This is a genomic window from Sphingomonas silueang (assembly GCF_040049155.1).
GTDB classification, from domain to species: Bacteria; Pseudomonadota; Alphaproteobacteria; order Sphingomonadales; family Sphingomonadaceae; genus Sphingomonas; species Sphingomonas silueang.
On sequence record NZ_JBDZDK010000019.1, the window covers coordinates 1 to 56,284 of the forward strand.

The window sequence follows — 56,284 nt, forward strand, 5'->3', positions numbered from 1 at the left end:
GGCTACGCCCGCCCTACGCCGCAACCAGCGCGAACGGTGCGCCCGTCATACCCGTCACGCTGCTTGACGAAGGGGGTCCCTTTTGCACGCCGATAGGGGGTCCTTTTTGGACGCCGATTGACATCTTTCCCGTTCCCGCCTTGCGCGCCGCCTTGGCTTGGGCAGGCGAGGCAAGTTCGCGCAGCCCGTGCCGGCGCTCGAAGTCGCGGCACAGATGCTGGAGCCGCGTGAGCGCGTGAGCGTCATAGGATTTGCGCTTGCGCGCCTGCGACGGCAGGCTGGCCGCCTGCTGATCCGTTAGCGCGCGGGGGCCGACCTCGGGCAGATGCTCGCTGTTGGCGATGCGAAACCAGCGCTTCGGCGGGATGTGACCGGTGGCAGCGCTGACCGTGCGCCAGAACGAATGGATGTGGTCGTAGCCCTTGTCGGTATGACGGACGATGATCCGCAAATGCCCCTCCAAGCCGAGTTCCCGTTCGGCTTCGTCTACCAGCTTCAGCCAGGTCGTATTATCCAGCCGACCGTCTTCGCGGGCGGCCGAAAAGGTGAGGTGCTTGACCGGCCTGGTGCATCGCGCGCTCAGCTCGGCCACCATCTTCATCTGCTCGACCTTCTGATCAACGGGCAGGTCAAGCGGCTCCAGCAGGCTGTGACCCGGCTTCTGCAGATAGTCGAGCAGGCCCCCGAAGTCGTTGCCGGCGTGGACGGTCGGGATCACCGCCAGCGCTCCATCTCGCGGCGGATCTGGACCAGTTCGCTGACGACTGTCTGCAAGCGCCCATGCTGTTCGACCAGCATCGCCGTAGTGTTCGTGCCGGAGCTGCCGTTCATGCCGATCTGGTGGAGCGCCTTCGTGATCTGGTTCACGTTCTGGCCGATACGCGTGATCGCTTCGGTCAGTGCGCGTGAAGGCACGATGTGGCTGTGATCGTGCGCGAGCATGCGTCGGATCACGTCCGCGCGGGACACGCCCGAATGGTGGGCGATCTTCTTGAGATGCACCCATTCGGCGTCGTCGAGCCGCATCGTGAACATGCGGTTCCGCTGGCGTTGGTTGCTGCCGCGCTGTCCTGGCATGATTTCCTCCTTCGCGGCCGAAGGCGGCTGGTGGGGTGCAGGGGAGCCGTCCCCTGCCGAGGGACCTTTCGACTTGCGACGCCACATCAAGCGACAAAGCGTCAGCGCCAGAGCGATGTGGCCCGCGCCCCGCAGGGGGCGCGGTATTCGCAAGTCAGCCCTCGCTACCCACTTCCTTCTTTCCGTTCTGCCGCTTCTTCGCGGGCGGCGACGTCGAAGCGTCACCGCACGCTGTTGCATGATCAAGGCGGATTGGCGGCGGATCGGTCGTGACGATCACGCCGCCGAATGCGTCGGCTAGGCGACCGGCGCTCCCTGGTCGGGCCGGGCTTTGACCTCCGAACGGCGCCGTCGCCTCGGCACTACGATCCCGCTCTTCGCGCGGTCGGCCTGGCGCTCTGCATCGCGGATCGCACGCAACGCATCACGCAGGTGCTTCTCGCGGACGCCGTGGCGATCGCGGTACGGCTGGAACCGCGGATCCGCGAGGAGCGTCTTCACATTCACGGGATCGGAGCCGAAGCCCTCCGCGAAGGCGCGCGCGATGTCGAGCGGCGAGGGGCGCTTGTTCTCCTGCGCCATCGCGCGTCCGAGCGCGCGGGCTTCGTCGATCACCGATTTATGCGGGTCGACCACCCCGGCGGTGTCGGGGTCGAACTGAGTATCGGACATTGTAGCTTCTCCATGATCGCAACGGGTTCGTGTCGAACCCGAGGATTACGGAGCGGCCCAGGCCTGCGGCGGATGGTGGCGGAAGGCGCGGACCGGACGCGCAGCGCGAACGGCCTCGTGCATCGGATAGGCTCGCGCCGGAACGGCGTCGATGACCGGCACGATCGTCTCGAACAGCACGAGAAATTCGCCCGTCAGCCGGGCGACCAGTTCTCGCAACACGTTCAGGATCGCGCTCATACTCAATAAGATGGAACGTTGCGGGAACTTTGACAAGCGACATTTAGAAACGGCGAGCAAGCGCGGCGCAATCGGAAATCCTGGTCGGCGCACTTATCCTGTTGGCGATGACGCCTTCGCCAGCTTCAGGCGGTCCCAGTCGATGAAATCCAGCTGCAGGTTCTTCAGAAAGACATATTGGTTCCGGATCGTCACCTGACCGTATTTGTCGCCCTCGTTCTGGTTCGCATGACCCTTGATCGAATTGGCTACTCGTGTCGGCATGCCGCTGAGCTCCGCGCGGTCCGTGAACTCGTGGCGGGTCGAGTGAAAGACGTAACGCGGATCCTTGGTGACGACCCGATCGAGATAGTCGTTCGATCGCCGGCTCAATCGCTTCACGAAATTGCCGTTTCTGTCGGGCTCGAGATCGAACAGCCTCGTCTTGCCGGCGCGGCGACGCTGCTCGACATAGTCGCGGAAGCCCAATTCGATCAGCCGATCACGGATGACCACATAGCGCTCCGACACGTCGGTCTTGACGTGCTGACCTTCGCCCGTGCCGGTGATGTGGATGAAAGTGCAGCGTCCCGTAAAGTCGCCGCCGAAGGTCCGATCGAGATCGACGTCCTTTACATCGCTTAGCGCGATCTGACCGATTTCGCCGAGGCGAGGGCCGCCCACCGCACCGAACAGGAAGCTCCAGTAGAGTTCGTCCTGGTAGACATGGAGGCCCGGCTTGGCACGCTGGGCATCCCCGTGACCGGCGCAGCCGGTGAACAGCGGCGAGTCGAACAGGGTCTGCATCATGTCCGGGGTGAATGGGAGGCGCGGCGTCTTCTGTCCCTTCTTTGTCTTCGAATAGCCGGCGATCTCGATCTTTTCCGCGACATTCACGCCGCGACGGGCGTCGGCCTTGATCTTGCCGAGGATCCACCCGATCGCGCTGACGTCCTTCTTGATCGATCCCGGCGCGAGGCGATCCGGAAACGGCATCCCCCGATCACCATCATCCCAGCGCTGGCGCGCCTCTCGTGTTGTTTCCGCAAGCTGGCGGAGCGTGCGGCCCGAACCGCGGACCTTCGTCAATTCGGTCTGCGGCGGAAGGTCGGAGACGAGGTTACGATATTCGATCATGATCTCGCGCGTGATGCGGCCTATGGCGATGTCGCCGAACATGTCGATGAAGTTCAGCACCGACTTGGTGGCCGCGCTGATCGCCGATGGCCTCGGTATCCGGTGCTGCTTCCAATAGCCGAGCGCGTCGCTGAGCGGCATTGCCCAAAGCCCGGTGGTTGGGTTCGGCGTGGCTGCGTTGTCTGGCACCCCGGCAGCGCCAGTTGGAGAAGGGATCGACAGGATCGGCTCGACCGCAGCCTCGGCGCGTGCCGGCCAACTCGTGAAATGATGTCCGGCCAGCCGATCGAGATAAGCCGAAGCGACAGCCTCGTACACGTCGTCGCGGTCGAGCTTTAGCTTCGGCTCGATCGACGTCATGTAGCTGACCGCGAACCGGATCGGCTTGAAGACGCGGCGTTCGAGCAGCAGCGCGGCGAGACGGCGATACAGAATACCATCGGTTTTGCCGGTGCCTTCGAGTAGCGCCGCCCGAACCCGGAAAATCTCGCGCTCCGGCTCCGTATCGATCGAGGGAACAGGTTCGGGATCGCCGGGCGCTTCCCATACGGTCATGCCGCCCCAATCCTGAGGGTTACCAAGCTGGTCGGCGGGCAACCAGGAGTCGATCACCGTCGAGGCGAGCAGGGCGAGCTGCTCCGCGATCGCTTTGTCCATCGAACCGCGGATGGTCGCGAGCCGCTCGAAGCCTCGGTCGAGCAAGCGCAGCGCGTCATTGACCGGCTTCTGAGCCAATTGCCCACGAAGCCGCAGCACCTCATTCTTGCAGAAGGCGGTGAGTTCGCCGCGCCTCGCGGCGGCCGCGACCGGGTCGGTCGTGCCGAGGCTCGCGGTCCATTCACTCTTGCCGACGAGATGCCGGATGTCACGCGGCACCGCCATGCGGAACTGCTCGTTCTTGGATTTTGCCAGCTTCACGGAATGCGACATCCGACGCCCCATTTGTAGCACCCATTTGTAGCACCGGGCGCTTGCTGAAGCGTTGATTTTCGCGAATTCCGCCGAATTCCTCACCTTTAGGGAGGATGGTGACCCCTACGGGAATCGAACCCGTGTTTCAGCCGTGAAAGGGCCGCGTCCTAACCGCTAGACGAAGGGGCCGTGAAGGCGTGGACGGCCGGTTAGGCGAGGGCGGGCGATCGGTCAACAGGAAAATCGCGCAGGCCGCATCAATCGGCCCAGGCGAGGTCGTCGATGTGCAGTTCCGCCGCGGGGCGGCTGCCCCAGTCGTCGAGCCTGGCGCGGCCCGCCAGCCACAGCCGCCGGTGCGACGGCGCGCCGAGCAGCGCACGGCCGAGGTCGGTGTCCGCCGCGCGGAACGCCACGCCCTTGAACCCACGCCCGTCGTCGCCGGTCACGATCGCGCGGACATGGCCGTTGCCGACCACGTCGCACTTGACGATCCGCACCGGCCCCGCCGCCACGCGCGGCTGCGGCCAGCCCATGCCGTACGGCCCGCCCGCCGCCAGCGCGTCGACGAGCAGCGGGTTGACCCCACCGGGGCTCAGCACCGCATCGAGCAGCAGCGCCCGGTCCTCGCGCGCGCGCTCGACGGCGGCGGACAGGCGGTCGTGGAGGAAATCGGCCAGCGCCGGGATCGCACCCTCCGCCACCGTCACCCCGCCTGCCGCGGCATGGCCGCCGCCCGCCGCGATCAGCCCCAGTTCCTTCGCCGACAGGATCGCCGCGCCGATGTCGACGCCGGGGATCGAGCGCGCCGATCCCTTGCCCGTGCCGTGCTCGTCGATCGCGATGACGAGCACGGGGCGGCCCAGCCTTTCCTTCATCCGCCCGGCGACGATGCCGATGACGCCGGGATGCCAGCCGCGCGCCGCGACGACCACGCAGCCGCGCGCCTCCTGCCCGCTCGCCAGCAGGTCGGCGGACAGCTGCACGTCGCCCTCGATCGCGCGGCGTTCGTCGTTCAGCCGGTCGAGTTCGACCGCCAGCGCCCGCGCCTCGCCCGGATCGTCGGTGGTGAGCAGCCGGACGCCGAGGTCCGACCTGCCGACCCGCCCGCCTGCGTTGATCCGCGGCCCGAGCGCGAAGCCCAGGTCGGTAGCGGTCGGCGCGCGGGTCAACCGCGACGCCTCGATCAGCGCGGCGATGCCGATGTTCTGCCGCTTCGCCATGACCTTCAGCCCCTGCGCGACGAACGCCCGGTTCAGCCCGCGCAGCTGCGCCACGTCAGCGACGGTGCCCAGCGCCACCAGATCGAGCAGGTCGAGCAGCTTCGGCTCCGCGCGGCCCTCGAAGAACCCGCGCGCGCGCAGCGTCCGCAGCAGCGCCGCACCGAGCAGGAACGCCACGCCCACCGCCGCCAGATGCCCGTGCGCAGCACCTTCGCCCTCGTCGAGCCGGTTGGGGTTCACCACCGCCACCGCGGCGGGAAGCTGCGTCGTGCACTGGTGGTGATCGACCACCAGCACCTCGATCCCCGCATCGCGCGCGGCGGCGAGCGCGTCGAACGCCTGCGCGCCGCAGTCGACGGTCACGATCAGCGACGCGCCCTCCGCCTGCAACCGCAGCAGCGCGCCCGCGGTCGGGCCATAGCCTTCCCGCTGCCGGTCGGGGATATAGGCACGGGGTGACAGGCCGAGATCGCGCAGCAGCCGCACGAGCAGCGCCGCAGAGGTCGCGCCGTCCACATCGTAATCGCCGAACACCGCCACCGCCTCGCCCGCGATCACCGCATCGGCAAGGCGGCCTGCCGCCCGGTCCATGTCGCGGAAGATCGACGGGTCGGGCATGAAGCCGCGGATGCTGGGCGCCTTGTGCGCGTCGAGCGCCTCGCGCGGGCAGCCGCGCGCCAGCAGGATGCGGGTGACGAGATCGTCGGCGACGAACCCCTCGTCGGCCACATCCCCCGCCAGCCCGCGCCAGCGCCATGGTTGGCCGAGGATCGAGCGATGTACATCGAGAACGGGACGCATCGCCTCCCTCTATGCCCGAGGGTGCGCGATGTCATCTCCCCTCTGGAAATCCGCGTGCCAAGGGCGCAAAGGCAGTCCCCATGAAGCGCAAGACCGGACAAGACCGCAGCATCACCGCCAACTGGCGTCCCGCAACGCAGGCCGTGCGCGGCGGCACCGCGCGCAGCGAATATGGCGAGACGTCGGAAGCGCTGTTCCTCACCTCGGGCTATGCCTATGACTGCGCGGGCGACGCGGCGGCGCGCTTCGCGGGCGAACAGGTCGGCATGACCTACTCGCGGCTCCAGAACCCGACCGTCGAGATGCTGGAGGAGCGCATCGCCCTGCTGGAGGGGGCGGAAGCGTGCCGGACGATGGCGAGCGGCATGGCGGCGATGACCGCCGCGCTGCTCAGCCAGCTGTCGGCGGGCGATCACCTCGTCGGCGGGCGCGCCGCGTTCGGTTCGTGCCGCTGGCTGACCGACACGCTGCTGCCGAAGTTCGGGATCGCCACGACCGTGGTCGACGCGCGCGATACGCAGGCGTTCATCGATGCCAGCCGCCCCAACACGAAGGTCTGGTTCTTCGAGACGCCCGCCAACCCGACGATGGACGTGGCGGACCTGACCGCGATCTGCGCCGCCGCGCGCGAACGCGGCATCGTCACGGTGGTCGATAACGCCTTCGCCAGCCCCGCGCTGCAACGCCCGATGGACTTCGGCGCGGACGTGGTGGCCTATAGCGCGACCAAGCTGATGGAAGGGCAGGGGCGCGTGCTGGCGGGCGCGGTGTGCGGCACGTCCGCGTTCATCAACGACGTGCTGCTGCCCTTCACCCGCAACACCGGGCCGACGCTGAGCGCATTCAACGCATGGGTGGTACTCAAAGGTCTGGAGACGCTCGACCTGCGCGTCATGCGCCAGTCGGACAATGCGCTGGAGGTCGGCCGCTTCCTTGAGGGCCGCGTGCCCCGGATCAACTTCCCCGGCCTGCCGAGTCATCCGCAGCACGACCTTGCGATGCGCCAGATGAAGAAGGCCGGGCCGATCTTCTCCTTCCACGTCGACGGCGGGCGCGCGCAGGCGCACGGGCTGCTCAACGCGCTGCAACTGATCGACATCTCGAACAACATCGGCGATTCACGTTCGCTGATGACGCATCCCGCCTCGACCACCCATTCGGGCGTCACCGAGGAGAAGCGGCTGGAGATGGGCATCGACGAAGGCATGATCCGCATCAACGTCGGGCTGGAAGACCCCGCCGACCTGATCGCCGATCTCGACCAGGCACTCAGGGCGGTATCGCTATGATGAAGGCGCTGTTCCCGCACGAGGCGACGACCGCCGGTATCGCCGTGCGGGTATCGGCCACCTATCTGCCCGAACAGTCGCAGCCGCAGGCGGGGCGCTGGTTCTGGGCCTATCACATCCGGATCGAGAACGGATCGGACCGGACGGTGCAGCTGCTCACCCGCCACTGGATCATCACCGACGGGCGCGGCGAGCGGCATAGCGTGGAGGGCGAGGGCGTCATCGGCGAACAGCCGGTGATCGAGCCCGAGGGCAGCTTCGACTATGTGTCGGGCTGTCCGCTGACCACGCCGACCGGCGCGATGCAGGGGAGCTATCACATGCTGGCCGACGACGGCACGACCTTCGACGTGGCGATCCCGCGGTTCGCCCTGCTGGCCCCGGCGGTCGGCGCATGAAGCGGACGCACCTGCCGCTGAACGGGCTGCGCGTGCTCGATGCCGCCGCGCGCCACCTGTCGTTCACCCGCGCCGCCGACGAGCTGGCGGTGACGCCCGCCGCCGTGGGGCAGCAGGTGCGCGCGCTGGAGGATACGCTGGGCGTCGTGCTGTTCCGCCGCACCACCCGCGGCCTCGAACTGACGCCGGAGGGCGAGGCGGGCCTCGCCGCGCTGCGCGGCGGCTTCCTGCAATTCGAGGAAGCGGTGCGCGCGATGCAGGCGGGGCAGTCGTCCAAGTCGCTCACCATCGCCGCCCCGCGCGACGTGACGCAGAAATGGCTGCTCCCGCGCCTGTCGCGCATCGCCGCTGCGGACGGCGAACTGCGCTTCGCGCTGGTCGCGGCGGACGATGCGGTCGACTTCACCGAAGCGAACCTCGACCTCGCGATCCGCTGGGGCGAGGGGCCGGGCGCGCATGAGGGCGAGGCGCTGGAATCGGACGGCATGGTCACGATTGAGCGTCCCGGCGGCGGGGCGGATACGAAGATCGGCTGGGCGGGCTGCCTGTCGGAAGACGCCTCGGCGCTGGTCCGCGTGGCGGACGCGGGTCTCGCGATCGATGCCGCGGCGGCGGGGCTGGGCCGGGCGACCGTCCCCGAACTGCTCGCGCGCGACGATATCGCCGCGGGTCGGGTGGTCGTGATCGGCGAACCCCGCATCGGGCGACAGGGATACTGGCTGGTCGCCCCGCTGCCGCAATGGCGACAGGCGAAGGTCAAGGCGCTGGTCGACGCGCTGGCGGGGTAGCGGGCGGACGCGGCGCGGGCGTGGCGATCCCTCTCGGGCCAACCCACCCCCGACCCCTCCCTTCCGGCGAGGGGAGCAGCGCATAGCCCCCGTTGCGCCCGACCAACCCATTCTACCACGCCCTCGCCTTGCCGAGCGGCACCGCCTGCGCCATCTGGAGCCTATGCACACCGCCTCCGACACGCTCGCCCTGATCGGCAACACGCCCCTCGTCCGGCTGAAGGGGCCGAGCGAGGCGGCGGGTGCCGAGATCTTCGCCAAGTGCGAATTCGCCAATCCCGGCGCCAGCGTGAAGGACCGCGCCGCGCTGTTCATCGTCGAGGATGCCGAGGCGCGCGGGGCCATCCGGCCGGGCGGCACGATCGTCGAGGGGACGGCGGGCAACACCGGCATCGGCCTCGCGCTCGTCGCCAATGCCAAGGGGTATCGGACGATCATCGTCATGCCCGAGACGCAGAGCCGCGAGAAGATGGACACGCTGCGCGCGCTCGGGGCCGAGCTGGTGCTGGTGCCCGCCGCGCCCTATTCCAACCCCGGCCATTTCGTCCACACCAGCAGGCGGATCGCGGAGGAGACGCCGAACGCGATCTGGGCCAACCAGTTCGACAATATCGCCAACCGTCGCGCACACATCGTCGGCACCGCGCCGGAGATCTGGGCGCAGATGGACGGGCGGATCGACGGCTTCACCTGCGCGGCGGGCACCGGCGGCACGCTTGCCGGGGTCGGCCTCGGCCTCAAGGAAAAGGACGAACGCATCCGTATCGCGCTGACCGACCCGCACGGCGCGGCACTGTACGACTATTACGCGCACGGCGAGTTGCGATCGGAAGGGTCGTCGGTCGCCGAAGGGATCGGGCAGGGCCGCATCACCGCCAATCTGGAGGGCGCGCCGATCGACACCCAGTTCCGCATCTCGGACGCCGAAGGCATGGTCTGGGTCCGCCGGTTGCTCGCGGAGGAGGGGCTGTGCCTCGGCCTGTCGTCGGGGATCAACGTGGGCGGTGCGGTGGCGCTGGCGCGGCAGTTGGGGCCGGGCAGCCGGGTCGCGACGATCCTGTGCGACACGGGCTTTCGCTATCTCTCGACGCTGTACAATCCCGAATGGCTGGCGGCGAAGGGGTTGGCGGTCGACAGCGGCGGTACGACCGCGTAGGCATTCGCCGCGATGGTGCCACGAACCGACCCGTCCCAGATCATGCAGCGCCTGCGCGTCGGCGCGACCGGGCTGATCCTGGTCGTGCTGCTCATCGTGCTGGCCAGCGCGCTGTTCCGGTCGGCGATCGACGAAACCCCGATCGGCGAGGATGTGACGTTGCAGAACGACGGCGCGTCGGGCGCCGGAAACACCGTCGCGGCCCCGGCCAACCCCGATGAACCGCTCGCCGAACTGGGCGTATCGCCCGGCCTGACGCCCGGCAACGGCACGGCACCCGCACCGTCCCGCTGAGCGGGGCAAGCGGCACCATCGAATCACCGGACATACCCGCCGGGCGGGCATCTCCGCCGCACGGTTTTTGAACCAGCGGTATGTCGCGGGCGGCGCAAAACGCATGACCGGCCCTATCGATCCCTGGTTCGTTTCGCCTCCGTAAAAATTAATTCGAGCCGCGCAATACCGCTACACGGCGCGCCGCAAGTGGGGCGTGTTCCCGCACGGTCGGGCAAGAATATCCCGTCGCACACCAGAACAAAATAAGAACTTTATCTGTTTTCGGGCGATGGTGGCGCATTCTCCCACTTTCACCCAATTTTGCCCATTGTTGCCCAAGTGCGATTTTGGTACATCGAAGGCGGTTTCAGGGGGCAGGTCCTGCGATCGGGTTTTCAAACATCCGGCGTGTATTGTTCGGATTGTTGAAGGGGTGGCCTGCACAACCGGACAGGGGCACGTGTCGGACAGGGATCTCTACCTGAGCTATGGGCTTCAGGCGGTCGATGCGAAGGGTCGCGTCGCGGTACCTGCCAAGCTGCGCTCGGTGCTGGAGCGCAATGCCGAAGCGCGCGAACTGCTGGTCAAGCGGCACGCCAAACATGCCTGCCTCAGCGCGTTCGACGTCAACTGGCCGAAGATCCTCTATGCCCGCGCGCCGCAGGGCAGCGACGAGGATGTCGACACCGACTACAATGTCGCGGGCAAGGCGTTCGGCAATCTCGAATCCGCACCGTTCGACAGCGCGGGCCGCTTCGTCCTGCCGACCTTCTATCGCCGCCGGGCGAAGATCGACAAATGGGCGTTCTTCCACGGGCGCGGCGATACCTTCAACATCTGGGACCCGTTCACCCTGATCGCGGACGAAGCCATCGACGCCGATACGCGCGAGCTGTGCGAGTTCCTGATGGAAGAAAAGGGGCTGCAATGACCGCCGCCCCGCATATCCCGGTCCTGCTGGCCGAAGCCGTCGCCGCGCTGGCGATCGAGCCGGGCGAGGTCCATGTCGACGCGACGTTCGGCGCGGGCGGCTATACCCGCGCGATGCTCGCCGCCGGGGCGCGGGTCATCGCGTTCGATCGCGATCCGACCGCGCACGCCGCCGCGCAGCCGCTGCTGGCGGAGGCGGGCGAGCGGCTGACGCTGATCGAGGCGCCGTTCTCGGCGATGGCGCACGAACTGGCGGCGCGCGGCATCGAAGCGGTTTCGGGCGTCGTGATGGACATCGGCGTGTCGTCGATGCAGCTCGACCAGGCCGATCGCGGCTTCTCGTTCCAGCACGACGGTCCGCTCGACATGCGGATGAGCCGCGAGGGGCCGACCGCCGCCGAATGGCTGAACGCGGCGTCCGAGGCGGAGATCGCCGACGTGCTCGACCGCTATGGCGAGGAGCCGCGCCACCGCCGCGTCGCCAGCTTCATCGTCGGCGCGCGGCCGTTCAGCCGCACCGGGGAACTGGCGGCGGTGGTGCGCCGCGCGCTCGGCCATCGCCCGCACGAGAAGAAGGACCCGGCGACCCGCGCGTTCCAGGCGGTGCGCATCCACCTGAACGACGAGCTGGGCGAGCTGACCGCCGGGCTCGACGCGGCGGAGCGGGTGCTCACCCCCGGCGGGCGGCTGTCGGTAGTGAGCTTCCACAGCCTCGAGGACCGTATCGTGAAGCGGTTCCTGCGCGAGCGGGGCGGGGCGATGCCTGCGGGTTCGCGCCACCGCCCGGTGGTGGCGACCGGGCCGGACGCGACCTTCGAGCGCATTGCCAAGGCGGTGCGGCCGGGCGACGAAGAAACAAGCATCAATCCGCGCGCGCGTTCGGCGACGCTCCGCGCGGCCATTCGCACGGCGGCGGCGCCGTGGAGTTCGAACGGGAGTTAGAGTGCGATGGGGACGTTCGGGTTCGGGACACTGGGCAAATTGGTGGCGGTGGGCATCATGGCCCCCGCCTTCTACCTCGTCATATCGCAGGGCGCGGCGGAGCGGGCGCGCGTCGAGGCGGTCGAGAAACAGATCGTGCAGGCGCGCAAGGAGATCCGCGACCTCGAGACCGAGTTCGACACGCGCGCCAATCTGGCGCAGCTCGAACGGTGGAACGGCGACGTGCTCTCGCTCGCCGCGCCGCGCGCCGAACAATATGTCGGCGGCGAACATCAGCTCGCCTCGCTGCCGGGCCGGACCGAAGGGGGCAATATCGCGCTCGCCTATGTCGTGCCCGCCGCGCCGATGGACTATGTTCCCGTTCCCGACGCGGTGCCCGCCGCCGCGCCGGTGACGTCCCCCGCCGCCCCCGCCAGGGCCGAACCGGCACCGCCCGCCGCCGTCGCCAGGGCCGAACCCGCGAAGCCCGCGCCCGCCGCGCCCGTCACGACGGCAAGCGCCCGTGCCGCGAAGGTGCGCGCGGTCGCCATGCTCGATCGCACCTTGCTCAGCGACACGACGCTCGGCGATCTCGGCCGCGCGGCACGCAAGGAGGCGACGCTCCGGTGATCGTCGTCGTGGCTCCCCCGCTGCACCAGCAACGCCCGGACGGATCGCGCCATTCGATGGTCGCGATCGCGCATTACCGGCTGATGATCCTGCTGCTGCTGTTCGCCGCCGGGGTGACGGTGGTGCTCGCCCGTCTCGCGATGCTCGGGCTGGTGGCGGAGCCGCGCTCGGCGATCGCGGCGGAGGCGGCGCTGGTGCCGTTGCGCGGCGATCTGGTCGATCGCAACGGCGCGCCGCTCGCCCGCACGATTGATGCGTGGTCGATCGCGGTCCGCCCCGACAAGGTGATCGGCGACAAGCGCGAGCTGGCAGGGCGTCTCGCCGAGCTGATGCCCGAACAGGGCGCGGCGCATTATTATGCCCAGCTGACCGCCGATCGCGGCTTCGTCTATCTCAAGCGCCGCGCGCTGCCACAGCTGGTCGAGGCGGTCAACGCGCTCGGCGAACCCGGCATCGCGCTCGGCCGCGAGCCCGAGCGGCTCTATCCGCAAAGCGCGATGGCGGCGCATGCGCTGGGCTATCTCGACATGGACGGGCGCGGCGTGCGCGGCATGGAGAAGTTCCTGAACGCCCGCCTCGCCAATCCGGCGGAGCGCGGCCATGCCGTCGCGCTTAGCCTCGACCTCCGGGTACAGGCGGCGCTGGAGAGCGAACTCGCCAATGCGATGGCGGTGTTCCAGGCGCGCGGCGCGGGCGGCGTGGTGCTCGACAGCGACACCGGGGAAGTCATCGCGATGACTTCGCTGCCCACCTTCAACCCCAATCACGTCACCGCCAATACCGGTCAGATGAACACGGTGACGCAGGGCGTCTACGAACTCGGTTCCGCGTTCAAGCCGCTGACGATGGCGGCGGCGCTCGACAGCGGCGTGGCCCCGTCGCTCGCCAAGCGCTATGACGCGACGCAGCCGCTGGCGATCGGCGGTTTTCGCATCCGCGACGATCACGCGCAGAAGCGCTGGCTGAACATCCCTGAGACGCTGGTCCATTCATCGAACATCGCGACCGCGCGCATCGCCGACGAAATGGGGCCGGACCGCATGGCCAAGCTGTTCCGCGACCTGCATTTCGACACCGCGCCGGATATCGAACTCGAAAAGGCGCGTCCGATCTGGCCGCACTTCTGGGCGCGCACCACGACGATGACCACCGCCTACGGTCACGGCATCGCGGTGACGCCGCTGCACCTCGCCAGCGCCTATGCCGCGCTGGTCAACGGCGGCATCTGGCGTCCGGCGACCATGCTGAAGCTCAAGCCCGGACAGGCACCGGCGGGCCGCCGCGTGTTTTCGGAGGCGACCAGCGCCAAGATGCGCGGGCTGCTGCGCCTGATCGTCACCGACGGCACCGGCAAGAAGGCCGAGGCCCCCGGCTTCCGCGTCGGCGGCAAGACCGGCACCGCCGAAACGGTGGGCGCGGGTGGCGGCTATTCGCGGAAGGTCAACGTCTCGACCTTCGCCGCCGTCTTCCCGATGGACCGCCCGCGCTATGTCGTGATCGCGATGCTCGACAGTCCGAAGGGCACCAAGGAGACGTTCGGCTTCACCACGGCGGCATGGACCGCCGCGCCGGTGGTCAGCCGGGTGATCTCGCGCACCGGGCCGTTGCTCGGCGTCATTCCCGATGCCAATGCCGATCTCGACATGACGTCGCTGCGCAGCCTGCTATGGCATGCGCCGGGCACCAAGAAGATGGCGGCGGGCGCGGAATGAGACTGGGACAGATTACCGGCGGAACCGAGGATGCGGTCGTGACCGGATTCGCGATCGATCATCGCAAGGTCGCGCCGGGCACGATCTTCGGCGCGTTCCGGGGCGCACGGGTGAACGGCGAGGACTATATTCCCGCCGCGATTGCATCGGGCGCGATCGCCGTGGTCGCGCGGCGGGACGCGGTGGTGGAGGGCGCGCTGCACATCGCCGCCGACGACCCGCGCGAGGCGTTCGCCCGCGCCGCCGCGACCTTCTTCGCGCCGTTCCCCCAGACCTGCGTGGCCGTCACCGGCACCAACGGCAAGACCAGCACCGTCGAGATGGTGCGGCAATTGTGGCGGATGCAGGGGCATCACGCCGCGTCGATCGGGACGCTGGGCGTGACCACCGCCGACGAACGGGTCACGACCGGGCTGACCACCCCCGATGTCGTCACCTTCCTGTCGAACGTGGCGGGCCTCGCGCGCGAGGGCGTGACCCATCTCGCGTTCGAGGCGTCGAGCCACGGCCTGTCGCAATATCGCACCGAAGGGCTGCCGGTGCGCGCTGCCGCCTTCACCAACCTCAGCCGCGACCATCTCGACTATCACGGCGACATGGCCAGCTATCTGACCGCCAAGCTGCGGCTGTTCGCCGAGGTGCTGGCCGACGACGGCACGGCGGTGGTATGGGTCGACGATCCGCACGCCGACCGGGTGATCGATCTGGCGCGGGTGCGCGGCAACGCGCTCGTCACCGTCGGCGAACATGGCGACACGCTGCGCCTGACCGGTCGCGCGCCGAGCCTGCTGGGGCAGACGCTGACGATCGAGGCGGAAGGGGCGACGCACAGCGTCAAGCTGCCGCTGATCGGCGCCTATCAGGCGGCGAACGCGCTCACCGCCGCGGGCCTTGTCCTCGCGACCGGCGGCGACCTCAAAGCCACGCTGGCCGGGCTCGCCCGGTTGCAGCCGGTGCGCGGGCGGCTGGAGCGTGCGGTGATCCTCGCCAACGGCGCGCCGGTCTATGTCGATTACGCCCATACCCCCGATGCGCTCGACGCCGCCATCGCCGCGCTGCGCCCGCATGCGGAGGGGCGGCTGATCGTCGTGTTCGGCGCAGGCGGCGACCGCGACACGGGCAAGCGCGCGCCGATGGGCGAGGTGGCGGCGGCCAAGGCCGACGTCGCGATCGTCACCGACGACAATCCCCGCACCGAAGACCCCGCCGCGATCCGCGCGCAGGTGCTCGAAGGTGCGCCGGGTGCCACCGAGATCGGCGACCGGCGCGCGGCGATCCGCGCCGCCTGCGCCATGGCGCTGCCTGGCGACATCGTGCTGATCGCGGGCAAGGGGCATGAGCAGGGGCAGATCGTCGGCGACATGATCCTGCCGTTCGACGACGTGCAGGTCGCGCGGGAATGCGCGCGGTGAGGGCGCCGACGCTTGTTGTACCCCCGCGCAGGCGGGGGGCCAGAGCCACGAACATCAACGGTCGTGATGAGCAACCCTGGACCCCCGCCTGCGCGGGGGTACGGTCGGCGCGGGAGAGGGCCGCATGACCCCCCTCTGGACCTCCGCCGCGATCGCCGCCGCGACCGGCGGCACCGCCTCCGCCGACTTCGCGGTCACCGGCATCGCGTTCGACAGTCGCGAGGTCGGCCCCGGCGACCTGTTCGTCGCGCTCTCGGGCGAGGCGACCGACGGCCACCGCTTCGTGGCCCAGGCGTTCGCGCAAGGGGCGGCGGGCGCGCTGGTGTCGCAGCCGGTCGACGGCCCGCACGTGCTGGTCGACGACACGACCGCCGCGCTCGACCTGCTCGCCCACGCCGCCCGCGCGCGCACGACGGCGCGGGTGATCGGCGTCACCGGATCGGTCGGCAAGACCGGGACCAAGGAGGCGCTGTTCGCCGCGCTCGACCGGATCACCCACGGCCACGGCCATCGCTCGGTCAAGAGCTACAACAACCACACCGGCGTGCCCTTGAGCCTCGCCCGCATGCCCGCGCAAACGCAGGCGGCGGTGTTCGAGATGGGCATGAACCACGCGGGCGAACTGTCGCAACTGACCCGGCTGGTCCGCCCCGACGTGGCGATCGTCACCACCATCGCGCCCGCCCACACCGAATTCTTCACCGGCGAGGACGCGATCGCCCGCGCCAAGGGCGAGATTTTCGAGGGGCTCACCCCCGGCGGCACCGCGATCGTGCCGTTCGACAGCCCGCACCACGGCACGCTGGTCGCGGCGGCACAGCCACATGCGGGCCGCATCGTCAGCTTCGGCCTGCGCGACGGGGCGGATGTGCAGGCGGTGGAACATGCCCGCGTGATGGGCGGCGGCAGCTTCGTCACCGCGCGGGTGGGCGAGCGCGAGGTGAGCTACACGCTCAGCCAGCCGGGCGATCACTGGGTCGCCAATTCGCTGGCGGTGCTGGCGGCGGTCGATGCGATCGGCGGCGACCTCGGCGTCGCAGGGCTGGCGCTCGCCGATCTGGAGGGACTGGCCGGACGCGGCGCACGGCGCGCGATCGCGGTGCCGGGCGGCGAGGCGCTGCTGATCGACGAGAGCTACAACGCCAACCCCGCCTCGATGCGTGCGACGCTCAAGGTGCTCGCCGCCGAGCGCGCGCCCCGCCGCGTCGCGGTGCTCGGCGAGATGCGCGAGCTGGGCGATGCGTCCGATGCCTATCACGCCGGACTGGCGGTGCCGATCGACGAAGCGGGCGTTTCGCGCGCCGTGCTGGTGGGCGCGGGGATGCTCCCGCTCGCCAAGGCGCTTGAGGGCCGCATCGAAACCGTCCATGTGCCCGACGCCGCTCAGGCGACGCGGGTCCTTGCCGACCTGTTGCTGCCGGGGGATGCGGTGCTGGTGAAGGGATCGAACGGGGTGGGGCTGGCGCGGGTCGTCGCCGCTCTCTCGGGGCAGGGCTGATGTTGTATGAAATCGCGGAATATCTGGGCTTTCCGGGTGTTCTGAACCTCTTTCGCTATCTGTCGTTCCGCACCGGCGCGGCGACGGCGACCGCGCTGTTCATCGGGCTGCTGATCGGGCCGAAGTTCATCGGCTGGCTGCGCGTGCGCCAGGGCAAGGGCCAGCCGATCCGGCTCGACGGCCCGCAGACGCACCTCGCCAAGCGCGGCACGCCGACGATGGGCGGGCTGATGATCCTCACCTCGCTCGCCATCGCGGTGCTGCTGTGGATGGACCTCGCCAATCCGTTCGTCTGGGCGTGCCTGTTCGTGACGCTCGGTTTCGCGGCGATCGGCTTCCTCGACGATTACGACAAGGTGCGCAAGGCGAGCACGGCGGGCGTCTCCGGGCGTACCCGGCTGCTGCTCGAATTCCTGATCGCGGGAATCGCGAGCTGGATCATCATCCGCCAGACCGGCACGATGCTGTACGTGCCGTTCTTCTCCGGCGTCGCGATCGATCTGGGGCCGGTGTACATCGTGTTCGCCGCCTTCACGATCGTGTCGTTCGGCAATGCGGTGAACCTGACCGACGGGCTGGACGGCCTTGCGACTATGCCGGTCATCATCGCCTCGGTCGCGTTCATGCTGATCGTCTACATGGTCGGCAACGCCAAGTTCGCCGCCTATCTCGGCATCCCGCACGTGCCGGGCGCGGGCGACCTCGCGCTGTTCTGCGGGGCGATCGTCGGGGCGGGGCTGGGATTCCTGTGGTACAACGCGCCGCCCGCCGCGGTATTCATGGGCGACACCGGCAGTCTTGCGCTGGGCGGGGCGCTCGGCACCATCGCGGTGTCGTCGCACCACGAGATCGTGCTCGGCATCATCGGCGGGCTGTTCGTCGTGGAGGCGCTGAGCGTCATCATCCAGGTCTTCTGGTTCAAGCGCACCGGCCGCCGCATCTTTCGCATGGCCCCGATCCACCATCATTTCGAGCAGCTCGGCTGGGCGGAGGCGACCGTGGTGATCCGTTTCTGGATCGTCGCGTTCGTGCTCGCGCTGGCGGGGCTCTCGACGCTGAAGCTGCGGTGATTGTCGCGCGCGCCTGGGCAGGCAAGCGGTACGCGGTGCTGGGCCTCGCGCGCTCCGGCGCGGCGACGGTGCGCGCGCTGCTGGCGGGCGGGGCGAGCGTGGTGGCGTGGGACGGCGATGCCGCCAGGCGCGACGCCATGTCTCCGTCTCCCCGTTTGCGGGGAGAGGGGGATGCTCCCCAAGCGTCATCGCCCGCGGACATCCCCCTCCACCGTCCTGCGGACGGTCCCCCTCCCCGTGCCGGGGAGGATCTGACGCTCGCCGACCCACTCTCGATCGACCTGACCGGCTTGGACGGCGTGGTCGTGTCGCCCGGCGTGCCGCTCAACCGGCACCCGATCGTCGCGCATGCGGGCGACGTGCCCGTCCTCGGCGACATCGAACTCTTCGCGCAGGCCCGCGCGGACCTGCCGCCGCACAAGGTCGTCGGCATCACCGGCACCAACGGCAAGTCGACCACCACCGCGCTGATCCACCATATCCTGTCGCAGGCAGGCGTGCCGACGCGCATGGGCGGCAACATCGGGCTGCCGATCCTCGAACAGGAGCCGCTGCCGGACGGCGGCGTCTATGTCCTCGAACTGTCGAGCTACCAGATCGACCTGACGCAGAGCCTCGACTGCGACGTCGCGGTGCTGCTCAACATCACCCCCGACCATCTCGACCGCTATGCCGGGTTCGACGCCTATGCCGCGTCCAAGGCGCGGTTGTTCGCGATGCAGTCGGCAGGGCATGCCGCGATCGTCGGCACGGGCGACGCCCCGTCGCGCGCGATCGCCGACACCCTCGGCGGCCGCGCGATCCGCATCGCCGTGCCCGATGTGCTGCCCGACTTCGGCCCCGCGCTCGCCGGACCGCACAATGCGCAGAACGCGCTGGCCGCCATCGCCGCCTGCGAGGCGCTGGGGATCGATCGCCCCACGATCGACGCCGCGCTCAGGACCTACCGCGCGCTCCCGCACCGCATGGCGCATGTCGCCGATGTCGGCGGCGTCGCCTATGTCGACGACAGCAAGGCGACCAACCCCGAATCGACCGCGCCTGCGCTCAACGCCTTTCCCCGCATCCACTGGATCGTCGGCGGACTGGCGAAGGGCGACAGCCTCGCGGCATGCCGCCCCGCCTTCGGCAACGTCGTGCGCGCCTATACCATCGGTACCGCCGCCGAACGCTTTGCCGAGCTGCTCGCCCCCGATATGGCCGTAGAGATCGCAAACACCCTCGATGCCGCCGTCGCCGCCGCCGCCGCGCAGGCCCGGCCGGGCGACACGGTGCTGCTGTCCCCGGCCTGCGCCTCGTTCGACCAGTTCAGCGATTACGAGGCGCGCGGTCGCGCCTTCGCCGCCGCCGTGGAGGCATTGCGATGAGTGCACCGAGCGTCCGCCAGCGCGTCGACACGTTGCAGGGCCGCAGCGCCCGCTCGCCGATCGGGGCATGGTTCCGCGAGGTCGATCGCGTGCTGCTGCTGATCGCGATGACGCTGATCGCGATCGGCCTCGTCGCGGTCGCCGCCGCCTCGCCCGCGTCCGCCGTGCGCTATTCGGGCGGCGACGTGACCGTGCCGCCGATGATGTATTTCTGGCGGCAGGCGGCATGGATCGCGCTCGCCTTTCCGGTGATGATCGCCGTGTCGATGCTGCCGGTCACGCTGGCGCGGCGGCTGTGCCTGCTCGGCACCGCGGTGCTGCTGCTGGTGCTGGCCGTCACGCCCATCGTCGGCGTGGAGGCGAACGGCGCGCGGCGCTGGGTCAACCTCGGCATCGGCCAGTTCCAGCCGTCCGAGTTCCTCAAACCCATGTTCATCGTGACGACCGCATGGCTGCTGTCGCTGCGCGCCAAGGACCCGCAGCTGCCGATGCTGTGGGTGACGGGCGCGCTGACCGCGGGGATCGCGGTCTGCCTGATGCTGCAGCCCGATTTCGGGCAGACGGTGATCTTCTGTGCGGTATGGGCGGCGCTGCTGCTGATCTCCGGGATACCGATCCGGGTGATGGCGCTGCTCGGGGCGGCGGGCATCGGGCTGGTCGCCGCCGCCTATACCTTCTACGGCACGGCGCGCGTCCGGATCGACGGCTTCCTGTTTCCCGATCCGGAAAGCGCCGCGACCGACAGCTATCAGGTCGACATGGCGCATGCCGTGCTGACTGCCGGCGGCATGACCGGCACCGGTCCGGGCGGCGGGCGGATCAAGTTCAAGCTGCCCGAGGCGCATACCGACTATATCTTCGCGGTGGTGGGCGAGGAGTTCGGCCTGATCGCGTGCGGCATCATCGCGCTGATCTTCCTCGCGATCGTGGTGCGGGTGTTCGTCCGCCTGCTGGACGAGGAGGATGCGTTCAAGCTGCTCGCCGCCGCAGGGCTGGCGGTGCAGTTCGGGGCGCAGGCACTCATCAACATGGCGGTCAACGTCGGCATCGCCCCGTCCAAGGGGATGACGCTGCCGTTCATCTCCTATGGCGGGTCGTCGATGATCGCGCTGTCGACGGCCATGGGCCTGCTGCTCGCTTTCACCCGCCGGAACCCGTATCTCACCCGCTCGCCCTATGGGCCGCAGCGCTGGAGCGGAGCGAAATGAGCAAACATTATGTGCTGGCAGCGGGCGGTACCGGCGGCCACATGGTCCCCGCCGCCGCCCTTGCGACCGAACTGATGAAGCGCGGCCACCGCGTCGCGCTGGTCAGCGACGAACGCGGGGTGCGCTTTCCCGACCTGTTCGACGGCGTGCAGACGCATGTCCTGCCCGCCGGGCGGCTGGCGGGCGGGCCGATCGGCTGGGCAAAGGCCGGGCGGCAGATGCTGGCCGGGCGCGCGATGGCGATCGAGCTGTACAAGACCTTCCGCCCCGCCGCCGTCATCGGCTTCGGCGGATATCCGGCGCTCCCCGCGCTGCTCGCCGCCTTTGCGCAGAAGGTGCCGACGATCATCCACGAACAGAATGCCGTGCTGGGCCGGGTCAACCGGCTGGTCGCGGGCAGCGTCGACGGCATCGCCACCAGCTATGCCGAGGTCGATCGGCTGAAGGCGAAATACGTCCCCAAGACGCATCTGGTCGGCAATCCGGTGCGCGAAAGCGTGCTGGCGCTACGCGACCGTCCCTATCCGCCGCTCGACGAGGACGGCATCTTCCGCGTGCTCGTCACCGGCGGCAGCCAGGGGGCGAGCATCCTCAGCCAGGTCGTGCCCGACGGTCTCGCGCTCCTCCCCATCGCGTTCCGGCGGCGGATGCAGGTGACGCATCAGGCGCGGATCGAGGATATCGACGCGGTGCGCGCCAAATATGCCGAACACGCCATCCCCGCGGAGATCGCGACCTATCTCCCCGACCTGCCCGACCGGCTGGCGTGGGCGCATGTCGTGATCGCGCGCGCCGGAGCCTCGACCATCGCGGAACTCACCGCCGCCGGGCGTCCCGCGATCCTCGTGCCGCTGCCGTCCGCCACCGACGATCACCAGACCGCCAACTGCCGCGAGATCACGGGGGCAGGGGGGGCGCGCGCGATCCAGCAGTCGGCCTTCACCGCCGCCGAACTCGCCAAGCAGATCCAGAAGCTCGGCCTCGATCCCGCCGCGCTGGAGAATGCGGCGGCGCGCGCGCGCGGCTGCGGCCGTCCGTTCGCGGTGCGCGACCTCGCCGATCTGGTCGAGAGCATCGATTCGCCCCCGGCGAAGATCGGCAAACCCGCCAGGACCGGCAAACCCAGGGAGGCTTTCGCGTGAAGGGAGTCGCGACCGACATCGGCACGATCCATTTCGTCGGCATCGGCGGCATCGGCATGTCGGGCATCGCCGAGGTGATGCACAATCTCGGCTACAAGGTGCAGGGGTCGGACGTGGCCGAGGGCTATGTGATCGACGGCCTGCGCGCGCGCGGCATCCCGGTGGCGATCGGCCACCGGGCGGAGAATGTGGAGGGCGTGGCGGTGGTCGTCACCTCCACCGCGATCAAGCCGGGCAACCCGGAGCGCGATCACGCCTTGGCCAACCGCATCCCCGTGGTACGCCGCGCGGAGATGCTCGCCGAGCTGATGCGCCTCAAATCCACGGTCGCGGTGGCGGGCACGCACGGCAAGACGACGACGACCTCGCTGATCGCCGCGCTGCTCGATGCGGGCGGGGTCGATCCGACCGTCATCAACGGCGGGATCATCAACAGCTACGGATCGAACGCGCGGCTGGGTGCCTCCGACTGGATGGTGGTCGAGGCGGACGAGAGCGACGGCAGTTTCCTGCGCCTCGACGGCACGATCGCGGTCGTCACCAACATCGATCCCGAGCATCTCGACCATTATGGCAGCTTCGACCGGGCGAAGGACGCCTATGTCGAGTTCATCGAGAACGTGCCCTTCTACGGTGCGGCGGTGCTGTGCCTCGATCATCCGGAGGTGCAGGCGCTGATCCCGCGCATCCGCGACCGGCGGATCGTGACCTACGGCTTTTCCGCCCAGTCCGACATTCGCGGCGTCGAGGTGACGGCGGGACGCGACGGCAACCGCTTCGACTGCGTGGTGCGCGACCGGGAGGGCAATACGCGCACGATCCACGGCATCCACCTGCCGATGGCGGGGCGTCACAATGTCCAGAACGCGCTGGCGGCGATCGCGGTCGCGGTCGAGCTGGGGCTGGACGATGCGACGATCGCGCAGGGCTTCGCCAAGTTCGGCGGGGTCAAGCGCCGCTTCACCAAGGTGGGTGAGGTCGCGGGCATGACCGTGATCGACGATTACGGCCACCACCCGGTCGAGATCCGCGCGGTGCTCTCGGCGGCGCGCGAGGCGACCGGGGGCCGGGTGATCGCGGTAGTCCAGCCGCACCGCTATTCCCGGCTGGGCGCGCTGATGGACGAGTTCGCACAGGCGTTCAACGATGCCGATGCGGTCCATGTCCTGCCGGTCTATGCGGCAGGCGAGGCCCCGGTGCCCGGCGTCGATGCCGAGGCGCTGGTCGACGGCATCCGCCTGCGCGGCCATCGCTCGGCACAGGTCGCCGCCGACCGCGACGCGCTGGCCGATGCGCTGGCGGCACAGGGGCAGGACGGCGACCTGATCGTCTGTCTCGGCGCGGGCGACATCACCAGGATCGCCGCCGGGCTGCCTGCCGCGATCCGGGAGCGGTTGGCATGAGCGACTGGTTCTCCACCGCGGTCGAGATGCAGCGCGAAATCCTGCGCGCGCAGCAGGCGCAGCTCGATGCGGCGCAGAAGCTGCTCGACAGCGCCGAGGCGCGCGACCTGTCGGCGATCGGCAAGCAGGTGGCCGATGCACAGGCGGAGGCATGGACGGGCTGGGCGCGTTTCTGGGGCATCGGAAAATGACCGGCCTGCCGCCTGTCCGGGGGCGGCTGACCCCGAACGCACCGCTCGCCCCGCTCGTCTGGTTCAAGGCGGGCGGGCATGCCGAGTGGCTGTTCGAGCCTGCCGATACCGACGACCTGTCCGATTTCCTGCGCGCGCTCGATCCCGCGCTGCCGGTGATGGGGCTGGGGCTCGGCTCCAACCTGATCGTGCGCGACGGCGGCGTTCCCGGCGTCGTCGTGCGGCTGGGCAAGCCGTTCGCGAAGGTCGCGGCCGACGGCCTCACCCTCAGCTGCGGCGGCGGGGCGAGCGGCATCCTCGTCTCCTCCACCGCGCGCGGTGCAGGGATCGCGGGCGTCGAGTTCCTGCGCTCGATCCCTGGCACGGTCGGCGGCTTCGTCCGCATGAACGGCGGCGCCTATGGCCGCGAGGTGGCCGACGTGCTGGTATCGGCCGAGGTGGTGCTGCGCGACGGCACCCGCGTCACCCTGTCGGGCGCCGACCTCAACTACCGCTACCGCCACAGCGACCTGCCCGCAGGCGCGATCGTCGTTGCCGCCACCTTCCGCGGCGAACCCGGCGAGCCACAAGCCATCCAGGCCGAGATGGACCGCATCGCCGCCGCCCGCGAAGCCTCGCAACCGCTGCGCAGCAAGACCGGCGGCTCGACCTTCAAGAACCCGGACGGGCACAAGGCATGGGCGCTGGTCGATGCGGCGGGGTGCAGGGGCCTTCGCAAGGGCGACGCGCAGGTATCGGAAAAACATTGCAACTTCCTGCTCAACACCGGCCAGGCCACCAGCGCCGATATCGAGGCGCTGGGCGAGGAAGTCCGGGCCAAGGTGCTTGCCGCTTCGGGCGTGACCCTCGAATGGGAAATCCAGCGGGTGGGGGTGGCGTGAACGGACGCATCCATCCCCACCCGTTCGGTTCGAGCAGCTTCGAGCGAAGTCGAGAAGCGCCCGTCGAGAACGCGCGTACCACCATCACCGCCTTCTCGACTTCGGGTCTCGACATGCTCGACCCTGCGCTCGAAGCGAACGGATGTATCAGGACAGCAAAGGAACCGACCGCGTGACCCACCCCCTTCACATCGTCGTCCTCATGGGGGGCTGGTCGTCCGAGCGCGAGGTGTCGCTGATGTCCGGCGCGGGCGTCGCCGCCGCGCTCGAATCCCTCGGCCACCGCGTCACCCGCATCGACATGGACCGCAACATCGCTGCCCGCCTGGCCGAGGCGAAGCCCGACCTCGTGTTCAACGCGCTCCACGGATCGCCGGGCGAGGACGGCACGGTGCAGGGCATGATGGACCTGATGGGCCTGCGCTATACCCATAGCGGCCTCGCCACCTCGGTCATCGCCATCGACAAGGTGCTGACCAAGCAGGCGCTGGTCCCCGCGGGCGTCCCCATGCCCGGCGGGCGGATCGTGCCGACGCAGGAACTGTTCGAGCGCGATCCGCTGCCGCGCCCCTATGTCCTCAAACCCGTCAGCGAAGGATCGTCGGTCGGCGTCGCGATCGTGACGGACGAGAGCAACTACGGCAACCCGATCGCCCGCGATGCGCAGGGGCCATGGGCCGAATTCGACGAACTGCTCGCCGAACCCTTCATCCGGGGCCGCGAACTGACCACCGCGGTGCTCGGCGACCGGGCACTGGGCGTCACCGAACTGAAGCCCAAGAGCGGCTTCTACGATTACGACAGCAAATATACCGATGGCCTGACCGAACATGTCTGCCCCGCCGACATCCCCGACGAGATCGCGCAGGCGTGCATGGCCTATGCCGTCACCGCGCACCGCGTGCTGGGGTGCAAGGGCGCGTCGCGCACCGACTTCCGCTGGGACGACGAGCGCGGGATCGACGGGCTGTTCGTCCTCGAAACCAATACCCAGCCGGGCATGACCCCCTTGAGCCTCGTTCCCGAACAGGCCCGCCATGTCGGCATGTCGTACGAGGCGCTGGTCGGCTGGATCGTCGAGGAGGCGATGCGATGACCCAGACCACGCGGCGCGTCTCGCAGAGCCGCACCGTCAAGCCCAAGCGCCGGGTCCAGCCCAAGCGCCCGGTCCGCGCCTCGGTCCTCGATCAGGCGGTCGCGGCGCTGCCGGGCGGCGCGGCCACCGCGCGCCGCATCGTCGGCTGGAGCCTGACCGCCGGGGCCGCCGCCATCGCCCTCGCGCTCGCCAACTGGTTCGGCCTGTTCGGCGCGATCGGCGTCGCGGCGGCGGAGGCGGTGGGTGCTGCGGGCTTCCGCGTCGAACAGATCGAGGTGACCGGGCTCAAGCGGATGGACGCCACCTCGGTCTATGCCGTGGCGCTCGACCAGCGTTCGCGCGCGATGCCGCTGGTCGATCTCGACGCCACGCGGCAGAAGCTGCTCGACTATGGCTGGATCGCCGACGCCCGCGTCTCGCGCCGCCTGCCCGACACGCTGGTGGTCGACGTGGTCGAGCGCGATCCCGCGGCGGTGTGGCAGAACAAGGGCCGGCTGATGCTCATCGATTCGGGCGGCGTGCTGCTCGACGGGGTGCAGCCGGGGCGGATGCCGCGCCTGCCGCTGGTGATCGGCGAGGGGGCCAATGCGCAGGAGCCCGCCTATCGCAAGCTGATGGCCGCCGCGCCCGCGCTCAAGCCCGTCGTGAAAGCTGCGGTATGGGTCGGGAACCGAAGGTGGGATCTGGTGTTTAACACCGGGGAGCGTCTGGTCCTGCCCGAAGGGGAGGGCGATGCGGCACGCGCGCTGGTGAAGTTCGCGCAACTCGACGGGACGCTGGGGCTGCTCGGCAAGGGCTATGAACGCTTCGACCTGCGCGATCCGTCCAAGCTGGTGGTGCGGATGAAGTCCGCCAAGCCGCTGGACGCGGAGGATTCGGGCGAGGCGACGGGCGGAAACACGGCGGCGGCGATGCTGCCGGACGTGGGCTGACGGGGGTAATCGAAGGGGGCAGACATGGCGAAGGCGGCACCGGAAGGGCTCATCACCGCACTCGATATCGGCACGTCGAAGGTGTCGGCGCTGATCGCGCGGGTCGATGACGATGGCGAACTGACCGTGCTCGGCACCGGCCAGCGCGAAAGCCGGGGCGTCAAGCGCGGCTATATCGCCGACATGAAGGCGACCGAGACGGCGGTGCGCGAGGCGGTGGAACAGGCCGAACGCATCGCAGGCTTCAATATCGAGGACGTGTGGGTCAGCTTCTCGGCGGGCGGCCTCGTCTCCGATATCGTCAAGCTCGAGGTTGATCTCGGCGGCCACCGCGTCGAACAGTCGGATATCGATGCGCTGCTGAAGGCGGGTCGCAATGCGATCGATCCGGGGCAGCGGATGGTGCTCCACGCGCAACCGATGCGCTACACGCTCGATGGCCTCGGCGGGGTGAAGGAGCCCAAGGGGCTGCACGCCGATCGCCTCGGCGTGGAAATCCATGTGGTGGCGACCGAAGGATCGCCGGTGCGCAACCTCGACCTGTGCGTCCGCTCGGCGCATCTGGAGACGAAGTCGATCGTCGCGGCGCCGGTCGCCACCGGCCTCGCCTGCCTGTCGGAGGAGGAGCGCGAACTGGGCGTCGCGCTGGTCGAGATCGGGGCGGGGATCACCAATGTCTCGGTCTTCGCCAACGGGGTGCTGACCGGCCTTGCCTCGATCGCGATGGGGGCCAGCGACATCACCGACGACGTGGCCTCCGCCTTCGGTACCAACCGCGCGCAGGCGGAGCGGCTGAAATGCTTCTACGGATCGGCCAACATGTCCCCGCGCGACAATCACGACATGATCGACGTCGCCCCCGTCCGCGCCGACGAGGATGCCGAGGGCACGCGCATCACCCGGGCGCAGCTGATCGCGGTCATCCGCCAGCGGCTCGACCGGCTGGTCGCTGAAATCAGCAAGGAGCTGCGCCGCCTGCACTTCGACGATCCGGTCGGGCGGCAGGTGGTGCTGACCGGCGGCGGCGCGGAGCTGAAGGGCATCGCCGACTATGCGCAGCAGGCGCTGGGCCGCCCGGTCCGGGTCGGGCGGGCGCGCGGCCTTGCGATGCTGCCGGAGGCGCATGCCGGGCCGGGCTTCGCGACGCTGGCGGGCCTCGCCATGTTCGCCGCGTCCAACCCGGTCGACCTGCGCACGCTGCCCTCGGGCGGGCAGATCGTGTCGCGACCGACCACCGGCGCGTTCTTCCAGCGATTGTGGACCGCCTTTCGGACGAACTATTGACTTTTTGTGTCTTTTCCCCGGCCGGGGACTAGGATCGCCCCCCGGCTTGATGCACAACCCTATATTGGATTTACTCCCGGTGCCGACCGGGACAGGGAGATCGAGTGATGAGCATTGAGTTTCTGGCACCCGACGTGGACGAACTGACCCCGCGCATCACCGTGATCGGTGTCGGCGGCGCGGGTGGCAACGCCATCGCCAACATGATCCGGGCCGAGGTGCAGGGCGTCGAGTTCCTCGTCGCGAACACCGATGCGCAGGCGCTCAAGCAGTCGTCCGCCCCGCAGCGCATCCAACTGGGTGCCAAGATCACCCAGGGGCTGGGCGCGGGCAGCCGCCCCGAAATCGGTCGCGCCGCCGCCGAGGAGACGATCGAACAGGTCCAGAAGAGCCTCGACGGCGCGCACATGTGCTTCATCGCCGCGGGCATGGGCGGCGGCACCGGCACCGGCGCGGCCCCGGTGATCGCCAAGGCGGCGCGCGAGATGGGCATCCTGACCGTCGGCGTCGTCACCCGTCCCTTCGCCTTCGAGGGCAAGCGTCGCGCCAAGTCGGCGGATGCGGGGATCGAGGAACTGCAGAAGTACGTCGATACGCTGATCGTCATCCCGAACCAGAACCTGTTCCTGATCGCCAACGCCAACACGACCTTCAAGCAGGCGTTCGAGATGGCGGACGAGGTGCTGCAACAGGGCGTGCGCGGCATCACCGACCTGATGGTCATGCCCGGCCTCATCAACCTCGACTTCGCCGACGTGCGTTCGGTGATGCAGGAGATGGGCAAGGCGATGATGGGCACCGGCGAGGCCGAGGGCGACAATCGCGCGATCGAGGCGGCGCAGCAGGCGATCGCCAACCCGCTGCTCGACGGCGTGTCGCTGAACGGGGCCAAGGGCGTGATCGTGTCGATCACCGGCGGCGACGACATGCGCCTGCTGGAAGTGGACGAGGCCGCGAACCACATCCGCGAACTGGTCGACGACGACGCCAACATCATCTGGGGTTCGGCGTTCAATTCCGAACTGGAAGGCAAGATCCGCGTCTCGGTCGTCGCGACCGGCATCGAGGACGAGGCACCGTCGAAGGCGGTGCCCGCCCCGGCGCAGGCCGAGCCGACCCGCGCGTTCAGCTTCAACGCCGCCGCACGCCGTACCCCTGCCGCCCCGACCCAGGCCGCACCGGTCCAGCAGACCCCGGTACAGCCCGCGCCGGTCGCGCCGAGCGGTGCCGCCGCCGAGCATCTCCAGGAAGCACCCGCGCCCGCGCCGCTGGACCGGTTCCCGCAGGGGGTGGTGCAGCCGTCGGTGTCCGAACGCATCGTGCCGCATTCGACCTATGACGCCCCGCCGCAGGCCGACGAGGACGAACTGGTGCTCGGCGCAGACACTGCCGCGCCGGCGCCGATCCCCGCGCCCACCCCGGCGAGCGACTTCGGCGCGCAGCCGAGCCAGGCCCGCCGCCGCTGGCTGAACCCCGAAGTCCCCGCCGAACCCGCCGCCCGCGAAGAGGCTCCCCCGGCGCGCAAGCCCGGCGGCACCTTGTTCGAGCGGATGGCCAATGCGGGTCGCGCCCCGGCCCGCGGCGGCGACGACAAGGAACCGCTCGACATCCCGCGCTTCCTGCATCGCCAGAACAACCAGTAACCAACTGCAAACGCACCACAGGGTGCGTGCCAACATCGGGCCGTCCCGCGCGAACTTTCGCGGGGCGGCCCGTTCCGTTGACGGGCTGGAGCGTGTCGGGCGCGACCCGGATCGATCGATGTTCCGCTGACGCCGTCGCGGAATTGCGCCGGTCGCTGACACGGACTCCTCTGCGAAAGCGGTGTGCCCGACCCGAAACTTCCCGTACCCCGGCGGAGGCCCGCGTCCAGTCGGGCTGGCATTTCGATGACTCGCCGCCGTCCCCCAACCGGGCCCCGGCCTCCGCCGGGGTACGGGAGGGAAGCTTTCGCAGACCAATTTCGGAAGGGGAGGCGGAGGCAGGGCGGCCCACGCCGGAATGTCACGTTCGCCAACGGGCGACGCAGAGCCGAACGTCCGGGCCGGTCAGTGGCAGGATGAATCCTGAACGATAATCAATAACTATTATAAAACAACATTATATAAAGCAAATCTTACGGTATGAATGAAGATATCGGCCGCCCGAACAGGTCCCTTCCGCGCAACCTTCGCCAACTTCCGCCCGCCGTTCGTCGCCTCTACCGCCCGCTTCGTCGCCGATCCTTGCCGCCGACATTCCCCGTTCAGCGCCCGCATGATTAAGCGGGCAGGCTCATGACCCGATTCCCATCGCTCCGCGGCACCCTGCTGTTGCTGGCCGCCACCTCGCCGCTTCCCGCCGTCGCGCAGGAGGGCGCGATCGTACAGCCGCTGACGCCCAACGCCGATCGCCTGTCCGAACAGATGCGCGTGCTGGGCCGCAGCCCCAACGACCTGTCGGCGCTGATCGAGGCCGGGCGGTTGAGCGGCAAGCTCGGCGATGTCGATGCCGCGATGCAGTTCCTCGCCCGTGCCGAAAAGGTGTCGCCGGGCGATCCCCGCATCCGCGCCGCCCGCGCCGCGACGCTGGTCGGCATGGAGCGCCCCGGCGAGGCGCTGGCACTGTTCGACCAGGCGGAGCGGGCAGGGGTGGCGATGGCGCCCTATGCCGCCGAACGGGGTCTTGCCTATGACCTGCTCGGCCATACCGCCAACGCCCAGCGCGACTATCGCCTCGCGCTGACGCAGGGGCCGGACGACGAGATCACCCGGCGGCTCGCGCTGTCGCTGGGCATCGACGGCGATGTCGCCGGGGCCACCGCGTTGCTCAACCCGCTGCTGCGGCAGAACGACCGCGCGGCATGGCGGGTGCGTGCCTTCGTGCTCGCGATGGCGGGCGATGCGGCGGGCGCGGACCAGATCACCGCCAGCATGCTCCCGGGCTTTTCGGCCAGCCTCTCGCCGTTCTTCCGTCGGCTCCCGCAGCTGTCCGCCGCCGACCGCGCCTTCGCCGTCCATTTCGGACGGCTCGCGCCGACGCCCGAGCGGATCGCCGACGCCCGCTTCGCCCCGACCGTGGTGCCGGTGCCGCGTGCCGCGCCGCCGGTGGCGGTCGCCGCCGCCGCGCCGGTGCAGCAGCAGCCTGCCGCCCGCCGCGCGCCCACCGCCACGGAACGCCGCGCCGAGGCCCGCCGCCAGGCCGAGGTCGCGCGGCAGGCGCAACTGGCCGAAGCGCGTCGTGCCGCCGATGCCCGCGCCGCCCAACTCGCGAAGGCGCAGGCCGACGAGGCCGCCCGCCGCACCGCGCTGGCGCAGGCCGAGGCCCAGCGGCTGCGCGACGCGCAACAGGCCGAAGCCGCCCGTTTGGTCGAGGCGACCCGGCAGGAAGCGGTGCGCGTCGCCGCCCGGCAGGCCGAGGAACGCCGCATCGCCGCCGAGGCGCTGGCCGCCCGCGATGCCGCCGCCGCCGCAGCGCAGCCCGCGCCGCCGGTACAGGTCGCCGCCGCCCAGCCGCCGGTCCCGGTCCGGATCGTCGAGCGGGCACCCGAGCCGGTCGCGAGCCCGACCGTCGCCGCCGCCCCCGAACCGGTGGCGATCGCCGCTGCCTCGCCGCAGCCGGGGTTCAGCGCGGTTCCGGCCGGATCGAACGCTGCGGCCACCGTCGCCGCGCGCAGCGCCGCGAACGACGAGGTGTTGGCGCGCATCATCCGCAACCTCGACATCCCCGCCGCCGAATTGGGCATTGCGCCGCCGCCTGCGCCTGCCGCCGCCGCGCTCCCCACCGCGGGAGAACAGGCAGCGGAGGCACAGGCCGCCCGCGCCGCCGCGCTGAAGGCGGAGGCCGACGCCCGCGCCGCCGAACGCGCCGCCGCCGCGAAGAAGGCGGCGGAGGCGAAGAAGCTGGCCGATGCGAAAAAGGCCGCCGAAGCCAAGAAGCTGGCCGACGCCAAAAAGGTCGAAGCCGCCGCCGAGGCGAAGAAGGAAGCACTGGCCAAGAAGGCCGATCCGGTGCGCCACTGGGTCCAGGTCGCGGGCGGCGCGAACGTGGCCGACCTGCCCAAGGCGTGGAAGGCGCTTGCCGCCAAGGCACCGGCGCTGAAGGGACGTCAGGCGTGGACCACGCCGCTGCGCTTCACCAACCGGCTGCTCGTCGGCCCGTTCAAGACCGATGACGAGGCACAGGACTTCGTCAACACGCTGCGCAAGGCGGGCCTGTCGACCTTCGCCTTCACCAGCGAGGCGGGGCAGAAGGTCACGCGGGTACCCATATCGTGACCCGCGCGACCTATGCCGCCGATCCGGCGGCGCACGGCGGGCGGCTGCATGCCGAGCCGGGCGACGCGACCCGCGGCCCCCGCGACGCATTCCAGCGTGACCGCGACCGGATCATCCACTCGATCAGCTTCCGCCGCCTGCGTCACAAGACGCAGGTGTTCATGGCCCCCGACGGCGATCACTTCCGCGTCCGGCTGACCCACAGCCTCGAGGTGGCGCAGATCGGGCGGGCGGTGGCGCGCACACTGGGGCTGAACGAGGATCTGACCGAGGGGCTGTGCCTTGCGCACGACATCGGCCACCCGCCGTTCGGCCATGCGGGCGAGGATGCGCTGGAAGCGGCGATGGGCGGGCAGGGCGGCTTCGACCACAACGGCCAGACGCTGCGCACGCTGACATGGCTCGACAGCCCCTATCCGTGCTGGCGCGGGCTGAACCTGACCTGGGATACGCTGGAGGGCCTTGCCAAGCACAACGGCCCGATCGCGGCGCCCGGCTGGGCATTGCAGGCGGCCGATGCGGCGCACGACCTGCGCCTGAACGAATGGCCCTCGCTGGAGGCGCAGGTCGCGGCGATCGCCGACGACATCGCCTATGACAACCACGACATCGACGACGGGCTGCGCGCCGGGCTGCTGACGCTCGACCAGTTGCTGGCGGTGCCGTTCGTGCGCGCCGGATGGGATGCGGTGCGTGCGCGTTTCCCCGATGTGGCGCCCCGGCGGCTGGTCGGCGAACTCACCCGGTCGCAGATCGGGACGATGGTCAACGACCTGATCGCCGAGACGCGCCGCCGCGTGGCCGACGCAGGGGTCGAAACCGTCGCCGACGTGCGCGCGGCGGGGCGCTGCCTCGCCCATTTCTCGCCCGAGGTCGCCGAACAGGAACGCAGCCTCAAGCGGTTCATGTATGCCAACCTCTATCATCACCCCCGTCAACTCGCGGCGGCGGAGATGGCGCGGCAGGTGGTGGCGGGGCTGTTCGCGGCCTATCACGCCGATCCGGCGGCGATGCACGACGGCTGGCGCGCGACGCTGCCCGAGCCGGAGCCGGAACGCAGCCGCCACATCGCGGACTATATCGCGGGCATGACCGATCGCTATGCCATCCGCTGCTACCGCGAGGTGGTGGGGCCGATCGACCTGCCCGAAGGGTTCTGACGCGCGGGATAGGCATGCGGCTCCCTTTCCGCTAAGCGGCGCGGTTCATTCAACCGACCGGAACCGCCATGACGCTGTACCCCCGTTTCTTCGCCCATCTGGACCGCGCGCTCGACACGCTCGTTGCGCGCGGGCAGCTGCCGGAGGGCTTGGAGCGACGCGCGATCACCGTCGAGCCGCCGCGCGACACGAGCCATGGCGACCTGTCGACCAACGCCGCAATGGTGCTGGCCAAGCCCGCCAGGACCAATCCGCGTGCGCTGGCCGAACTGCTCGCCGCCGAACTGGGCGGGCTGGCCGAAGTCGCGAGCGTGGCGGTGGCGGGGCCGGGGTTCATCAACCTGACGCTGACCGACGATACATGGCGTGCAGAACTGCGCGCGATTGCCGAGGCGGGGGCGGGCTATGGCCGCTCGAGCGCTGGCGCGGGGCAGGTGGTGAACATCGAATATGTCTCCGCCAACCCGACCGGGCCGATGCACATGGGCCATTGCCGCGGCGCGGTGGTGGGCGATGCGCTCGCCAGCCTGCTCGAATGGAACGGCGCGAAGGTCGTCCGCGAATATTACGTCAACGACGCGGGCGGGCAGGTCGCGGTGCTCGCCCGCTCGGTCCACCTGCGCTACCGCGAGGCGCTGGGCGAGAGCGTGACGATCCCCGAGGGGCTGTACCCCGGCGACTATCTGGTGCCGGTGGGGCAGGCGCTCGCCGCCGAATTCGGCGATCGGTACGTGACCGCGCCCGAGGACGAATGGCTGGTGCTGTTCCGCACCCGTGCGGTCGCGGCGATGCTGGCGATGATCCGCACCGACCTGAAGCTGCTGGGCATCGAGCATGACATCTTCTCGTCCGAGGCCGAGCTGCAGGCGGCGGGCAAGCCCGAGGCTGCCGAGGCATGGCTGCGCGAGCGCGACCTCGTGTACGACGGCGTGCTGGAGGCTCCCAAGGGCGAGACGCCCGAGGACTGGGAACCGGTCGAGCTGCCGCTGTTCCGCTCGACGAAGTTCGGCGACGATCAGGACCGCCCGATCAGGAAGTCGGACGGCAGCTGGACCTATTTCGGCGCCGACCTCGCCTATCATTTCCAGAAGGCGCAAGGGGCCGACCAGCTCATCGACATCTGGGGCGCGGACCACGCCGGCACCGTCAAGCGGATCGTCGCGGCGGTGCAGGCGCTGACCGAAGGCAAGACCCGGTTCGACGTGAAGCTGGTGCAGATGGTCCGCCTGTTGCGCGGCGGCGAGCCGGTCAAGATGTCGAAGCGGGCGGGAAATTTCGTCACGCTGGCGGACGTCGTGAACGAGGTGGGCAAGGACGTGGTGCGCTTCACCATGCTGACCCGCAAGGCCGATGCGCAGATGGATTTCGACTTCGCCAAGGTGATCGAGGCGTCGAAGGACAATCCGGTATTCTACGTCCAATACGCCCATGCCCGCGTCCATTCGCTGGCCCGGCGTGCGGCGGAGGCCGGGATCGCCGCGACCGACACCCCCGACCTGTCCCGTCTCGATACGGTCGAGCTGGCGCTGGTGCAGCGCGCGGCGCAGTTTCCGCGTGTCGTGGAAAGTGCGGCGGGGGTGCGCGAACCGCATCGGATCGCCTTTTATCTCTATGACTTGGCCGCCGAGTTTCATGCCGCATGGAACCTCGGCAACGACGATCCCTCGCGCCGCTATCTCCGGATCGACGATCCGGCGCTGACGCAGGCGCGGCTTTTCCTCGCGCGGCAGATCGGGCAGATTATCCGCAACGGTCTCGCCATCATGGGGGTCGAGGCGGTCGAGGAGATGAAGTGATGGCGGACGGTTTCGCAGCTGGCGACACGGATCAGGATCGCCTGCCGTGGCTGGAAAGCGCGGACCCGGAGCCGGAGCCCGCACCGCCGGTGTGGCGCACGGTGCTGTTCGTCCTGATCGGGCTGCTGAGCGTCGCGGCGATCGCCTTCGCGCTGCTGCGGCATCAGGGTGCGCCGACCGCCAGCGGGACGGGCGACGTGATCGCCGCGCCCGCCGGGCCGTACAAGACGAAGCCGCAGGAAGCCGACGGGATGAAGGTCGCGGGCAACAGCGATACCGCCATCGCCACCAGCGAAGGCGCGACCAACAACGCTTCGGTCAACCTGACCGCCGTGCCCGAAGCGCCGGTCGAGGGTAGCGTCGTTGCGCAACCCACTCCGCTGGCGCCCCCGACCAGCGGTGCCGGACGGGTCGAGGCGGCGGTGCCGAGCGCCGCGCCCCGCCTTGAAGCACGCGCTCCGGCAAGCGCCGCTCCGGCGACGGCCAGCCCCGGGGCAGGCGGGTCGGTGGTGCAGCTCGGCTCCTTCCCCAGCGAGGGCGCGGCCAACGGCGCGTGGAACCAGCTGTCGCGCCGCTTCGCCTATCTCGCCCCGCTCGGCAAGTCGGTGCAGGCGGCGGAGGTCAAGGGCCGCACCGTCTATCGCCTGCGCGTCAACACCGGCAGTGCGAACCAGGCGGGCGACCTGTGCGGCAAGCTGAAGCTGGCGGGCGAGAACTGCTTCGTCGCGCGCTGACGCGGCGGTTGTGAGCGACGGGCGGTTGCGGTAGCGATCCTGCGATGAAGCCCGTCATCTTCGGCCTGTCCGGCCCGTCGCTTACGCCCGCCGAAGCGGACCTGTTCCGTGCCGCCGACCCGCTCGGCTATATCCTGTTCGCGCGCAACTGCGTGGATCGCGGCCAGATGCGCGCGCTGACCGAATCGCTGCGCGACCTCTCGGGCCGCGCCGATGTGCCGATCCTGATCGACCAGGAAGGCGGACGGGTCGCGCGGATGCGACCGCCCGAATGGCCCGCCTTTCCCGCACCCGCCGCCTTCGCCGACCTGTACGCGCGCGCACCGTCGTCGGCGATCGCCGCGGCGAGGGCCAATGCGCAGGCGATCGGCGCGATGCTGGCGGCGGTCGGCGTGAACGTCGATGCGCTGCCGCTGCTCGACGTGGCGCAGCCGGAGACGACCGCCGCGATCGGCGACCGGAGCTTCGGTGCGGACCCGATGCAGGTCGCGGCGCTGGGCCGCGCGACGCTCGACGGGCTGGCGGCGGCGGGCGTGGTCGGCATCGTCAAGCATATGCCGGGGCATGGCCGGGCGCGGGTCGACAGCCATCTCGAACTGCCACGGGTAGCGGCGAGCGATGCCGAGCTGGAATCCGACATCGCGCCGTTCCGCACGCTGGCGTCCGCCCCGATGGGCATGACCGCGCATGTCGTGTTCGAGGCATGGGATGCGGAACGCCCGGCGACGCTCTCGCCGCATGTCATCGAAACGGTCATCCGGGGCCGCATCGGTTTCGACGGGCTGCTGATGACCGACGATATCGACATGAAGGCGCTGTCCGGTACCGCGGCGGACAAGGCGGCGGCGGCGATCGCGGCGGGGTGCGACGTGGTGCTCGATTGCTGGGCGCGGATGGACGAGATGGCGGCGATCGCCGACCGGCTGGACGACATCGCGCCTGCCGCGCGCGCGCGGCTCGGCCGGGCGATGGCATCGATCGGGGCCGTGGATCGCACGCCGCTCGCCGAGTTGATCGACACGCGCGACCGGTTGCTGGCGCTCGGCTGACGTGGCCGGTGCGCCCGAGCAACTGACGCTGGAACTCGACGGGTGGGAGGGGCCGCTCGACCTGCTGCTGGCGCTGGCGCGGACGCAGAAGGTCGATCTGCGCCGCATCTCGATCGTCGCGCTGGTCGAGCAATATCTGCGCTGGATCGATCGCGCCGCCGCGCTCCGGCTGGAACTCGCCGCCGATTTTCTCGTGATGGCGGCGTGGCTGGCCTATCTCAAGTCGGCGCTGCTGCTGCCGCGCGAGCCGGAGATGGACCCCGATCCCGAGGAACTGGCGCTGCGCCTGCAACTGCGGCTCGAACGGCTCGATGCGATGCGCGAGGCGGGGGCGCGGCTGATGGCGCGCGACCGGATGGGCCGTGATGTATTTCCGCGCGGCAGCCCCGAAGGATTGCGCACCACCCGGCACAGCCGCTGGCAGGCCGAACTCTATGACGTGATCGCCGCCTATGGCCGGATCAGCGCGCGGTGCCGCCCGGTGCTGCACGTCGTCGCGACGCGCCCCGTAATGACGCTGGAGGTCGCGATCGGCCGGGTCGAGGCGCTGCTCGGCACCCGGATCGACTGGGCGGCGTTGCAGGAATTCCTGCCCGACGCCGCCGACGAACGCTATCGCCGCTCGGCGCTCGCCTCGACCTTCCTCGCCGCGCTCGAACTGGCGCGGCAGGGGCGGGTGGCGCTGCGGCAGGACGTGCCGTTCGGGCCGATCGACGTGCGGCGGATCGCATGACCGACCCCTTCGTCCGCGCGGTGGAGGCGGTGCTGTTCGCCAGCGACACGCCGCTCACCCCGGCGATGATCGCCGACCATGTCGGGCCGGGCGACGTCCGCGCCGCGCTACGCCAGATCGAGGCGGCCTGTGCCGGACGCGGCTTCGAGCTGGTCCGCCGCGGCGAGCACTGGCATTTCCAGACCGCGCGCGACCTCGCCCACCTGCTGCGCCGCGAACGCGAGGAACCCCGCCGCCTGTCGCGTGCTGCGATCGAGACGCTGGCGATCGTCGCCTATCACGAACCCGTGACCCGCGCCGACATCGAATCGATCCGCGGGGTACAGATCGCCAAGGGCACGATCGACGTGCTGCTCGCCACCGGCTGGGTCCGTCCGGCGGGGCGGCGTGAGGTGCCGGGGCGGCCGCTGCTCTATGCCACCACGGCGGCGTTCCTCGATCATTTCGGCCTGTCGAGCCGCCGCGATCTGCCCGGTATCGACGACCTGCGCGCCGCGGGCCTGCTCGAACCAATTGCCGATGCGCTTGCAAGCGCGCTGGAAAGCGGCGGCGATAGCGACTAAGTGCACCGGACGATCGATTACGCTTGGAGTCTGGACGATGGGTGGTCTTAGCATTTGGCACTGGCTGATCGTCGGCGTCATCATCCTGTTGCTGTTCGGCAAGGGGCGTTTCTCCGACATGATGGGCGATGTCGCCAAGGGGCTGAAAAGCTTCAAGAAGGGCATGGCCGAGGACGACGATGTGCCGCCCGCCCGCCCGCGCGAACGGCTGGAGCAGCGCCCGCTCGACACCGGCTACGACCGTGATCCCGCCCCGCGCGAGCCGCTGCGCGCCGAACCGCCGCGGGACGACCGCCCGCACGGCGACCGCTGATCCGCCCCTGACGATGCCCGGCGCATGCTGATGCATGCGCCCGACCCCGAGCGCCGATGTTCGATATTGCCCCTACCGAATTGATGGTGGTCGCGTTCGTCGCGCTGCTCGTCATCGGCCCCAAGGATCTGCCCAAGGCGATGCGCGTCGTCGGCTATTGGGTCGGCAAGGCGCGCGGCGTCGCACGCCAGTTCCGCTCCGGCTTCGACACGATGGTGCGCGAGGCGGAACTGGCCGAGATGGAAAAGAAATGGGCCGAGGAAAACGCCCGCATCATGCGGGAGCATCCCGCCGATGCCGACGCGCCGCCCGCACCCGCGATGCATCCGGTCGATGCGCCGTCGCCCCCGCCGCCCGTCCATGATGCGCCGCCCGCCGAAGCTCCCGCCGCGGTGATGGTCGAGAAGCCCGAGGTCCGCGAAGCGCCGGGCGACACGCCGCCCGCCGCCGATGGCAAGGCCCTGTCATGAACGATATCGACGACAGCCAGGCTCCGCTGCTCGACCATCTGATCGAGCTGCGCCGTCGCCTGCTCTATTCGGTGGTGGCGATCGGCATCTGCTTCGCGCTATGCTTCTATTTTTCGGAGAAGATCCTGACCTTCCTCGTCCAGCCGCTGCTGGCGGCGGGGCAGAAGCGGGTGATCTTCACCCAGATTTTCGAGGCGTTCTTCGTCCAGATCAAGGTCGCGTTCTTCGCGGCGATGATGCTGGCCTTTCCGGTGATCGCCAACCAGTTGTGGCAGTTCGTGGCGCCGGGGCTGTACCGCAACGAGAAGCGGGCGCTGTTCCCGTTCCTGCTGGCGACGCCGATCCTGTTCATCTCGGGCGCGGCGCTGGCCTATTACGTGACCATCCCGGTCGCGCTGCATTTCCTGCTCGGCTATCAGGGCAATCTCGGCGGGGTGGCGCAGGAGGCGCTGCCGTCGGTCGAGAATTACCTGTCGTTCGTGATGCAGTTCCTGTTCGCCTTCGGCCTCGCGTTCCTGCTGCCGGTGCTGCTGATGCTGCTGGAGCTGGCCGGGATCGTGACGCGCAAGCAGCTGGTCGGCGCGCGGCGCTATGCGATCGTCGGGGCCTTCGCCATCGCGGCGGTCGCGACCCCGCCCGATATCGGGTCGCAGTTCCTGCTCGCGGTGCCGCTGATCCTGCTGTACGAGATCGCGCTGATCGCCATCTGGTTCACCGAGAAGCGGCGGAGCAAGCGCGATCCCGAAGCGGCCGAGGAAGAAGCCGCCTGACCCTATTCGAGCGGCAGGTATAGCTCGGCGACCGCTTCGCCCAGCGGTACGTCGGGATAGAAGCGCAGGCGGCGGCAATAGAGCGGGAAGTCGCGCAGCCGCTCCCCGCTCCGCGGCAGCCATTCGCGATAGAGGAACCGGGCCGGTTGCTCCAGATCACCGGCGTCGCCGGTGACGCGCAGCACCGCGCAGCGTCCGCCCGGAATGGTACCCGCCACCACTTCGCCGTCCGCCGGATCGATCGGGCGATCGGTCGCGGCGCACAGGTCGAGCCGATAGTCGGCGGGCGCCGTGGTCTGCGGATCGTCGTGGAACACGTTGTAGGTCGCGCTGATCGCCGGAGTCAGTCCGTTCGCGCGCCGCCATGCGATGAAGCGGCGGATGCTGTCGCCGATCCGCGCAGGGTCGCCCTGATGGCGCAGGATCGCGACCGGTACCGGATCGAACCGTTCGATCGTGACGGCGGCATTGGTATAGGGGGTGGACATCAACCTGCTCCTCGCTTCGTGGAACGGCCCGAAGGCCGCGTGCCATGCAGGCCAGTCCGGTGCGGTACGAAGTGCGCTTGGGCCGGCCCCCAGCCGATCGCGCAGCGCGCGCGACAGCGATTCCGGCGCATCATATCCGGCATCGAACGCGATGTCGGTGATCCGTACGTCGCGGCGATAGGCGAGCCGGTGCGCCGCCCGGTCGAGCCGGGCGAGCTGGACATAGCGATGGACCGGCATCCCCAGCACCGCCGTGAACTGACGATGGAAGTGATGGCGGGAGAAGGCCGCGATGCCGCTCAGCCGGTCGAGGTCGAGCGGCTCGTCCGGATGGCGGTCGATATGGTCGAGCACCCGGCGCAGGCGGTCGTGATAGCGGTCCTGCGTCGTCGTCACCGTCATGGCTCCCTGCGTGGCGTCCCCGGCAGTAGCGGCTTCGCGGGACGGCGGCCCGACCGATCTTGCGCAATGTCGCGAGGTAGCAAGAGCCCGACGACATGAAATCGATCCGTTAGTGCTGGGTAGGGGCTGAGCGAAGTCGAGGAGGATCAGGTGAACCATGCCCCGCATGGTTCAGGATCGTCCGGGGGACGATCCGACCTGATCCTTATCGAAGCACCTGGCGGCAGTCCTTCGATACGCCCCTTCGACAGGCTCGGTGGCTACTCAGCACGAACGGCTATGCCGGGAGTCATCCCGCTCCGAACGCAAGAAGGGCGGCCCGGACATGCCGGACCGCCCCTTGTCGGCATCTGCCGAAGCCGGTGGCTTACTTCGCGTCCTTCGCCGCGCCCGATACGGCGTTGCCCGCCGACGACACGTCGCGACCGACGCCTTCGACCGTGTTGCACGCGCTGATGACCAGTGCGCCCGCGACGACGGCCAGGCTGAGAATCTTGCGCATAACTTCCTCCGATGCTGCGGTGATCGCTTGGTGTCAGCAAAATGCCCGGTCGCCGCTTTCGTTCCGGGACGGAAACATCCGGCCTGCCAAAAGTAAGGCCCGCCGATCGGGGGGATCGGCGGGCCTGAAGGATATGGAAAACCAGAATGCGGGTCCGGTGGCGCTACCGGGGGGGGGAGGGGTTGACGCCGACCGGACCCTTTGTCGTGGATAGCGAGAGCGGGGGGGCTAAAGTCGCTATCCGCAAGTCATAACGGGGAAGGGGATGCTTGGTTCCGCGCCGTTTCCCGAAATATCCCGGTTTTTTTGGAAAACCGGTTTCGGGTCAGCTCGGATAGGTGCCGCAGCGCTTCGTCTGCCAAACGCCCTTGCGCCAGCACTTCGGATTGTCGAACTGATAGAGGCGCACCGGACGCAGATAGACCAGCGACCGCGAGAACTGCTGCTCGCCATAGGCGACCAGCGAGTTGCGCATCTTGCGCATGCGCAACTCAGCGAACTCACCCAGATAGCCGCGCGGCACGAAGATCGCTTCCTGCCCGATCTCGCCCGCCGCCTGGCAGAAGCCGAGCTGGGCCGAGACGGTCGAGAAGCTCGAATAGACGCGCGTCCCGAACTGGTCGAGCGCGGTCTGCCCCGCCTTCGCCGAACCGGCGGTGCGGACGAAATATTTGCCGAGCAGGTCGTAGCTCTTCTTGAGCTCGTCGGCATGGTCGAACAGCAGCGCGTTATAGTTGCCGAGGGTCAGCAGCGTCGGCTCGAACTGGCATTGCAGCGCGGCGACGTTCAGCCCGGCGCGCAGGTTCCACAGCACCGCCGCGCGCCGTTCCTCGGGCGTGGCGCCGGGCAGCGCCTGGGTCGCGACGCCGGGCTCGTCGCCCGTCACGCGCGGGCCGCTCATGTCATAGGGCTTCAGATAGAATTGCGCCGACGCGGGGCTCGCCGCTGCGGCGAAGGTGGCGGCGACCGCCACGGCAAGGGTACGCACTACGCTCATCTCATCCTCTCAGGCGCGCGGGGAGGGGGCGCCGTTGCAAGTCGTGATGGGTACGGATTTTTCGCACGCACCCCAAGCCGATTCTGCAACGGCTGTCCACGTTTCGCCGCACGTCGCCGTAACGACCGTACGCCCGTGTGCGGCGGATACGAAAAAGGCCGCCCGGTCGCCCGGACGGCCCTTCGTGCAATCGCCGAAAACGGCAGATTACATGGCGTTGGTCATGCCCATGTCGTTCGACATCATGGTGTCGTTCGACATCATCGTGTCGTTCGACATCATCATGGTGTCGTTGCCCATGGCACCGTCGACGGCGGTCATGTTGTCGGTCATCGTGCCGTCCATCATGTCGGTCGAGTTCAGGTCGGTGATGGTGGCGTTGTCGGCGGTGGTTTCGGTCTTGCCGCCGCAAGCCGACAGGGCCAGCGCCGCGCCGGCGACGATCGAACCCGTCAGGATCTTCGAGAATGCACGCATGGTAAGCTCCCTAAGCTATGGAGTAGGCGGCGTTGTTTTGCGCCGTTAATACCCAATCCGCGCTGGACATTAGTCGAACGGTCCCCCGCCCTCAAGCCTCGTTTTTCGTGCCCGAGGACAGTCGTTCGAGGAAGTCGGGGAGACGCACGGCCAGCGCAAGGTCGAACGCTTCGGCGGCGATTGGTTTCCCCAGCATCGCGGCGCTCGTCACCGGAAATTCCGCGATGCCGCACGGCACGATCCCGCCGAAATGCGACAGGTCGGGGGCCAGGTTGACCGAAAATCCGTGCAGCGTGACCCAGCGCCGCACCCGTACGCCGATCGCGCCGATCTTCGCCTCGGTGCCGCCGTCGGCGGTCCAGATGCCGATGCGGTCGGGCACGGCATAGGCGTGGATGCCGAAATCGCCGAGCGTGTCGATCACCCACGATTCGACCGCATGGACGAAGCGCCGCACGTCGCGCCCGCGCCGCGACAGGTCGAGCATCAGATAGCCGATCCGCTGTCCGGGGCCGTGATAGGTATAGCGCCCGCCGCGCCCGGCGGCATGGACCGGAAAGCGCGGGTCGAGCAGTTCGGCCGGATCGGCGCTGGTACCCGCGGTGTAGAGCGGGGGATGTTCGAGCAGCCAGATCAGCTCGCCCGCCCGCCCGTCGGCGATGGCGCCCGCGCGCGCCTCCATGGTGGCCAGCGCATGGGGGTAATCCACCTGCGCGGTTTCTGCATGCCAGGCGATCGGCGCGGCGGGGGTGGACGATGCGGTCGGTTCAGTAATCATTTTCATTCGCGCGGACGTGGGGGTAGAGCGTCCCATCGGACAAACGGGGAGCGAGCGCAACGATGGTCAGTATCGGCACGGTCTGGGACAAGACGGTGGACTTCGTCCGCGATCACGGTCGCACGGTGGTGCCGGTGGTGCTGGCGACGCAGTTCGCGCCGACGCTCGTGTCCAACAGCCTCGCGCCGCTGCGCATCGGCGCGGGCGCGGGGACGTCGGCGGGGCTGGGGCTGGTATCGCTGCTGACCACGCTGGTCGCGCTGTGGGGTGCGCTGTATCTGGTCGGCTATGCCGCGCAGCCGACCCGCGCGGAATCGGCGGCGGAGGCGCGTGCGATCGCCACCGGGCGCTTCCTGCCGCTGATCGGCGTATCGCTGGTGCTGCTGATCGGGGTTTCGGTGCTGGCGATCCCGGGCGTCGCCCTCGCGCTGCGCAGCGGGATCGATCCGGTCGCACTGTCGAACGGCGTGTCGGCGACGCCGGAGCAACTGGCCGCCCTCGGCCCCGCGATCCTGTATTTCGCCCTGCTCGGCATCGTGCTGCTGTGGCTGTTCGCCCGGCTGCTGCCGCTCAACGCCGTGGTGGCGCAGGAGCGGCGCGGGATCGGGGCGATCGGGCGGGCGTTCGCGCTGACCCGCGGCATGGCGCTGAAGCTCGTCGGGCTGCTGCTGCTCTACGGCATCGTCACGGGCGTGGCGGTGCTGGCGGTGCAATCGGTGCTGGGCGTGGTGTTCGGCCTGATCCTCGGGCCGCCGACCAGCTTCGGCGCGAGCGCGATCGTCGTCGCGGCGGGCGTCGCGGCGGTCAGCGCGGCGCTGGCGCTGTACCAGAGCGTGTTCGTGGGCAAGCTGTATCGCAGCATCGTCGGCGAGCGGGACGAGGCATCCGTCTTCGCATGAGGATCGACATCGCCGCCGCGTGCCGCCGGGCGATCGGTATCTGGCGGCGCGACCGCGACACGATCGTCGCGGTCGCGGGCGTGTTCTTCTTCCTGCCCAATCTGGCGATGGGGCTGTTCATGGCGCCGGACGCCGCTGCTGCCCAGGGTGCGCCGGGCGACCAGCAGGCGTTCCTCGCCGCCTTGCAGCGCTATGTCGCGGACAACATGCACTGGCTGGCGTTGCAGGCGGTCGCGGAGATCGTCGGCGTCGCCGTGCTGCTGTTCCTGCTGCTCGATCCGGCGCGGCCGACGGTGGGCGAGGCGCTGCGCGCGACCTTCGCACGGCTGCCGGTGCTGCTGGCCGCGGTGCTCCTCGTCAGCGCCGCCAAGCTGGTCGGGGCGCTGCTGTTCCTGCTGCCGATGCTCTATGTCATCGGGCGGGTGTTCGTCGTGCTGCCGGTGTTCGTCGCCGAGCGCGAGCGGCGGTTCGGCGACGCGATGAGCCGCGCGCTGGCGCTGACCGACGGGCAGGTGATCCCGCTGCTGGCGCTGTCGGCACTGCTCTATTTCGGGGGGCAGTTCGTCGCGCTGCTGCTGAGCGCCACCGCCGGCGCCGTGTCGGCCGGTGGCGGCAATCCGGTGACGCATGCGATGCTGGCGGCGGCGGTCGCGGCGGTCGGCGCGGCGATGTCGATCGCCTTCACCCTCGTCCGCGCGACCGTCTATCAGGGACTGGCCAGCAAGGGATAATGCGGCGCGGCGTCGGCGGGCAGGATGCCGGTGGCGCGCGGATCGGCGAAGGTCTCGATCGTGCGCTGGTAGGGCACGAACCCCGAGGCGCGGTAGAAGCCGAGCGCGCGGGGGTGGTCTAGCGTGCAGGTGTGCACCCATACCCGCGTGACGCCCGGCCGCCATGCCAGCGCCAGCGCATGCGCCATCAGCCAGCGGCCATGGCCCTGTCCCGCCAGTTCGGGGATCAGCCCGACATAGGACAGCTCGCATTCGCCCGCCCGGCGGTCGTCGAGTTCGAGCATGCCGACCTCCAGCCCCGCGCGATCCGCCACCGCCCAGATGCGCACGCCCGGATCATGGACGATCGCCGCCAGCGCATCGTCCGCCATGACCAGGCGCGAGAACCACAGCCACGGCCCGCCCACCCGGCGGAACAGCGCGCGGTAACGCTCGATCGCCGGCGCCTCCCACCGCACGAGCCGGAGCGGCGAGGGCGGCATCGGTGCGGGCCGGGGCCGCTGCCGCATTTCGAGGGAGGTGACGATCGTCGCGACCTCATCGGGCTTCACCGGGAGCAGCGCCACGGCGTCAGTTCCACGTCGCGAGCGGGGGCAGGCTCATCAGGATCGCATCGATATTGCCGCCGGTCTTGAGCCCGAACAGCGTGCCGCGATCATAGACGAGATTGAATTCGGCATAGCGTCCGCGCCACTCCAGTTGCCGCGCGCGATCGGCATCGTCGAACGGCGTCGCCATGCGCCGTCGCACCAGTTCGGGGAAGATGCGCAGGAACGCCTCGCCGACATCACGGGTGAAGGCGAAGTCGGCATCCCAGTCGTTCGAGAGATGATCGTAGAAGATGCCGCCGACGCCGCGATGGACCCGCCGGTGCGGGATGTAGAAATAGTCGTCGGCCCATGCCTTGAACCGGGGGTAATGCGCCGGATCATGCGCGTCGCACGCCGCCTGCATCGCGACGTGGAAGTCCCTGGTATCCTCCGGATAGGGGATCGGCGGGTTGAGGTCCGCGCCGCCGCCGAACCAGCGTTTGGTGGTGCACAGGAAGCGCGTGTTCATATGCACCGCGGGCACATGCGGATTGGCCATGTGCGCGACTAGGCTGATGCCGGTCGCGAAGAAGCGGGGGTCTTCGGCCGCGCCGTGGATCGACTTGGCGAATTCGCCCTCGAAGCTGCCGCCGACCGTCGAGACATTGACCCCGACCTTCTCGAACACCTGCCCCTGCATCACCCCGCGCACCCCGCCGCCGCCGGGCGCGCCGGACGGATCGGTGCGGTCCCACGGGGTATAGGCGAAGGCGGCGTCGGACCCGGCCTCGCGCTCGATCCCCTCGAACGCGGCGCAGATCCGATCGCGCAGGGATTCAAACCAGTTGCGGGCGGCGGCTTGCTGTTCGTCGAGCGGTGGCATGGCGCGCGCTTTGCGGCGGCGGGGGGCAGGGGTCAATGGGGCGGATCGTCCTACCCTCGGGCGGGTGCGACCGGCACGATCATCGGCCCGTCCGGCCCCGCGCCGAACCACGCGCGCACGCCGAACACCGTTGCGAGATGTTCGGGCGTCAGCACCGCCGCCGGAGCACCGTCCGCCACCAGTCGTCCGTGATCGAGCAGCAGCAGCCGGTCGCACAGCCGCGCCGCCAGCCCCAGGTCGTGGAGCACGGCGATCACCAGCGCGCCGCCGTCCGCCTCGGCGCGCAGCAGCGACGCGACCTCGATCCGGTGGCGCGGGTCGAGGGCGGCGAGCGGCTCGTCGACGACCAGCGCCGACGCCCCCTGCGCCAGCGCGCGGGCGAGCAGCACCCGCGCGCGCTCGCCGCCCGACAGCGTGGTCGCGTCGCGTGTCCTGAGGTCTTCGACCGCCACCCGCGCCATTGCCGCATCGATCGCCGTCCGGTCCGCGTCACCGAGCCTGGAGAAGGGGGCAAGGTGCGGCAACCTCCCCAGCGCGACGACCCGCTCGACCGCCAGCGGCCAGTGCAGCACCTGCCCCTGCGGCAGATAGGCGACGGCGCGCGCGATCGCGGCGGGGGGCAGGGCGGCGATCGGCTGACCGTCGATCGTCACGCTGCCGGTGCCGCGCACCAGCCCGGTCAGCGCGCGGGCGAGCGTCGATTTGCCCGCGCCGTTGGGGCCGACGATGCCGACGAAACTGCCGGGCGCGAAGGTCGCCGACACCTCGCGGAGCGCCACCTGTCGCCCGAGCGTTACCGACAGCGCATGACAGGCGATCGTCACCATTGCCGCCGTTCCCGCATCAGATGGATCAGGAACACCGGCACGCCGAGCAGCGCGGTGACGACGCCCAGCTTCAACTCGGTCGGCGTCGGGATCAGGCGTACCGCCGTGTCGGCCAGCGTCAGCAGCGCGGCGCCGGCCAGCGCCGAGGGCAGCAACGTCGCCGAGGGCGAGCGGTCGGTGAAGGGCCTGACGAAATGCGGCACGATCAGCCCGACGAAGCCGATCGCTCCCGATACCGCCACCGCCCCGCCGACTCCGATCGCGACGCCCAGCAGCAGGCGCAGCCGGACCCGCGCCAGATCGACGCCCAGCGCCCGCGCGCCGTCCTCGCCGAGGCTCAGCGCATCGAGCGCGCGCCCGTCCCACAGCAGCAGCGCGGCACCGACCGCGACGCAGGGCAGTGCGATCCAGACGTGCCGCAGCGAGCGGTCCTCCAGCGATCCGAGCAGCCATGTCGCGATCTCCATCGCCGCGAACGGATTGGGCGACAGGTTGAGCGCAAGGCTGATCCCCGCGCCCGCCAGCATCGACACCGCGATCCCCGCAAGGATCAGCGTCAGCGCGCTCTCCCCCCGTCCGGCCAGCACGAACAGCAGCACCAGCGCGACGACCGCGCCGAGGATCGCCAGCAGCGGCAGCGCGAGCGGCTGTGTGGCGGCGAACCCGAAATACAGCGCGACGACCGCCCCCAGCGCCGCACCGTTCGACGCGCCGAGCACCGACGGTTCGGCCAGCGGATTGCGCAGATACCCCTGCAACGCCGCCCCGCCGATCCCGAGCATGCCGCCCACCAGCAGCGCGACCAGCGTGCGCGGCAGGCGGAGCTGGAACACGATGGTGGCCGCGATCGGGTCGTGGCCGCTCGCAGCCGCAAGGAAGCGACCGATGCCCAGCGGAACCGGCCCGATGCAGAGCGATGCGGCGGCGGCAAGAATGCAGCCGAGCAACAGGACGAACCGCATCAGATCCTCCCCGGCACGGGGAGGGGGACCAGCCGCAGGCTGGTGGAGGGGGCTATCCCCGATCGCAACCGTCGTGGCGCAGGACACCCCCCTCCACCACCGCTTCGCGGCGGTCCCCAGCATCGGGCCGGATCGTCCCCCGGACGATCCTCGACCATGCGGGGCATGGTCGACCCGATGCTCCCTGCCGGGGAGGATCGGGGGGTTGCGCCCGCAACACATTCGCCCCCAATGGCGCGATGCGTTCCGCCCTGCTGCCGCTCCTCCTCGCCGCCTGCACACCTGCGGCTATCGCCCCGCCGCGCCACGATCCCCCGCGCCGGATCGTCTCGCTGAACCTGTGCGCCGATCAGCAGTTGCTGGCGCTCGCCGATGATGCGCAGATCGCCGGGCTGACCCGCCTGTCGCGCGATCCGGCGATGTCGGCGGGGGCGCGGCGCGCCGCCCGCCTGCCGGTGATGGATGCGAGCGCCGAGGATCTGCTCGCGCTGCAACCCGATCTCGTGCTGACCGATGCCGGGTTTCCGGCCCCGGCGCTCGCCGCGCTGCCGCAAGCGGCGTTCCGCACGGTGCCGCTCGGCTGGGTCGCGCGCTACGACGACATCGTCGCGCAGTTGCGGCAGGTGGGCGATGCGGTCGGCCACCGCGACCGCGCCGAGGCGCTGGTCGTGCGGATGGACCGCGCGCTGGCAACGATCGACAAGGCGGCGGGCAAGGGCCGGATCGCCGCCGATTACCAGCGGCGCGGCTTCCTGACCGGCAGCGGCACGCTGGTCGACGAACTGATGGGGCGGGTTGGCCTCGTCAACCTCGCCACCCAGTTGGGCAAGCCCGCACTGTCGCAACTGGCGCTGGAGGAGATGGTCGCCGCGCACCCCGACCTGATCCTGCGCAGCGAAAGCGCGCAGGTGGTGGATCGGGGGACCGAACTGCTTGCCCATCCCGCGATTGCCGGGGTCGCCCGCGCCGACCTGCCGCAGGCGTGGACGGTGTGCGGCGGCCCGGCCTATGTCCTCGCCGCCGAACGGCTGGCCCGTACGCTGGCGCGTCGGGGCTGATCGGCGGCGGGGCGACACCGCGTCAGAACCCGGCGCGGATGCCGGCATAGGCACCCCGGCCCGGCGCGCGATAGGTGAACACCTCCTCGTATTTGGCCGCGAAGATATTCTCGACGCGGGCAAAGGCGGTCAGCCGGTCGGCGATCCGGGCATCGGCGGCAAGGTTCACCAGCACATAATCGTCCAGACGCACGCGCGGCCCCAAGGGCAGGTTGGTGAAGTTCGAATCGAACGTCTTGCCGTTATAGCGCGCAGTCAGCGTCGCGCCGAAACCGTCGTCCGCTGCCCGCCACGTCAGGTTCGCCGATCCGATGTGCGGCGGGCGGCGCACTTCCTCCGCCCCCGCCTCGACCGCGTCGAGATAGGTATAGGCGAGGTCGGCGACGAAGCCTGCGCCCAGCGGCGCATGGGCGAAGGCCTCGATCCCGCGCTGGCGCGAGCGGGTGGCGCGGTTGGCCGGGGAGACGACGAAGCTGGGCGAGAAGGTCGAATAGATCTCGTCGCGCAGGACCGAGCGGAACAGCGTCGCACCGACGCGCACGCCGGGGGCGGGGGTCAGGTCGATGCCGCCCTCGATCCCTTCCGACTTTTCCGGCTTCAGGTTCGGATTGCCGATGAAGCTGCGCGGATCGAAGCCGAACAGTTCGTAGTTGGTCGGGTTCTTGATCCCCGATCCCGCCGCCGTGCGCACGCGGATCAGCGGCGACAGCGCATAGCTGCCGCGCACCCGCCATGTCGTCGCATCCTCGAACCGGTTGTTCAGGTCGCGGCGGATCGACGCGCCGAACCCGGCTTTGTCGCCGACGCGCAGGTCGTACTCGCCGACGATGCCGGTGTTGTCGGTGCTGCGCCCGAGATTGGCGGGGGAGGGCGCGAAGACGGCGACCGAGCGGAAACGCTCGCGCTCGAAATCGGCGGCGAGGGTGAAGGCGTGGGTCAGCGTGCCGTCGACGAGGCGATAGGTCGAATCATACGCCGCCTTGAACCGCTCGCCGCGATTGTCGGAGGTCAGGTCGCCCGCGGTACGGCTGTTGCGGTGCGTGTCGTTCAGCTGCACGGTCGCCGCCTGCGTCCACGCGCCGTCGAACAGGTCGAGTTCGGCACGACCGAGGCCGAGGAAGCTGCGCGAGGTCGTCGTGTCGTCGCCGTCCACCACGAAGCCGTAGGTCGGCGAGGTGAAGTCGAAGTCCTGCGGGTTGGTATCCGCCTGCAACCGCGCATAGCGCCCGGTCGCGAACAGGCGGAGATTGGGGGCGAGTGCATAGGCCAGCTTGCCCGCGAACTGGCGGTTGTCCGCGCCCAGGTTACGATCGCCAATGCCGCGCCGCGCGGAGGGCGTGCCGCCGGTGCTGTTGAACGCGCCCGACACGACATAATCCAGCCCGCCGGTAACGCCGCCCAGCCGGGCCGCGCCGCCGACGGTATCGAAGGTGCCGCCCTCGATCCGGCCGCGCACGCCCGGTGCGTCCGCCCCGTTGGCGGTGATGTAATGCACCACGCCGCCGATCGCGTCCGAGCCATAGGTCGCCGACTGCTGGCCGCGCAGCACCTCGATCCGGGCCACGTCGTCGGCGATCAGCGTCGCGAAGTCGAACTCGCCGAGGAACGGGTCGGACGCCTCGATCCCGTCGATCAGGACCAGCGTGTGGTTCGCCTCCGTCCCGCGCAGGCGCAGCTGGGTGAAGCCGCCGACCCCGCCCGAGCGGCTGACCGACACGCCCGGCACGTCGCGCAGGATGTCGGAGACGACCCGCGTCTGGCGGTTCTCCAGCGTCTGCGCGTCGAGCAGCGTATAGGACGAGCCGAGCAGGTCGGCGGGTGTGCCGTCCAGCGCGCGGGTGCCGGTGACGATGATCGGATCGGTCGCGTCGTCGGCGGCCTCGCCCGGCAGCGCCTGGGCAAAGGCGGAGGAGCCGGCGAGCAGCGCGGCAAGGGTAAGCGTGGTCTTCAACATGCGTGTTCCCCGGGGTGCGGACAGGAGCGCGACGGGCGGGGAACGGGCGGCCAGGCCCGGACAGGAAAGCACGGCTCCGGCGGCACCCCCGCGCGTGGAAACCGGCGACTCCCCCGCATGCGGCCCCGCCGCATCGAGTTTCGTCGCTCCACACGGAGAACCGGCCCCGGTCTCCGCTGGACCTCGGGCAGAAGCGACCACGCGCCGGCAGGTCTCCTGGCTCGCGGGTCGTCGCAATCGCGCTCCCACCTTCCCGGTTTCCCAGTGGCTGCCGTGTCGGATGTCCGACCGGCGTGGAGGCGTGCTCACCGCTTACAGTTGCAGGGACAGCCGCGGCATTGGGGATGAGAGCCCCGCACCGCATTCCCGTTTCAAGCCCCGAAGGGCACCGGCGTGCCACGATCCGCCGACATGGCCGCCGGATCGCCGCGCGCCTCTAGCCGGGCGGTGCCTGCGTGGCAAGCATCAGGCTGGAAGCGCATGAGGTAATCGGTGTCATTCCGACAGGCGATCACCGTTCGGCAGAATGCTTCACGATCGCATAGTGAAAGGCCGTACCATCTATCGGAACGATATATTCCGGGCACGCAACGCCGCGGATTTCCGCGGTCTGGCGTGACCGGCGCTTTTCCGGGCGAAAAACGGGTCGACGCGATCGATGCCGCACAGTAGGACGATTGCAGACCGTTTCGCATCGCAGGACCGGGGCTGGCCGTCGGGCCATTGATACCGGTTACCAAGGGAGAGAATCATGTTCGACCGCACCTATTACGCCACGCATCCCGACATGATGGAATGCGTGTCCAACGAGGAACTGCGCGACCGCTATCTGATCGACGGCCTGTTCCGCACCGGCGAATGCGTGCTGAACTACACCCATGCCGACCGGTTCGTGATCGGCGGCGTCGCGGTGGGCGACACGCCGGTCAAGCTGCCCGCGCAGACCGAGCCGAAGTCGGCGGAGGGACATCCCTTCCTCGAACGTCGCGAGATGGCGGTGGTGAACGTCGGCGAGGCCGAGGGCACCGTGACCGTCGACGGCGAGGTGTTCACGCTCGGCAACAAGGACTGCGTCTACGTCACCATGGGCGCGACCGACGTCGAGTTCGGCGGCGCGGGTGCGCGTTTCTACATCGCGTCGTGCCCGGCGCATAAGGGCTTCCAGACCCGCAAGCTCGGCATTGCCGACGCCAACGCGCTCGACCGCGGCAGCCTCGAGGAATCGAACGAGCGGACGATCTACCAGCTCGTCATTCCCGGCGTGTGCGATTCGGCGCAGCTGGTGATGGGCCTGACCGTGCTGAAGCCCGGCAGCGTGTGGAACACCATGCCCCCGCACATCCACGAGCGCCGCAGCGAGATCTATTTCTACTTCGAGCTGCCGACCGACAACGACAAGGTGTTCCATTACATGGGCGAGGGCGAGGCGATGCGCCACATCGTCATGGGCAACGAGGAAGCGGTGATCTCGCCGCCGTGGTCGGTCCACATGGGGTCGGGCACCCGCGCCTACGCCTTCATCTGGGCGATGGCGGGCGAGAACCAGGACTATACCGACATGAACGTCCTCGACATCTGCCAGCTGGCCTGAGGGACGCGATCATGACCAATCCCTTCGACCTTTCGGGCCGCGTCGCGGCGATCACCGGGGCCAATACCGGCATCGGGCAGGCGATCGCGCTGGCGCTCGCCGCCGCCGGGGCCGATGTCGCGCTGATCGGGCGCACGCCCGCGACCGACACGGCGGACAAGGCGCGTGCGCTGGGCCGCCGGGCGGAGATCGTCTCCGCCGACCTGTCGACCATCGCCCCGGTCGAAGGGGTGGTCCGCCAGACGATCGACACGCTCGGCGGGCTCGACATCCTCGTCAACAATGCGGGCATCATCCGCCGTGCCGACAGCCTCGACTTCACCGAGGAAGACTGGGACGCGGTGATCGACACCAACCTGAAGTCGGTGTTCTTCCTGACGCAGGCCGCCGGGCGGCACATGGTGGCCCAGGGGCGGGGCAAGGTCATCAACATCGCCTCGATGCTGACCTTCCAGGGCGGCGTGCGCGTGCCGAGCTATACCGCGTCCAAATCGGGCATCGGCGGCCTTACCAGGCTGCTGGCCAATGAATGGGCGGCCAAGGGGGTGAACGTCAACGCGATCGCGCCGGGCTATATCGCCACCAACAACACCGCCGCGTTGCAGGCGGACGAAACGCGCAACCGCCAGATCCTCGAACGTATCCCGGCGGGCCGCTGGGGCGATGCGAGCGATCTGGGCGGGGCGGCGATATTCCTTGCCTCGACCGCTTCGGACTATGTAAACGGCCATGTCCTTGCGGTCGATGGGGGGTGGCTCGCACGATGATCCTGTGTTTCGGCGAACTGCTGCTGCGCATGACCGCGCCGGGGCGCGAACTGGTGATGCAGAGCCCGCGCTTCGACGTGTATGTCGGCGGGGCCGAAGCCAATGTTGCGGTCGGGCTCGCCAATCTCGGCCATGCCGCGGCGATGGCCAGCGTGGTTCCCGACAGTCCGCTGGGGCGCGGCGCCGTGTCGGCATTGCGCGCGCAGGGGGTGGACTGTTCGCGCGTCGCCGTTCGTGACGGCCGGATGGGACTGTATTTCCTGAGCGCCGGGGCAGGCTTGCGCGCATCGGACATCGTGTACGACCGCGCAGGGTCCAGCTTCGCGACCGCGCCTGCGTCCACCTGGGACTGGGACGCGCTGCTGGACGGCTGCACCCGGCTGCACCTGTCGGGCATCACCCCGGCGCTGGGGCATGAGACCGCGAATGCCGCGATCGCCGCTGCCGAGGCGGCGCGGGCGAAGGGGCTGACCGTCTCGTTCGACGGCAACTATCGCGCCCGGCTGTGGGAGGCGTGGGACAGCGATCCCCGAGCGGTGCTGACGCGGCTGGTCGGCATGGCGGACCTGTTGTTCGGCAATCACCGCGACGTGTCGCTGCTGCTGGCCAAGCCCTTTTCGGGCGATGGCGAGGACCGGCGGCGCGAGGCGGCGGAAGCGGCGTTCGCCGCCTTCCCGAACCTGAAGCACATCGCCTCGACCGCGCGCCATGTCGATGACGCCGATCGCAACCGCCTGTCGGCGCGGATCGATACGCCCACCGGCGCGGTCCAGACGCAGGAAGTCGCGGTGTCGGGCATCGTCGATCGCATCGGCGGCGGCGATGCCTTTGCCAGCGGCGTGCTCCACGCGCTGATGTCGGGGCGGGACGCGGCGACGGCGGCAAGCTGGGGCCTCGCGGTCGCGGCGCTCAAGCATTCGCTGCCGGGCGACGCCAGCCTGTTCCGTCAGGCCGATATCGACGCCTTCCTGGGCGGCGGGCTCGACGTTCGCCGCTGACCGCTGCGCACCGAGCCTTGCGTCCGAAAGGATGAGGAGCCAAGGAACGGCGGTTGGGGGGACCACGTTTCTGTGGCGATGCGAGACGAGTTGAGCGATAGCGGCAACGCGGGCGGCGCGGCGATCGGCGACGAACGCCGGATCGCGCACGAGATCGCCGGGACCGGCGGCGGGACCGACCCGTTCGTCGCCGCCGTGCGTGCCACGCGCATGCCGATGATCATCACCGACCCGCGGCAGGACGACAATCCGGTCGTGTTCGCCAACGACGCCTTCTGCCGCCTGACCGGCTATACTCGCGACGAGATCATCGGGCGCAACTGCCGCTTCCTTCAGGGTGAGGATACCGATTCCGCGACGGTCGCGCGCATCCGCGACGCGGTGGCCCGGCGCGAATCGATCGAGATCGAAATCCGCAACTATCGCCGCGACGGTACGCCGTTCTGGAACCGGCTGCTGCTGGCCCCGGTGCCCGATGCGGACGGGCAGCTCGCCTATTTCTTCGCCAGCCAGATGGATGTGACGCTGGAGCGCGAGCGGGTGGAGGGACTGGAGACCAGCAACGCCGCGCTGATGGCCGAACTGGCCGGGCGGTTCCGCGAACAGGAGGAGCGCGAGCGCGAGATGCACTTCGCGCTGGAGGCGGGGCGGTTCGGCACCTGGTCGCTCGAGCGCGAGACGTGCCGGCTCCGCACCTCCGACATCTGTCGCGTCAACTGCGGCTTTCCGGCGGACTATCCCCCGTCGCATGCCGAAATCCTCGCGATCGTCCATGATGACGACCGCGCCGACCTGCTCGCCGCGATCGAGCGCAGCTTCGCGGGCGAGCCGTTCGAGAACGAGGTGCGCATCCGCACCGCCGCGGGCGACCGGCGCTGGATCGCCAGCCGCGGCCAGCCGACCTGCGACGATGCCGGGCGCGTGGTCCGGCTGGCGGGGGTGTCGATCGACGTCACCGATTACAAGCGCCTTGAGCAGATGCGCGCGGCGATGGCCGACCTCAACGACACGCTGCGCCTGCTCGACGACCCGGTCGAGATGAGCGTCGCCGCATCGCAGATCATCGGTCAGGCACTGGGGGTCGACCGCGTCGGCTATGGCCTCGTCGATCGCGCGGCGGAGACGATCGTGATCGAGCGCGACTGGAACGCGCCGGGCGTCACCACGATCGCGGGGACGCTCCATTTCCGCGACTACGGCAGCTATATCGACGATCTGAAGCGCGGCGAGACCGCGATCGTCGCCGACGCGCGCACCGACCCGCGCACCGCCGATACCGCGGCGCAGCTGGAGGCGATCAACGCCCGCGCGTTCATCAACATGCCGCTGACCGAACATGGCGGACTGGTCGCGCTGCTCTATGCCAATCACGGCGAGGCGCGCGCGTGGCGCGACGACGAGGTGGCGTTCATGCGTGAGGTGGCCGAACGCACCCGCGCCGCAACCGAGCGCCGCCGCGCCGAACGCGAGCTGGAGGCGCTGGCCGCGTCGCTGGAGGAGCAGGTCGCCGATCGCACCAACGCGCTGGTGACGGCGCAGGACGCGCTGCGCCAGAGCCAGAAGATGGAGGCGATCGGTCAGCTGACCGGCGGTGTCGCGCACGATTTCAACAATCTGCTGACGATCGTGCGCTCCTCGGTCGACCTGCTGCGCCAGCCTTCGCTGACCGACGCGCGGCGCGAACGCTATCTCTCCGCGATCAGCGACACCGTCGATCGCGCCGCGAGGCTGACCGGGCAGCTGCTGGCCTTCGCCCGGCGATCGGCGTTGCAGCCGAGCGTCTTCGACGCGAACGCCGCCATCGCCGCGCTGGGGGATATCGTCCGCACGCTGGCCGGATCGCGCATCGTGGTGGAGGTGCGGCCATGCGCCGGGCCTGCCTTCGTCGATGTCGATCCGAACCAGTTCGATACCGCCATCGTCAACATGGCGGCCAACGCCCGCGACGCGATGCAGGGCGAGGGGCGGCTGACC

56 protein-coding genes, 1 tRNA gene and 1 riboswitch (1 of these 58 cut by a window edge) are annotated in these 56,284 nt (G+C 69.6%); of the genes, 40 read left to right on the top strand and 17 right to left on the bottom strand.

The window, feature by feature from the left end; translation table 11 throughout:
- Positions 1-13 precede the first annotated feature (13 nt).
- From ABLE43_RS15845 to recJ, 7 genes are all read right to left on the bottom strand, one after another.
- The gene (locus tag ABLE43_RS15845) at positions 14-718 is read right to left on the bottom strand and encodes a relaxase/mobilization nuclease domain-containing protein (protein ID WP_348979351.1); all 705 of its coding nucleotides are present in this window, start codon (positions 716-718) and stop codon (positions 14-16) included.
- Positions 715-1,077, bottom strand: a complete 363-nt coding sequence (locus ABLE43_RS15850) for a ribbon-helix-helix domain-containing protein (RefSeq protein ID WP_348979352.1) — start codon at positions 1,075-1,077, stop codon at positions 715-717. The genes ABLE43_RS15845 and ABLE43_RS15850 overlap by 4 nt, the downstream gene beginning before the upstream one ends.
- Before the next feature lie 297 nt (positions 1,078-1,374).
- Complete coding sequence (locus ABLE43_RS15855) at positions 1,375-1,749, bottom strand: hypothetical protein (RefSeq protein ID WP_348979353.1); 375 nt, start codon at positions 1,747-1,749, stop codon at positions 1,375-1,377.
- Positions 1,750-1,794: 45 nt separating this feature from the next.
- Complete coding sequence (locus tag ABLE43_RS15860; protein ID WP_348979354.1) at positions 1,795-1,989, bottom strand: hypothetical protein; 195 nt, start codon at positions 1,987-1,989, stop codon at positions 1,795-1,797.
- A gap of 93 nt (positions 1,990-2,082) precedes the next feature.
- The gene (locus tag ABLE43_RS15865; protein WP_348979355.1) at positions 2,083-4,035 is read right to left on the bottom strand and encodes a DUF6538 domain-containing protein; all 1,953 of its coding nucleotides are present in this window, start codon (positions 4,033-4,035) and stop codon (positions 2,083-2,085) included.
- 96 nt (positions 4,036-4,131) lie between these two features.
- Positions 4,132-4,206, bottom strand: a tRNA-Glu gene (locus ABLE43_RS15870).
- Between the two features lie 68 nt (positions 4,207-4,274).
- Complete coding sequence (gene recJ / locus ABLE43_RS15875) at positions 4,275-6,038, bottom strand: single-stranded-DNA-specific exonuclease RecJ (RefSeq protein ID WP_348979356.1); 1,764 nt, start codon at positions 6,036-6,038, stop codon at positions 4,275-4,277.
- A gap of 80 nt (positions 6,039-6,118) precedes the next feature.
- Here recJ and ABLE43_RS15880 point away from each other — a divergent pair, with 80 nt between their 5' ends.
- From ABLE43_RS15880 to tatC, 33 genes are all read left to right on the top strand, one after another.
- Positions 6,119-7,327 carry a trans-sulfuration enzyme family protein gene (locus ABLE43_RS15880; protein ID WP_348979357.1) on the top strand — a complete coding sequence of 403 codons (1,209 nt, stop codon included), beginning with the start codon at positions 6,119-6,121 and terminating at the stop codon, positions 7,325-7,327.
- Complete coding sequence (gene apaG / locus ABLE43_RS15885; RefSeq protein WP_348979420.1) at positions 7,327-7,725, top strand: Co2+/Mg2+ efflux protein ApaG; 399 nt, start codon at positions 7,327-7,329, stop codon at positions 7,723-7,725. The genes ABLE43_RS15880 and apaG overlap by 1 nt, the downstream gene beginning before the upstream one ends.
- On the top strand, positions 7,722-8,513 hold the full coding sequence (locus tag ABLE43_RS15890) for a LysR family transcriptional regulator (protein ID WP_348979358.1): 792 nt from the start codon (positions 7,722-7,724) through the stop codon (positions 8,511-8,513). The genes apaG and ABLE43_RS15890 overlap by 4 nt, the downstream gene beginning before the upstream one ends.
- A gap of 163 nt (positions 8,514-8,676) precedes the next feature.
- Positions 8,677-9,669 (top strand): cysteine synthase A, encoded by a 993-nt coding sequence (locus tag ABLE43_RS15895; RefSeq protein WP_348979359.1) that lies wholly within the window; start codon positions 8,677-8,679, stop codon positions 9,667-9,669.
- 12 nt (positions 9,670-9,681) lie between these two features.
- Entirely contained in the window at positions 9,682-9,963 is a 282-nt protein-coding gene (locus ABLE43_RS15900; protein WP_348979360.1) for a hypothetical protein, read from the top strand.
- Between the two features lie 442 nt (positions 9,964-10,405).
- Positions 10,406-10,876, top strand: coding sequence for a division/cell wall cluster transcriptional repressor MraZ (locus ABLE43_RS15905; protein WP_348979361.1), 471 nt, complete (start codon positions 10,406-10,408; stop codon positions 10,874-10,876).
- Positions 10,873-11,817, top strand: a complete 945-nt coding sequence (gene rsmH, locus ABLE43_RS15910) for a 16S rRNA (cytosine(1402)-N(4))-methyltransferase RsmH (protein ID WP_348979362.1) — start codon at positions 10,873-10,875, stop codon at positions 11,815-11,817. Before ABLE43_RS15905 ends, rsmH begins: the two co-directional genes overlap by 4 nt.
- A gap of 6 nt (positions 11,818-11,823) precedes the next feature.
- Complete coding sequence (locus ABLE43_RS15915; RefSeq protein WP_348979363.1) at positions 11,824-12,426, top strand: hypothetical protein; 603 nt, start codon at positions 11,824-11,826, stop codon at positions 12,424-12,426.
- Positions 12,423-14,138, top strand: coding sequence for a peptidoglycan D,D-transpeptidase FtsI family protein (locus tag ABLE43_RS15920; protein ID WP_348979364.1), 1,716 nt, complete (start codon positions 12,423-12,425; stop codon positions 14,136-14,138). Before ABLE43_RS15915 ends, ABLE43_RS15920 begins: the two co-directional genes overlap by 4 nt.
- Positions 14,135-15,550, top strand: coding sequence for a UDP-N-acetylmuramoyl-L-alanyl-D-glutamate--2,6-diaminopimelate ligase (locus ABLE43_RS15925; RefSeq protein WP_348979365.1), 1,416 nt, complete (start codon positions 14,135-14,137; stop codon positions 15,548-15,550). Before ABLE43_RS15920 ends, ABLE43_RS15925 begins: the two co-directional genes overlap by 4 nt.
- 124 nt (positions 15,551-15,674) lie before the next feature.
- Positions 15,675-17,048, top strand: a complete 1,374-nt coding sequence (locus ABLE43_RS15930; RefSeq protein WP_348979366.1) for a UDP-N-acetylmuramoyl-tripeptide--D-alanyl-D-alanine ligase — start codon at positions 15,675-15,677, stop codon at positions 17,046-17,048.
- Positions 17,048-18,118, top strand: a complete 1,071-nt coding sequence (gene mraY / locus ABLE43_RS15935) for a phospho-N-acetylmuramoyl-pentapeptide-transferase (protein WP_348979367.1) — start codon at positions 17,048-17,050, stop codon at positions 18,116-18,118. Before ABLE43_RS15930 ends, mraY begins: the two co-directional genes overlap by 1 nt.
- Entirely contained in the window at positions 18,115-19,485 is a 1,371-nt protein-coding gene (gene murD / locus ABLE43_RS15940) for a UDP-N-acetylmuramoyl-L-alanine--D-glutamate ligase (protein ID WP_348979368.1), read from the top strand. Before mraY ends, murD begins: the two co-directional genes overlap by 4 nt.
- A complete protein-coding gene (locus tag ABLE43_RS15945) occupies positions 19,482-20,693 on the top strand; it encodes an FtsW/RodA/SpoVE family cell cycle protein (protein ID WP_348979369.1) in 1,212 nt (403 codons plus the stop codon). Before murD ends, ABLE43_RS15945 begins: the two co-directional genes overlap by 4 nt.
- Positions 20,690-21,835, top strand: a complete 1,146-nt coding sequence (gene murG, locus ABLE43_RS15950) for an undecaprenyldiphospho-muramoylpentapeptide beta-N-acetylglucosaminyltransferase (protein WP_348979370.1) — start codon at positions 20,690-20,692, stop codon at positions 21,833-21,835. The genes ABLE43_RS15945 and murG overlap by 4 nt, the downstream gene beginning before the upstream one ends.
- Positions 21,832-23,238, top strand: a complete 1,407-nt coding sequence (gene murC, locus ABLE43_RS15955) for a UDP-N-acetylmuramate--L-alanine ligase (RefSeq protein ID WP_348979371.1) — start codon at positions 21,832-21,834, stop codon at positions 23,236-23,238. Before murG ends, murC begins: the two co-directional genes overlap by 4 nt.
- On the top strand, positions 23,235-23,429 hold the full coding sequence (locus ABLE43_RS15960; RefSeq protein ID WP_348979372.1) for a hypothetical protein: 195 nt from the start codon (positions 23,235-23,237) through the stop codon (positions 23,427-23,429). Before murC ends, ABLE43_RS15960 begins: the two co-directional genes overlap by 4 nt.
- Entirely contained in the window at positions 23,426-24,310 is an 885-nt protein-coding gene (murB, locus tag ABLE43_RS15965) for a UDP-N-acetylmuramate dehydrogenase (RefSeq protein ID WP_348979373.1), read from the top strand. The genes ABLE43_RS15960 and murB overlap by 4 nt, the downstream gene beginning before the upstream one ends.
- Complete coding sequence (locus tag ABLE43_RS15970) at positions 24,307-24,486, top strand: hypothetical protein (protein ID WP_348979374.1); 180 nt, start codon at positions 24,307-24,309, stop codon at positions 24,484-24,486. The genes murB and ABLE43_RS15970 overlap by 4 nt, the downstream gene beginning before the upstream one ends.
- A gap of 26 nt (positions 24,487-24,512) precedes the next feature.
- Positions 24,513-25,406, top strand: coding sequence for a D-alanine--D-alanine ligase (locus ABLE43_RS15975; RefSeq protein WP_425475281.1), 894 nt, complete (start codon positions 24,513-24,515; stop codon positions 25,404-25,406).
- The gene (locus ABLE43_RS15980) at positions 25,403-26,338 is read left to right on the top strand and encodes a cell division protein FtsQ/DivIB (RefSeq protein WP_348979376.1); all 936 of its coding nucleotides are present in this window, start codon (positions 25,403-25,405) and stop codon (positions 26,336-26,338) included. Before ABLE43_RS15975 ends, ABLE43_RS15980 begins: the two co-directional genes overlap by 4 nt.
- A gap of 24 nt (positions 26,339-26,362) precedes the next feature.
- A complete protein-coding gene (ftsA, locus tag ABLE43_RS15985) occupies positions 26,363-27,622 on the top strand; it encodes a cell division protein FtsA (protein ID WP_348979377.1) in 1,260 nt (419 codons plus the stop codon).
- 107 nt (positions 27,623-27,729) lie between these two features.
- Positions 27,730-29,265 carry a cell division protein FtsZ gene (ftsZ, locus tag ABLE43_RS15990; protein WP_348979378.1) on the top strand — a complete coding sequence of 512 codons (1,536 nt, stop codon included), beginning with the start codon at positions 27,730-27,732 and terminating at the stop codon, positions 29,263-29,265.
- 633 nt (positions 29,266-29,898) lie between these two features.
- A complete protein-coding gene (locus tag ABLE43_RS15995; protein ID WP_348979379.1) occupies positions 29,899-31,878 on the top strand; it encodes an SPOR domain-containing protein in 1,980 nt (659 codons plus the stop codon).
- The gene (locus ABLE43_RS16000) at positions 31,872-33,038 is read left to right on the top strand and encodes a deoxyguanosinetriphosphate triphosphohydrolase (protein ID WP_348979421.1); all 1,167 of its coding nucleotides are present in this window, start codon (positions 31,872-31,874) and stop codon (positions 33,036-33,038) included. Before ABLE43_RS15995 ends, ABLE43_RS16000 begins: the two co-directional genes overlap by 7 nt.
- Before the next feature lie 68 nt (positions 33,039-33,106).
- Positions 33,107-34,834: an arginine--tRNA ligase gene (gene argS / locus ABLE43_RS16005; RefSeq protein ID WP_348979380.1), complete on the top strand. Its 1,728-nt coding sequence runs from the start codon at positions 33,107-33,109 to the stop codon at positions 34,832-34,834.
- Positions 34,834-35,568: an SPOR domain-containing protein gene (locus ABLE43_RS16010; RefSeq protein WP_348979381.1), complete on the top strand. Its 735-nt coding sequence runs from the start codon at positions 34,834-34,836 to the stop codon at positions 35,566-35,568. The genes argS and ABLE43_RS16010 overlap by 1 nt, the downstream gene beginning before the upstream one ends.
- Before the next feature lie 44 nt (positions 35,569-35,612).
- A complete protein-coding gene (gene nagZ / locus ABLE43_RS16015; RefSeq protein ID WP_348979382.1) occupies positions 35,613-36,617 on the top strand; it encodes a beta-N-acetylhexosaminidase in 1,005 nt (334 codons plus the stop codon).
- Position 36,618: 1 nt separating this feature from the next.
- On the top strand, positions 36,619-37,350 hold the full coding sequence (locus ABLE43_RS16020; protein ID WP_348979383.1) for a segregation and condensation protein A: 732 nt from the start codon (positions 36,619-36,621) through the stop codon (positions 37,348-37,350).
- The gene (gene scpB, locus ABLE43_RS16025; RefSeq protein WP_348979384.1) at positions 37,347-37,913 is read left to right on the top strand and encodes an SMC-Scp complex subunit ScpB; all 567 of its coding nucleotides are present in this window, start codon (positions 37,347-37,349) and stop codon (positions 37,911-37,913) included. The genes ABLE43_RS16020 and scpB overlap by 4 nt, the downstream gene beginning before the upstream one ends.
- Before the next feature lie 37 nt (positions 37,914-37,950).
- The gene (locus ABLE43_RS16030) at positions 37,951-38,226 is read left to right on the top strand and encodes a twin-arginine translocase TatA/TatE family subunit (RefSeq protein WP_348979385.1); all 276 of its coding nucleotides are present in this window, start codon (positions 37,951-37,953) and stop codon (positions 38,224-38,226) included.
- A gap of 56 nt (positions 38,227-38,282) precedes the next feature.
- Positions 38,283-38,696: a Sec-independent protein translocase protein TatB gene (gene tatB / locus ABLE43_RS16035; protein WP_348979386.1), complete on the top strand. Its 414-nt coding sequence runs from the start codon at positions 38,283-38,285 to the stop codon at positions 38,694-38,696.
- Entirely contained in the window at positions 38,693-39,466 is a 774-nt protein-coding gene (gene tatC / locus ABLE43_RS16040; RefSeq protein ID WP_348979387.1) for a twin-arginine translocase subunit TatC, read from the top strand. The genes tatB and tatC overlap by 4 nt, the downstream gene beginning before the upstream one ends.
- A gap of 2 nt (positions 39,467-39,468) precedes the next feature.
- Here tatC and ABLE43_RS16045 read toward each other — a convergent pair whose 3' ends face one another.
- The 5 genes from ABLE43_RS16045 to lipB form a co-directional block, all read right to left on the bottom strand.
- A complete protein-coding gene (locus ABLE43_RS16045; RefSeq protein ID WP_348979388.1) occupies positions 39,469-40,350 on the bottom strand; it encodes an AraC family transcriptional regulator in 882 nt (293 codons plus the stop codon).
- A 373-nt stretch (positions 40,351-40,723) separates the two neighbouring features.
- Positions 40,724-40,858 (bottom strand): entericidin A/B family lipoprotein, encoded by a 135-nt coding sequence (locus ABLE43_RS16050; protein WP_348979389.1) that lies wholly within the window; start codon positions 40,856-40,858, stop codon positions 40,724-40,726.
- Between the two features lie 325 nt (positions 40,859-41,183).
- A complete protein-coding gene (locus ABLE43_RS16055; protein ID WP_348979390.1) occupies positions 41,184-41,855 on the bottom strand; it encodes a hypothetical protein in 672 nt (223 codons plus the stop codon).
- A gap of 207 nt (positions 41,856-42,062) precedes the next feature.
- Positions 42,063-42,332, bottom strand: a complete 270-nt coding sequence (locus ABLE43_RS16060; RefSeq protein ID WP_348979391.1) for a hypothetical protein — start codon at positions 42,330-42,332, stop codon at positions 42,063-42,065.
- 91 nt (positions 42,333-42,423) lie between these two features.
- The gene (gene lipB / locus ABLE43_RS16065; protein WP_348979392.1) at positions 42,424-43,110 is read right to left on the bottom strand and encodes a lipoyl(octanoyl) transferase LipB; all 687 of its coding nucleotides are present in this window, start codon (positions 43,108-43,110) and stop codon (positions 42,424-42,426) included.
- Positions 43,111-43,172: 62 nt separating this feature from the next.
- Here lipB and ABLE43_RS16070 point away from each other — a divergent pair, with 62 nt between their 5' ends.
- Both ABLE43_RS16070 and ABLE43_RS16075 read left to right on the top strand, forming a co-directional pair.
- Complete coding sequence (locus tag ABLE43_RS16070; RefSeq protein ID WP_348979393.1) at positions 43,173-44,009, top strand: hypothetical protein; 837 nt, start codon at positions 43,173-43,175, stop codon at positions 44,007-44,009.
- Positions 44,006-44,740: a hypothetical protein gene (locus ABLE43_RS16075; protein ID WP_348979394.1), complete on the top strand. Its 735-nt coding sequence runs from the start codon at positions 44,006-44,008 to the stop codon at positions 44,738-44,740. Before ABLE43_RS16070 ends, ABLE43_RS16075 begins: the two co-directional genes overlap by 4 nt.
- Here the strand turns inward: ABLE43_RS16075 and ABLE43_RS16080 are convergent.
- From ABLE43_RS16080 to ABLE43_RS16095, 4 genes are read right to left on the bottom strand one after another with little or no spacing between them, the layout of a single operon-like run.
- On the bottom strand, positions 44,716-45,306 hold the full coding sequence (locus tag ABLE43_RS16080) for a GNAT family N-acetyltransferase (protein WP_348979395.1): 591 nt from the start codon (positions 45,304-45,306) through the stop codon (positions 44,716-44,718). The genes ABLE43_RS16075 and ABLE43_RS16080 overlap by 25 nt on opposite strands.
- Positions 45,307-45,310: 4 nt before the next feature.
- Positions 45,311-46,153, bottom strand: a complete 843-nt coding sequence (hemF, locus tag ABLE43_RS16085; RefSeq protein WP_348979396.1) for an oxygen-dependent coproporphyrinogen oxidase — start codon at positions 46,151-46,153, stop codon at positions 45,311-45,313.
- Between the two features lie 50 nt (positions 46,154-46,203).
- Positions 46,204-46,980 (bottom strand): ABC transporter ATP-binding protein, encoded by a 777-nt coding sequence (locus tag ABLE43_RS16090; RefSeq protein ID WP_348979397.1) that lies wholly within the window; start codon positions 46,978-46,980, stop codon positions 46,204-46,206.
- The gene (locus ABLE43_RS16095; RefSeq protein ID WP_348979398.1) at positions 46,974-47,942 is read right to left on the bottom strand and encodes a FecCD family ABC transporter permease; all 969 of its coding nucleotides are present in this window, start codon (positions 47,940-47,942) and stop codon (positions 46,974-46,976) included. Before ABLE43_RS16095 ends, ABLE43_RS16090 begins: the two co-directional genes overlap by 7 nt.
- 239 nt (positions 47,943-48,181) lie before the next feature.
- Here ABLE43_RS16095 and ABLE43_RS16100 point away from each other — a divergent pair, with 239 nt between their 5' ends.
- On the top strand, positions 48,182-49,000 hold the full coding sequence (locus ABLE43_RS16100) for an ABC transporter substrate-binding protein (protein WP_348979399.1): 819 nt from the start codon (positions 48,182-48,184) through the stop codon (positions 48,998-49,000).
- A 22-nt stretch (positions 49,001-49,022) separates the two neighbouring features.
- On the opposite strand, the gene ABLE43_RS16105 is transcribed toward ABLE43_RS16100, so the two are convergent.
- Entirely contained in the window at positions 49,023-50,954 is a 1,932-nt protein-coding gene (locus ABLE43_RS16105) for a TonB-dependent receptor plug domain-containing protein (protein WP_348979400.1), read from the bottom strand.
- A 189-nt stretch (positions 50,955-51,143) separates the two neighbouring features.
- Positions 51,144-51,362, bottom strand: a riboswitch (cobalamin riboswitch).
- Between the two features lie 343 nt (positions 51,363-51,705).
- On the opposite strand from ABLE43_RS16105, the gene kduI reads away from it, so the two are divergent.
- From kduI to ABLE43_RS16125, 4 genes are all read left to right on the top strand, one after another.
- Positions 51,706-52,545 carry a 5-dehydro-4-deoxy-D-glucuronate isomerase gene (gene kduI, locus ABLE43_RS16110; protein WP_348979401.1) on the top strand — a complete coding sequence of 280 codons (840 nt, stop codon included), beginning with the start codon at positions 51,706-51,708 and terminating at the stop codon, positions 52,543-52,545.
- An 11-nt stretch (positions 52,546-52,556) separates the two neighbouring features.
- A complete protein-coding gene (gene kduD / locus ABLE43_RS16115; protein ID WP_348979402.1) occupies positions 52,557-53,312 on the top strand; it encodes a 2-dehydro-3-deoxy-D-gluconate 5-dehydrogenase KduD in 756 nt (251 codons plus the stop codon).
- A complete protein-coding gene (locus ABLE43_RS16120; RefSeq protein WP_348979403.1) occupies positions 53,309-54,310 on the top strand; it encodes a sugar kinase in 1,002 nt (333 codons plus the stop codon). Before kduD ends, ABLE43_RS16120 begins: the two co-directional genes overlap by 4 nt.
- Positions 54,311-54,388: 78 nt before the next feature.
- Positions 54,389-56,284: the 5' portion of a PAS domain-containing protein gene (locus ABLE43_RS16125; RefSeq protein ID WP_348979422.1), read on the top strand. 693 nt of this gene lie beyond the right edge of the window; only the first 1,896 of its 2,589 coding nucleotides appear in the window; the start codon lies at positions 54,389-54,391; its stop codon lies beyond the right edge, outside the window.

Bases quoted from the DNA above. Each gene is read 5' to 3' on its own strand.
- ABLE43_RS15865 (WP_348979355.1), bottom strand. From the start codon at position 4,035: ATGTCGCATTCCGTGAAGCTGGCAAAATCCAAGAACGAGCAGTTCCGC.
- kduD (WP_348979402.1), top strand. From the start codon at position 52,557: ATGACCAATCCCTTCGACCTTTCGGGCCGCGTCGCGGCGATCACCGGG.
- ftsA (WP_348979377.1), top strand. From the start codon at position 26,363: ATGGCGAAGGCGGCACCGGAAGGGCTCATCACCGCACTCGATATCGGC.
- ABLE43_RS16120 (WP_348979403.1), top strand. From the start codon at position 53,309: ATGATCCTGTGTTTCGGCGAACTGCTGCTGCGCATGACCGCGCCGGGG.
- ABLE43_RS16070 (WP_348979393.1), top strand. From the start codon at position 43,173: ATGGTCAGTATCGGCACGGTCTGGGACAAGACGGTGGACTTCGTCCGC.
- ABLE43_RS16055 (WP_348979390.1), bottom strand. From the start codon at position 41,855: ATGAGCGTAGTGCGTACCCTTGCCGTGGCGGTCGCCGCCACCTTCGCC.
- tatB (WP_348979386.1), top strand. From the start codon at position 38,283: ATGTTCGATATTGCCCCTACCGAATTGATGGTGGTCGCGTTCGTCGCG.
- ABLE43_RS15860 (WP_348979354.1), bottom strand. From the start codon at position 1,989: ATGAGCGCGATCCTGAACGTGTTGCGAGAACTGGTCGCCCGGCTGACG.
- ABLE43_RS16075 (WP_348979394.1), top strand. From the start codon at position 44,006: ATGAGGATCGACATCGCCGCCGCGTGCCGCCGGGCGATCGGTATCTGG.
- mraY (WP_348979367.1), top strand. From the start codon at position 17,048: ATGTTGTATGAAATCGCGGAATATCTGGGCTTTCCGGGTGTTCTGAAC.
- ABLE43_RS15890 (WP_348979358.1), top strand. From the start codon at position 7,722: ATGAAGCGGACGCACCTGCCGCTGAACGGGCTGCGCGTGCTCGATGCC.
- ABLE43_RS15925 (WP_348979365.1), top strand. From the start codon at position 14,135: ATGAGACTGGGACAGATTACCGGCGGAACCGAGGATGCGGTCGTGACC.
- ABLE43_RS16050 (WP_348979389.1), bottom strand. From the start codon at position 40,858: ATGCGCAAGATTCTCAGCCTGGCCGTCGTCGCGGGCGCACTGGTCATC.
- ABLE43_RS16100 (WP_348979399.1), top strand. From the start codon at position 48,182: ATGCGTTCCGCCCTGCTGCCGCTCCTCCTCGCCGCCTGCACACCTGCG.
- rsmH (WP_348979362.1), top strand. From the start codon at position 10,873: ATGACCGCCGCCCCGCATATCCCGGTCCTGCTGGCCGAAGCCGTCGCC.
- ABLE43_RS15855 (WP_348979353.1), bottom strand. From the start codon at position 1,749: ATGTCCGATACTCAGTTCGACCCCGACACCGCCGGGGTGGTCGACCCG.
- lipB (WP_348979392.1), bottom strand. From the start codon at position 43,110: ATGATTACTGAACCGACCGCATCGTCCACCCCCGCCGCGCCGATCGCC.
- nagZ (WP_348979382.1), top strand. From the start codon at position 35,613: ATGAAGCCCGTCATCTTCGGCCTGTCCGGCCCGTCGCTTACGCCCGCC.
- ABLE43_RS15945 (WP_348979369.1), top strand. From the start codon at position 19,482: ATGAGTGCACCGAGCGTCCGCCAGCGCGTCGACACGTTGCAGGGCCGC.
- ABLE43_RS15980 (WP_348979376.1), top strand. From the start codon at position 25,403: ATGACCCAGACCACGCGGCGCGTCTCGCAGAGCCGCACCGTCAAGCCC.
- ABLE43_RS15915 (WP_348979363.1), top strand. From the start codon at position 11,824: ATGGGGACGTTCGGGTTCGGGACACTGGGCAAATTGGTGGCGGTGGGC.
- ABLE43_RS15995 (WP_348979379.1), top strand. From the start codon at position 29,899: ATGACCCGATTCCCATCGCTCCGCGGCACCCTGCTGTTGCTGGCCGCC.
- ABLE43_RS16095 (WP_348979398.1), bottom strand. From the start codon at position 47,942: ATGCGGTTCGTCCTGTTGCTCGGCTGCATTCTTGCCGCCGCCGCATCG.
- ABLE43_RS16010 (WP_348979381.1), top strand. From the start codon at position 34,834: ATGGCGGACGGTTTCGCAGCTGGCGACACGGATCAGGATCGCCTGCCG.
- recJ (WP_348979356.1), bottom strand. From the start codon at position 6,038: ATGCGTCCCGTTCTCGATGTACATCGCTCGATCCTCGGCCAACCATGG.
- apaG (WP_348979420.1), top strand. From the start codon at position 7,327: ATGAAGGCGCTGTTCCCGCACGAGGCGACGACCGCCGGTATCGCCGTG.
- ABLE43_RS16105 (WP_348979400.1), bottom strand. From the start codon at position 50,954: ATGTTGAAGACCACGCTTACCCTTGCCGCGCTGCTCGCCGGCTCCTCC.
- murB (WP_348979373.1), top strand. From the start codon at position 23,426: ATGACCGGCCTGCCGCCTGTCCGGGGGCGGCTGACCCCGAACGCACCG.
- ABLE43_RS16060 (WP_348979391.1), bottom strand. From the start codon at position 42,332: ATGCGTGCATTCTCGAAGATCCTGACGGGTTCGATCGTCGCCGGCGCG.
- ABLE43_RS15880 (WP_348979357.1), top strand. From the start codon at position 6,119: ATGAAGCGCAAGACCGGACAAGACCGCAGCATCACCGCCAACTGGCGT.
- ABLE43_RS15975 (WP_425475281.1), top strand. From the start codon at position 24,513: ATGGGGGGCTGGTCGTCCGAGCGCGAGGTGTCGCTGATGTCCGGCGCG.
- ABLE43_RS15895 (WP_348979359.1), top strand. From the start codon at position 8,677: ATGCACACCGCCTCCGACACGCTCGCCCTGATCGGCAACACGCCCCTC.
- murG (WP_348979370.1), top strand. From the start codon at position 20,690: ATGAGCAAACATTATGTGCTGGCAGCGGGCGGTACCGGCGGCCACATG.
- ABLE43_RS16030 (WP_348979385.1), top strand. From the start codon at position 37,951: ATGGGTGGTCTTAGCATTTGGCACTGGCTGATCGTCGGCGTCATCATC.
- tatC (WP_348979387.1), top strand. From the start codon at position 38,693: ATGAACGATATCGACGACAGCCAGGCTCCGCTGCTCGACCATCTGATC.
- ABLE43_RS15850 (WP_348979352.1), bottom strand. From the start codon at position 1,077: ATGCCAGGACAGCGCGGCAGCAACCAACGCCAGCGGAACCGCATGTTC.
- argS (WP_348979380.1), top strand. From the start codon at position 33,107: ATGACGCTGTACCCCCGTTTCTTCGCCCATCTGGACCGCGCGCTCGAC.
- ABLE43_RS15930 (WP_348979366.1), top strand. From the start codon at position 15,675: ATGACCCCCCTCTGGACCTCCGCCGCGATCGCCGCCGCGACCGGCGGC.
- ABLE43_RS15900 (WP_348979360.1), top strand. From the start codon at position 9,682: ATGGTGCCACGAACCGACCCGTCCCAGATCATGCAGCGCCTGCGCGTC.
- ABLE43_RS15960 (WP_348979372.1), top strand. From the start codon at position 23,235: ATGAGCGACTGGTTCTCCACCGCGGTCGAGATGCAGCGCGAAATCCTG.
- ABLE43_RS16090 (WP_348979397.1), bottom strand. From the start codon at position 46,980: ATGGTGACGATCGCCTGTCATGCGCTGTCGGTAACGCTCGGGCGACAG.
- hemF (WP_348979396.1), bottom strand. From the start codon at position 46,153: ATGCCACCGCTCGACGAACAGCAAGCCGCCGCCCGCAACTGGTTTGAA.
- scpB (WP_348979384.1), top strand. From the start codon at position 37,347: ATGACCGACCCCTTCGTCCGCGCGGTGGAGGCGGTGCTGTTCGCCAGC.
- ftsZ (WP_348979378.1), top strand. From the start codon at position 27,730: ATGAGCATTGAGTTTCTGGCACCCGACGTGGACGAACTGACCCCGCGC.
- kduI (WP_348979401.1), top strand. From the start codon at position 51,706: ATGTTCGACCGCACCTATTACGCCACGCATCCCGACATGATGGAATGC.